At 69.4% G+C, this 44,727-nt stretch carries 49 protein-coding genes; 24 read left to right on the top strand and 25 right to left on the bottom strand.

The window, feature by feature from the left end:
* Positions 1–253: 253 nt before the first annotated feature.
* The gene (gene tyrS / locus ACLFRB_RS05490) at positions 254–1,456 is read right to left on the bottom strand and encodes a tyrosine--tRNA ligase (protein WP_411067999.1); all 1,203 of its coding nucleotides are present in this window, start codon (positions 1,454–1,456) and stop codon (positions 254–256) included.
* A 168-nt stretch (positions 1,457–1,624) separates the two neighbouring features.
* On the opposite strand from tyrS, the gene mgtE reads away from it, so the two are divergent.
* Together mgtE and ACLFRB_RS05480 are read left to right on the top strand one after the other, a co-directional pair.
* Positions 1,625–2,986, top strand: a complete 1,362-nt coding sequence (gene mgtE, locus ACLFRB_RS05485) for a magnesium transporter (protein ID WP_411067998.1) — start codon at positions 1,625–1,627, stop codon at positions 2,984–2,986.
* Between the two features lie 578 nt (positions 2,987–3,564).
* On the top strand, positions 3,565–4,671 hold the full coding sequence (locus ACLFRB_RS05480) for a M23 family metallopeptidase (protein WP_411067997.1): 1,107 nt from the start codon (positions 3,565–3,567) through the stop codon (positions 4,669–4,671).
* 101 nt (positions 4,672–4,772) lie between these two features.
* Here the strand turns inward: ACLFRB_RS05480 and erpA are convergent, their stop codons facing one another.
* From erpA to ACLFRB_RS05420, 12 genes are all read right to left on the bottom strand, one after another.
* Positions 4,773–5,126, bottom strand: coding sequence for an iron-sulfur cluster insertion protein ErpA (gene erpA, locus ACLFRB_RS05475; RefSeq protein WP_411067996.1), 354 nt, complete (start codon positions 5,124–5,126; stop codon positions 4,773–4,775).
* Positions 5,127–5,256: 130 nt separating this feature from the next.
* Positions 5,257–5,742, bottom strand: coding sequence for a bactofilin family protein (locus tag ACLFRB_RS05470; RefSeq protein WP_411067995.1), 486 nt, complete (start codon positions 5,740–5,742; stop codon positions 5,257–5,259).
* Positions 5,723–6,526: a DUF6776 family protein gene (locus ACLFRB_RS05465; RefSeq protein WP_411067994.1), complete on the bottom strand. Its 804-nt coding sequence runs from the start codon at positions 6,524–6,526 to the stop codon at positions 5,723–5,725. Before ACLFRB_RS05465 ends, ACLFRB_RS05470 begins: the two co-directional genes overlap by 20 nt.
* Positions 6,527–6,533: 7 nt before the next feature.
* Positions 6,534–7,577 (bottom strand): N-acetyl-gamma-glutamyl-phosphate reductase, encoded by a 1,044-nt coding sequence (gene argC / locus ACLFRB_RS05460; protein WP_411067993.1) that lies wholly within the window; start codon positions 7,575–7,577, stop codon positions 6,534–6,536.
* Positions 7,578–7,706: 129 nt separating this feature from the next.
* A complete protein-coding gene (gene rpsI / locus ACLFRB_RS05455; RefSeq protein WP_411067992.1) occupies positions 7,707–8,099 on the bottom strand; it encodes a 30S ribosomal protein S9 in 393 nt (130 codons plus the stop codon).
* Positions 8,100–8,111: 12 nt separating this feature from the next.
* A complete protein-coding gene (gene rplM / locus ACLFRB_RS05450) occupies positions 8,112–8,540 on the bottom strand; it encodes a 50S ribosomal protein L13 (protein WP_411067991.1) in 429 nt (142 codons plus the stop codon).
* A gap of 79 nt (positions 8,541–8,619) precedes the next feature.
* Positions 8,620–9,333 (bottom strand): thioredoxin family protein, encoded by a 714-nt coding sequence (locus ACLFRB_RS05445; protein WP_411067990.1) that lies wholly within the window; start codon positions 9,331–9,333, stop codon positions 8,620–8,622.
* A complete protein-coding gene (gcvH, locus tag ACLFRB_RS05440; RefSeq protein ID WP_411067989.1) occupies positions 9,330–9,806 on the bottom strand; it encodes a glycine cleavage system protein GcvH in 477 nt (158 codons plus the stop codon). Before gcvH ends, ACLFRB_RS05445 begins: the two co-directional genes overlap by 4 nt.
* Positions 9,807–9,809: 3 nt before the next feature.
* Positions 9,810–10,211: a hypothetical protein gene (locus tag ACLFRB_RS05435; RefSeq protein ID WP_411067988.1), complete on the bottom strand. Its 402-nt coding sequence runs from the start codon at positions 10,209–10,211 to the stop codon at positions 9,810–9,812.
* 116 nt (positions 10,212–10,327) lie between these two features.
* Positions 10,328–11,011: a Crp/Fnr family transcriptional regulator gene (locus ACLFRB_RS05430; protein ID WP_411067987.1), complete on the bottom strand. Its 684-nt coding sequence runs from the start codon at positions 11,009–11,011 to the stop codon at positions 10,328–10,330.
* Between the two features lie 32 nt (positions 11,012–11,043).
* Positions 11,044–11,763, bottom strand: a complete 720-nt coding sequence (locus ACLFRB_RS05425; protein WP_411067986.1) for an alpha/beta hydrolase — start codon at positions 11,761–11,763, stop codon at positions 11,044–11,046.
* A complete protein-coding gene (locus ACLFRB_RS05420; RefSeq protein ID WP_411067985.1) occupies positions 11,756–12,082 on the bottom strand; it encodes a (2Fe-2S) ferredoxin domain-containing protein in 327 nt (108 codons plus the stop codon). Before ACLFRB_RS05420 ends, ACLFRB_RS05425 begins: the two co-directional genes overlap by 8 nt.
* Before the next feature lie 162 nt (positions 12,083–12,244).
* Between ACLFRB_RS05420 and coq7 the strand changes: the two genes are divergently transcribed.
* From coq7 to phoU, 8 genes are all read left to right on the top strand, one after another.
* Positions 12,245–12,895 carry a 2-polyprenyl-3-methyl-6-methoxy-1,4-benzoquinone monooxygenase gene (coq7, locus tag ACLFRB_RS05415; protein ID WP_411067984.1) on the top strand — a complete coding sequence of 217 codons (651 nt, stop codon included), beginning with the start codon at positions 12,245–12,247 and terminating at the stop codon, positions 12,893–12,895.
* 24 nt (positions 12,896–12,919) lie between these two features.
* Positions 12,920–13,633 (top strand): phosphate regulon transcriptional regulator PhoB, encoded by a 714-nt coding sequence (phoB, locus tag ACLFRB_RS05410; protein WP_411067983.1) that lies wholly within the window; start codon positions 12,920–12,922, stop codon positions 13,631–13,633.
* Positions 13,634–13,639: 6 nt separating this feature from the next.
* Complete coding sequence (locus tag ACLFRB_RS05405) at positions 13,640–14,998, top strand: ATP-binding protein (RefSeq protein WP_411067982.1); 1,359 nt, start codon at positions 13,640–13,642, stop codon at positions 14,996–14,998.
* Positions 14,999–15,093: 95 nt separating this feature from the next.
* Positions 15,094–16,107, top strand: coding sequence for a PstS family phosphate ABC transporter substrate-binding protein (locus ACLFRB_RS05400; RefSeq protein WP_411067981.1), 1,014 nt, complete (start codon positions 15,094–15,096; stop codon positions 16,105–16,107).
* A 232-nt stretch (positions 16,108–16,339) separates the two neighbouring features.
* Positions 16,340–17,575 carry a phosphate ABC transporter permease subunit PstC gene (gene pstC, locus ACLFRB_RS05395; protein WP_411067980.1) on the top strand — a complete coding sequence of 412 codons (1,236 nt, stop codon included), beginning with the start codon at positions 16,340–16,342 and terminating at the stop codon, positions 17,573–17,575.
* A gap of 15 nt (positions 17,576–17,590) precedes the next feature.
* Positions 17,591–18,757 carry a phosphate ABC transporter permease PstA gene (gene pstA, locus ACLFRB_RS05390; protein WP_411067979.1) on the top strand — a complete coding sequence of 389 codons (1,167 nt, stop codon included), beginning with the start codon at positions 17,591–17,593 and terminating at the stop codon, positions 18,755–18,757.
* A gap of 13 nt (positions 18,758–18,770) precedes the next feature.
* Entirely contained in the window at positions 18,771–19,685 is a 915-nt protein-coding gene (pstB, locus tag ACLFRB_RS05385) for a phosphate ABC transporter ATP-binding protein PstB (RefSeq protein WP_411067978.1), read from the top strand.
* Between the two features lie 13 nt (positions 19,686–19,698).
* Positions 19,699–20,406 carry a phosphate signaling complex protein PhoU gene (phoU, locus tag ACLFRB_RS05380; protein ID WP_411067977.1) on the top strand — a complete coding sequence of 236 codons (708 nt, stop codon included), beginning with the start codon at positions 19,699–19,701 and terminating at the stop codon, positions 20,404–20,406.
* Positions 20,407–20,446: 40 nt separating this feature from the next.
* On the opposite strand, the gene ACLFRB_RS05375 is transcribed toward phoU, so the two are convergent.
* A complete protein-coding gene (locus ACLFRB_RS05375) occupies positions 20,447–20,887 on the bottom strand; it encodes a VOC family protein (RefSeq protein WP_411067976.1) in 441 nt (146 codons plus the stop codon).
* A gap of 245 nt (positions 20,888–21,132) precedes the next feature.
* Here ACLFRB_RS05375 and typA point away from each other — a divergent pair, with 245 nt between their 5' ends.
* Positions 21,133–22,947: a translational GTPase TypA gene (typA, locus tag ACLFRB_RS05370; protein WP_411067975.1), complete on the top strand. Its 1,815-nt coding sequence runs from the start codon at positions 21,133–21,135 to the stop codon at positions 22,945–22,947.
* A gap of 81 nt (positions 22,948–23,028) precedes the next feature.
* Here the strand turns inward: typA and ACLFRB_RS05365 are convergent, their stop codons facing one another.
* The 9 genes from ACLFRB_RS05365 to ACLFRB_RS05325 all read right to left on the bottom strand — a co-directional run bounded on the left by ACLFRB_RS05365 (position 23,029) and on the right by ACLFRB_RS05325 (position 30,591).
* Complete coding sequence (locus ACLFRB_RS05365) at positions 23,029–23,232, bottom strand: cold-shock protein (RefSeq protein ID WP_373654373.1); 204 nt, start codon at positions 23,230–23,232, stop codon at positions 23,029–23,031.
* A gap of 371 nt (positions 23,233–23,603) precedes the next feature.
* Positions 23,604–23,807, bottom strand: coding sequence for a cold-shock protein (locus ACLFRB_RS05360; protein WP_054966827.1), 204 nt, complete (start codon positions 23,805–23,807; stop codon positions 23,604–23,606).
* 244 nt (positions 23,808–24,051) lie between these two features.
* Positions 24,052–24,255 carry a cold-shock protein gene (locus ACLFRB_RS05355; RefSeq protein WP_411067974.1) on the bottom strand — a complete coding sequence of 68 codons (204 nt, stop codon included), beginning with the start codon at positions 24,253–24,255 and terminating at the stop codon, positions 24,052–24,054.
* 208 nt (positions 24,256–24,463) lie between these two features.
* Complete coding sequence (locus ACLFRB_RS05350) at positions 24,464–26,080, bottom strand: peptide chain release factor 3 (protein ID WP_411067973.1); 1,617 nt, start codon at positions 26,078–26,080, stop codon at positions 24,464–24,466.
* Positions 26,081–26,215: 135 nt separating this feature from the next.
* On the bottom strand, positions 26,216–26,341 hold the full coding sequence (locus tag ACLFRB_RS05345; protein WP_411067972.1) for a hypothetical protein: 126 nt from the start codon (positions 26,339–26,341) through the stop codon (positions 26,216–26,218).
* 418 nt (positions 26,342–26,759) lie between these two features.
* Positions 26,760–27,752 (bottom strand): aldo/keto reductase, encoded by a 993-nt coding sequence (locus tag ACLFRB_RS05340; RefSeq protein WP_411067971.1) that lies wholly within the window; start codon positions 27,750–27,752, stop codon positions 26,760–26,762.
* 47 nt (positions 27,753–27,799) lie between these two features.
* Positions 27,800–28,366 carry an HPF/RaiA family ribosome-associated protein gene (locus tag ACLFRB_RS05335; RefSeq protein WP_411067970.1) on the bottom strand — a complete coding sequence of 189 codons (567 nt, stop codon included), beginning with the start codon at positions 28,364–28,366 and terminating at the stop codon, positions 27,800–27,802.
* Positions 28,367–28,407: 41 nt separating this feature from the next.
* Complete coding sequence (locus ACLFRB_RS05330; protein WP_411067969.1) at positions 28,408–29,607, bottom strand: EAL and HDOD domain-containing protein; 1,200 nt, start codon at positions 29,605–29,607, stop codon at positions 28,408–28,410.
* A 132-nt stretch (positions 29,608–29,739) separates the two neighbouring features.
* Positions 29,740–30,591, bottom strand: coding sequence for a ChuX/HutX family heme-like substrate-binding protein (locus ACLFRB_RS05325; protein ID WP_411067968.1), 852 nt, complete (start codon positions 30,589–30,591; stop codon positions 29,740–29,742).
* A gap of 383 nt (positions 30,592–30,974) precedes the next feature.
* Here ACLFRB_RS05325 and ACLFRB_RS05320 point away from each other — a divergent pair, with 383 nt between their 5' ends.
* The 9 genes from ACLFRB_RS05320 to ACLFRB_RS05280 all read left to right on the top strand — a co-directional run bounded on the left by ACLFRB_RS05320 (position 30,975) and on the right by ACLFRB_RS05280 (position 39,403).
* On the top strand, positions 30,975–32,657 hold the full coding sequence (locus tag ACLFRB_RS05320) for a DUF262 domain-containing protein (protein ID WP_411067967.1): 1,683 nt from the start codon (positions 30,975–30,977) through the stop codon (positions 32,655–32,657).
* Positions 32,658–32,819: 162 nt separating this feature from the next.
* A complete protein-coding gene (locus ACLFRB_RS05315; protein WP_411067966.1) occupies positions 32,820–34,673 on the top strand; it encodes an adenosylcobalamin-dependent ribonucleoside-diphosphate reductase in 1,854 nt (617 codons plus the stop codon).
* Positions 34,674–34,712: 39 nt separating this feature from the next.
* A complete protein-coding gene (locus tag ACLFRB_RS05310; protein WP_411067965.1) occupies positions 34,713–35,573 on the top strand; it encodes an alpha/beta hydrolase in 861 nt (286 codons plus the stop codon).
* Between the two features lie 80 nt (positions 35,574–35,653).
* Positions 35,654–36,463, top strand: a complete 810-nt coding sequence (locus ACLFRB_RS05305; protein ID WP_411067964.1) for a thymidylate synthase — start codon at positions 35,654–35,656, stop codon at positions 36,461–36,463.
* 76 nt (positions 36,464–36,539) lie between these two features.
* Positions 36,540–37,058: a dihydrofolate reductase gene (locus tag ACLFRB_RS05300; RefSeq protein WP_411067963.1), complete on the top strand. Its 519-nt coding sequence runs from the start codon at positions 36,540–36,542 to the stop codon at positions 37,056–37,058.
* 158 nt (positions 37,059–37,216) lie between these two features.
* Positions 37,217–37,660 (top strand): DUF2267 domain-containing protein, encoded by a 444-nt coding sequence (locus ACLFRB_RS05295; RefSeq protein ID WP_411067962.1) that lies wholly within the window; start codon positions 37,217–37,219, stop codon positions 37,658–37,660.
* A 96-nt stretch (positions 37,661–37,756) separates the two neighbouring features.
* Positions 37,757–38,092, top strand: coding sequence for a CDP-alcohol phosphatidyltransferase family protein (locus tag ACLFRB_RS05290; RefSeq protein ID WP_411067961.1), 336 nt, complete (start codon positions 37,757–37,759; stop codon positions 38,090–38,092).
* A gap of 15 nt (positions 38,093–38,107) precedes the next feature.
* Positions 38,108–38,653, top strand: coding sequence for an NUDIX hydrolase (locus ACLFRB_RS05285; RefSeq protein ID WP_411067960.1), 546 nt, complete (start codon positions 38,108–38,110; stop codon positions 38,651–38,653).
* Positions 38,654–38,797: 144 nt separating this feature from the next.
* Positions 38,798–39,403, top strand: a complete 606-nt coding sequence (locus ACLFRB_RS05280) for a hypothetical protein (RefSeq protein WP_411067959.1) — start codon at positions 38,798–38,800, stop codon at positions 39,401–39,403.
* Between the two features lie 22 nt (positions 39,404–39,425).
* Here ACLFRB_RS05280 and ACLFRB_RS05275 read toward each other — a convergent pair whose 3' ends face one another.
* Positions 39,426–40,139, bottom strand: a complete 714-nt coding sequence (locus ACLFRB_RS05275) for a uracil-DNA glycosylase family protein (protein WP_411067958.1) — start codon at positions 40,137–40,139, stop codon at positions 39,426–39,428.
* A 104-nt stretch (positions 40,140–40,243) separates the two neighbouring features.
* Between ACLFRB_RS05275 and ACLFRB_RS05270 the strand changes: the two genes are divergently transcribed.
* The 3 genes from ACLFRB_RS05270 to ACLFRB_RS05260 all read left to right on the top strand — a co-directional run bounded on the left by ACLFRB_RS05270 (position 40,244) and on the right by ACLFRB_RS05260 (position 42,575).
* A complete protein-coding gene (locus tag ACLFRB_RS05270; protein ID WP_411067957.1) occupies positions 40,244–40,849 on the top strand; it encodes a PilZ domain-containing protein in 606 nt (201 codons plus the stop codon).
* Positions 40,850–40,940: 91 nt separating this feature from the next.
* Positions 40,941–41,921: a YbgA family protein gene (locus tag ACLFRB_RS05265; RefSeq protein WP_411067956.1), complete on the top strand. Its 981-nt coding sequence runs from the start codon at positions 40,941–40,943 to the stop codon at positions 41,919–41,921.
* Between the two features lie 72 nt (positions 41,922–41,993).
* Positions 41,994–42,575, top strand: coding sequence for an RNA ligase partner protein (locus ACLFRB_RS05260; RefSeq protein WP_411067955.1), 582 nt, complete (start codon positions 41,994–41,996; stop codon positions 42,573–42,575).
* A gap of 13 nt (positions 42,576–42,588) precedes the next feature.
* Here ACLFRB_RS05260 and ACLFRB_RS05255 read toward each other — a convergent pair whose 3' ends face one another.
* A complete protein-coding gene (locus tag ACLFRB_RS05255) occupies positions 42,589–43,701 on the bottom strand; it encodes an RNA ligase (protein WP_411067954.1) in 1,113 nt (370 codons plus the stop codon).
* A 177-nt stretch (positions 43,702–43,878) separates the two neighbouring features.
* On the opposite strand from ACLFRB_RS05255, the gene ACLFRB_RS05250 reads away from it, so the two are divergent.
* On the top strand, positions 43,879–44,727 hold an 849-nt coding region (locus ACLFRB_RS05250; protein WP_411067953.1), incomplete at its 3' end, for a hypothetical protein.

The raw sequence follows: 44,727 nt of genomic DNA, 5'->3' as shown, positions 1-44,727 counted from the left end.
CCCCACAAACCACAGAGCCTACAACGCTTCCTCATCCCAGATTGTTAAAGAGCGAATCGGGCGGCGACCGGCCTTTGCGCTGCCGTGGCGTCCCGCCCAATGCGGATGCGTATTCTACGTATCGAGCGCCGCTGGTCAAGGGCCTTTCCGGCATTTTTTCGACCGAGCCTTGCCGCGCCGACTCTCCGGCCAGACCGTCCCCGGCCACCGGAAACGGATAAGCCTACGCATCCCCACCGGCCTTGTCCACCCTCTATCGGGGCTCCCGGATCCAGACCCGTGCGAATCGGCGTTTTCCCACCTGCAGTAAATATGGACCGCCGACGGGCAGGGTCCGTTCCCGGTTCGGCTCCTTTTCTTGGTCCACCCGTACCGCGTTCTGCTTGATCATGCGCAGACCCTCGGAGGTGGAGACGACCAGCTCGGCCCCTTTGAGGGCCGCGGGCAGGCGGAGCCCCTCGTCCCCTTCGGCGGTGAGCTCCACCTCGGGGACATCCTCGGGGACCTGCTTGTTCCGAAATTGGGCCTCGAAGGCCTTTTGGGCCTCCTCCACGTGGTCCTCCCCCGCGAAGCGGCCCACCAGCTCGCGCGCGAGCTCCACCTTCACGTCCCGCGGGTTGCGGCCCTCCGCCACTTCCTGCTGCAGCGCCTCCACCGCTCCCAGAGGGCGGTCCGAGAGCAGCTCGTAATACCGCCACATCAAGTCGTCGGAAATGGACATGACCTTGGCGAAGATCTCTTTCGCCGGATCGTTGATGCCGATGTAGTTGTTCAGGGACTTCGACATCTTCTGGACTCCGTCCGTCCCCTCCAGGATCGGCATGGTCAGGATGACTTGGGGGGCCTGGCCGTAATGGCGCTGCAGCTCCCGCCCCACCAGGAGGTTGAACTTCTGGTCCGTGCCGCCCAGCTCCACGTCCGCCTCCAGGTGGACGGAGTCGTACCCCTGGATCAGGGGATAGAGGAATTCGTGGATGGCGATCGCCCGCCCTTCCGTATAGCGGGTATGGAAGTCCTCCCGCTCCAGCATCCGGGCCACGGTGTACTGGGAGGCCAGCCGGATCATGTCCGCCGCGGAGAAGGGGTTCATCCACTCGGAGTTGAACACCACCTCGGTGCGGTCGGGGTCGAGCACCTTGTAGATCTGGGCGGCGTAGGTCTCGGCATTGGCCCGCACCTCCTCGGGGGTTAACGGGGGGCGGGTGGCACTCTTCCCGCTGGGGTCGCCGATCATCCCCGTGAAGTCCCCGATCAGGAAGAAGACCCGATGGCCGAAATCCTGGAAGGCCTTGAGCTTCTGCAGGAGCACGGTGTGCCCCAGATGGAGGTCGGGCGCGGTGGGGTCGAACCCGGCCTTGACTGTGAGTGGCCGGCCCTCGGTCGCGGCGCGCTCCAGCTTCTTCCGGAGCTCGTCCTCCACCAGGATCTCCTCCGCGCCACGGCGGATCTCCGCCATCTGCTGGTCGATACTCACCGGATCCCCGGACGTGGCCAAGGCGTTTTCCTCATCGCTAGGGGTTGCAAGAGGCCCGTAGGATAGCCGAACCCCGGGCCAAGGTTCCATGGTGGGGTAGTTTATGATGTCCTGAACCGCCCTTTCCCTGTCACCCGACGAAACGATTCCATGAGCCAGAATCTCCCCGCCCCCTCCAGCAGCACGGACCCGGTGGACCGCATCCGCGAGGCCTTGGACGAGGGGGACCTCACCACCGTCGAGGCCATCCTCAAGGACCTGCACCCCGCGGACCAGGTCAAAGTGCTAGCCCAGTTCGGGGAGGAGGAGCGGGACCGCTGTCTGGACCTCTACGAGGCCCCCGAGATCGGCCCCCTGATCAGCGAGAGCTACGGGCGGCTGCGGGAGCACCTCCTGGACCACTTCCCCCCCGACGTCCTGGCGGAGGTGGTGCAGGGCCTGGACTCGGACGAGGCCGCCGACCTCCTCCAGGACCTGAAGGACCACGCCGCCGACCGCGTCCTCGCCGGGCTTTCCTTCGAGGACCGGGCCGAGGTGGAGCCCCTGCTCTCCTATCCGGAGGACACCGCCGGGGGCCGCATGCAGCGGGAGGTCTTCGTGGTTCCCGCCAAGACCCGAACCCGCAAGGTGCTGGCGGAGCTGCGCAAGGTGGGGCGCGATCTGGAGGAGCTGCAGGACATCTACCTGGTGGACAACCGCGGCGTGCTGGCGGGAGTGATCTCCATCTTTCAGCTCCTGCGCCTGGAGCTCCACACCCCCGTGGTGGAGGGGGCCAACATGGACCCCCTCTACGTCGCCCCCGAAGAGGACCAGGAGCACGTCGCCTCCCTGTTCCGGAAGCACCGCCTGCACAGCCTGCCGGTGGTGGACGACACCGGCCGCATCCTCGGCCAGATCACCGCCGACGACATCCTCGGCGTGATGGAGGAGGAGGCCACCGAGGACCTCTACCGGCTGGCCAACATCAACGAGGCCTCCGACCTCACCGAGCCGGTCCTCCGGGCCTTCCGGCGCCGGGCCTCCTGGCTCACCACCAACGCGGTCGCCGGCATCCTCTCGGCGACCATTGTCTCTTTCTTCAGCGGCAGCATCTCCCAGCTACCCGCCCTGGCCGCCCTCATGCCCATCGTGGCCAACCTCGGGGGTATGGGCGGGGTCCAGACTGCCACCATCATCGTCCGTGCCATGGCCCTGGGCCACATGGAAGGGGCCTCGCCCGCCTGGGTGACCGCCCGCCAGGCCAGCGTGGGCCTGTTGATCGGGCTCTTTTTCTGTCTGGTCGGTGCGGCGGTGGCCTACTCCATCCTTGGCAGCCCCGGCCTAGCCCTGGTCTTCGGCGTCTCCCTCGCTCTCATCCTGCTGGTCAGCGGCATTCTGGGCTCGGCGATCCCCATCACCCTGAAGCGGCTGGGCTTCGATCCGGCCCTCGTCTCCGGCGGTCTGCTCACCACCCTCACGGATTCCATCGGCTTCCTCCTGTTCCTCGGGCTGGCCTCCTGGTTCCTGTTCTGACTCGGCCAGGGTCGCAAGCCTGCCCTCCCCGCAGTTTTCGCCCGCCCTAACCGTTCCCTGTAACTTTTCCTTCCCTATCCAGGAGCTACGCCCACCCCAAGCGCGGCACTACAGGATTCCCCTTTCCTCCGGCTTCGGAAATCAGGTATACAGGGGCGCCACCGCCTCATCTCACCGGAGCAGGAGACCAACCGGGAATGTCGCGCACCTTTCGTAATCGTAAGGATCTCTCGGACCCCCCTCCCTTATCCAAGGACCCTTCAGGGACAGGATCCCCACCCTTTGCCTCCCCGGAGCCGACCACCCTGCAGCGCCTGGCCCGCTCCCCGAAGGCCCGGTTCCTTGGGTTGGGTCTAGCGACGGTTTTGGCTTCCGGTCTACTCGGAATGATTCCCGATGGCATGCAGGGAAGCTCCGGCTCCGGCTCCGGACCGCAACAGATGACGCTGACTCCCGGCAACGGTACGGGGCAAGGCTCCTCCACCCTACCCAATCCGCTCGCCTTCACACGTCCCGCCGAATCCGGAACAGAAGCAGGGGAAACGGCGGCCGACCCCATTGCCGAAAAAGAGTCGGCCATGCAATGGGAAGTCTACGAGCTGAAAAAGGGGGAGACCCTCTCGCAGATGGGGGAGCGTGTCGGGCTGGGCGCTCGCACCACCTGGGCCCTCGCCCGGGCGAGCCAGGACGTCTTCCCGGTTCAGCGCATGCGGTCCGGCCGGACCATCCGCGTGCACTATAACGACCAGGAGGAACCGGAAGAGATCCGCTACGGGATCGATTCCGGGAGATACCTCGCTTGGCGGCGGCAAGAAGGGGGCGAATACGAGGCCGCGATTGAGAAGTACCCCCGCACCGAGCAGATCCGCACCGCCCACGCCGAGATCGACACGAGCCTACTGGAGGCCGGCGCCCGGGCCGGTCTGCCCGAGGGCATCACCATGGAACTGGCCCGCATCTTCGGCTGGGATATCGACTTTGCCCATGACCTGCGAAAGGGGGACTGGTTCCGGATACTCTACAAGGAGTACTACCGGGACGGCGAGAAGGTGGGAAACGGGCCCATCCTCGCCGCGGAGTTTGTGACCCGGGGGGAGTCCCACAAGGCCATTCGGTTCACCGACGCCGCCGGCAACAGCGACTACTACACGCCCGCCGGTCGGTCCGTTCGCAAAGCCTTTCTACGCAACCCAATGAAGGTCACCCGGATCACCAGCCGCTTCACCAATAACCGCGATCACCCAGTACTGGAAGAGCGTCGCGCCCACAAGGGAGTGGATTACGGAGCCCCCACCGGCACCCCCATCCGGGCCACCGGGGACGGCCGGGTGGTCTTCCGTGGTCGCAAGGGGGGCTATGGCAACGTGGTGATGCTGCGCCACGCCGGGCAGTACACCACGGTCTATGCTCACATGTCCCGCTTCGGAAAGTTCCGCAAGGGCCAGCGCGTCAAACAGGGGCAAACGGTGGGCTACGTGGGGCAGAGCGGACTGGCCACCGGGCCGCACCTGCACTACGAGTTCCGGGTAAACGGAAATCACCGCAACCCGCTCACGGTTGAGCTCCCCGAGGCGGAGCCTCTTCCCGACGAGCACCGCGCGGACTTCGACCGACGGCGCCACCACCTGACCGCCTGGTTGGAGGCCATCGGCGAGGAGGATACCCGGATGGCCGCTACGGAATAGCCAGGCCCGGACTCCGGCGCTCGAAAGCTGAAAAGGCCCGGCCTGAGTCCCCAGGCCGGGCCTTTCTTGTGCGCTTCCGCCCTGTGGCGCCGAATTCGGTGCTACACCCCAAAGGAGGAGCCACACCCGCAGGTAGTGGTAGCGTTGGGGTTGTTGATCATGAACTGGGCGCCTTCCAGGTCTTCCTTGTAATCGATACTGGCGCCCATCAGGTACTGGATGCTCATCATGTCGAGGAGGATGGTCACCCCGTCCTTCTCGACAACGGTGTCGGCCTCCTGGCGGTTCTCGTCGAAGGTGAACCCGTACTGAAAGCCCGAGCACCCCCCACCGGAGACGAACACCCGCAACATAAGATCCGGGTTGCCTTCCTGCGCCATCAGCTCCTTGAGCTTCTCCACGGCGCTATCGGTAAGTTCTATCGGATCGGGAATCTGCTCGTTTTGCTCTTCCATGCCAACCGTGGCTTCGGCCATGGCTTGCTACCTCCGCAAGAGGGATATTCCAAGATACGTCCGGATCGCGTCAAAATGGGCGTCTGGCCAAGCTATGGGATCCGTCCGGGGATGTCAAAATGCTCCGGGATTACCCGGACTCTGTCTTCGCAGGGGCGGACGTGGCCGTCTCCTCCCCACCACCTTCCAGGAGCCCGGGCTTTTCCGTGATCTGTTTAGCCGTTCCGGGGCCGCCGATTTTCCCCTCCTTAGTGGAGGAGACATGGGTACAAGTTCCCGTGATCCCTGCGCCCTCCTCCATCTGAATCACCTCGTAGTACAGGTCTCCATCCACACTCGATTGGGCGTGCAGCTCCAGTCGCTCACTGGCGTGCACATTGCCGATCACCCGGCCGTTGATCACTACGTTAGGGACCTTTACCTCCCCCCGGATCTCGGCCTGGTCGGAAATAACCAGGCGACTGCCGCTCCCGTCCGGGGCGCTCACGGTCCCCTCCAGGGTGCCGTCGATCCGCAGCCCCCCCTCGAAGGTAATGTCCCCCTTGATGGTGGTCCCCGCACCGATCATGGTCTCAAGGGTCCCCCCCGTGTTCACCTTACGTTTCTTGTGAATCATCGTCGTCTTCCTTCTCCTTGGCCTGGACCAGGCGATTCCAGTCATGGGCCTGGCTGAGAAGCTCCCCCAGGCTATTGCGGTCGTAGAGCTGCACCGTAGCCCGGACGGGCTGAGCATTCTCCGGAAGCTGGATGCGGCCCTGGAAATTCTGAAAATATCGGAATTCTGCGTCCATCCCGCGCTTGCGTTGTTCGGACCCCTCCGGGAAGAACCGGGTCTCCTCCTCGCCCTCCCCGTCTACATAGGTGACAACCACCCGGGCAAACCCCCGCACCGGCTCCTTCTTGGCAATCCCCTGGATCAGGCGGAACGAATAGGCGTAGGTCTGGCCCCTGCCGTCCACCCGGCGCACCCGGAAGTCCTGGACGCTTGTGTCGCGTTGGGCCTTGTCGGGATCAAGGATGTTCCGGTAAAAGGCCACTTGGTCTTGGAGCTCGTTGTTGCGGGTCTCCAGGCGGTTCAGCACCTGGCGCAGCTTCTCAAGCTGCCCCGACTGCCGCGCCTTGTCCGATTCAAGATGGGCAACCTGACTGCGCAGCTCCTGGATGGTGTCCTCCATGTTGGATTTCTGGTTCTCAAGGTCCTCCACCCGCGACTCCAGTCCTTCGGTACTATGCACCCGCCAAGTCATGCCGAGCTGGAAGGCCCCCCATAGGGAACCGGGGATGCCGAGCACCAGAAGGGTCACCAGGGCGAAGAAAACCACGCGCCGGATATAGAGCGTTCGCGGCCGGCCCCGGTTGGGGTGCAGTAGAAGGACGAGGGAGGCGTAGCGCTGGTCCACGACCGCCTCAGGGCAGCATGGGGGGCGTATTGAGGCCGGTGGCCTCGGGAAGCCCAGCCATCAGATTCATGTTCTGCACCGCCTGCCCCGCGGCCCCCTTGACGAGGTTGTCGATCACCGAAAGCACCACCAGCTGTTTCCTCCCCTTGGGCTGGTGCACCGCCAGCCGGCACAGGTTGCTCCCCCGGACCGTCCGGGTGGCCGGATGGCTACCGGCCGGCATCACGTCCACGAACGGGGAGCCCTGGAACCGTTCCTCGAACAGCCCCTGCACGTCCACCTCCGGGTCCCGGAGGCGGCTGTAGCAGTCGGCGTGGATGCCCCGGATCATAGGGGCGAGGTGGGGGACGAAGGTGACCTCCACGGGACCCGCGGCCGCCCGAGTCAGCCCCTGCTCGATCTCCGGAAGGTGCCGATGGCCCGCCACACCATAGGCGGACATGCTGTCGGCGGCCTCGGCCAGAAGCAGGTGGGTCTTGGCCTCCCGGCCCGCACCGCTGGCCCCGGACTTCGCATCGGCCACCAGCCCCTCGGCATCCACCGCCCCCGCCTCCAGCAGGGGCAGAAAGGCCAGCTGCACGGCGGTGGGGTAGCATCCCGGATTGGCCACCAGCCGGGCGCCGCGGATGGCCTCGGCGTTCACCTCCGGCAGGCCGTACACCGCCCGCTCCAGCCATTCCGGCGCGGCATGGGTCTCGCTGTACCAGTGCTCGTAGGTCGCCCGATCGGCGATGCGGAAATCGGCGGAGAGATCCACCACCCGCACCCCGCGCTCCAGCAAAGCGGGGACCTGGTGCATGGCGACGCCATGGGGGACGCCGCAGAAGACCACGTCGCAATGCTCCGCGAGGTACCCGGGGTCGGGGTCGGTGAAGTCAAGGTCCACCCAGCCCCGCAGGGAAGGGAACATTTCGGCCACCGGCTGGCCGGCGGCCTTGCGGGAGGTTACGGCAGCCACCTCGGCCTGGGGGTGGGTGGCCAGGATCCGGAGGAGCTCCACCCCCGTGTACCCGGAGCCGCCCAAGATACCCACGCGTAGGGCGGTTTCCATTTCGGTCTGTTACTCCTCGGCGCGCTGGATGCCCGGTTCGATCGGCATCCATGAAACCACAGGGGGGGCGCACGACAAAAGGCCACCGTTGCCGGTGGCCTTTTGCTCGCGCGGGGATTCCCGATCCGGTCACCGCTTGGAGAACTGCGGGCTCCGACGGGCCTTGCGGTGGGCGATCTTCTTCCGTTCCACCTCGCGGGCGTCCCGGGTAAGGAGGCCAGCACGCTTTAGGGTGGGACGAAGCTGGGGGTTGTACTCCAGCAGCGCCCGGGCCAGCCCGTGGCGGATGGCGCCCGCCTGGCCGCTGGGACCGCCGCCGTCCACGTTCACCTTGATGTCGAACTGGTCGCCGGTCTCGGTCAGCTCCAGGGGCTGACGGACGATCATCTGGGCCGTCTCCCGGGGCAGGTAATCCGCCAGGCTCTTGCCGTTGACGCGGATGTCCCCGCTGCCGGGGCGCAAGAATACCCGAGCGGTGGAGCTCTTACGGCGTCCGGTTCCGTAGAATTGCTGCTGTGCCATTCTCGACCTCGATCAGAGTTCCAGCAGCACGGGCTGCTGGGCCTGGTGCGGATGCTCGCTCCCGGCGTAGACCTTGAGCTTCTTGAACATCTGCCGCCCCAGCCGGTTCTTGGGCAGCATGCCGCGCACGGCATCCTCGATGATGCGCTCGGGGTGCTCCGCGTTCTGCTTCCAGAACGGGGTCTCCCGGATGCCGCCGGGGAAGCCGGTGTGGTGGTAGTAGATCTTGTCGGTGTGCTTGGTGCCGGTCACCTGCACGTTCTGCGCGTTGATCACCACCACGTAGTCGCCGGTGTCCACGTGGGGGGTATACTCCGGCTTGTGCTTGCCGCGCAGGCGCCGGGCCACCTCGGTGGCCAAACGACCCAGCCGGTACTGGCTGGCGTCCACCACGTACCAGTTGCGCTGCACCTCGTCCGGTTTCGCCGAATAGGTCTTCATCGAGCCCGCTCCGAAACTCGTTCTTGCTGGGGGAATCCCCGGAGAAAGCGAGTTAGTATAGCCTTCCCGGCCTCCCCGTTCAAGCCGCCTCGGTCCCGGAGGAACGTTCCGCGGCCGCCTCGGCGGTGGAGGGGCGCCACACCAGGGGCAGGAGCCGGGCGGCCGCCGCCCCGATGCCGGCCCACATGAGCGCGGCCCCGGAGCCGGCCACCGGGATCATGTCGAACCAGCGGCCGACCACGAACAGCCAAAGCCCCCCGTGCAGGAGGCCGAGCTGGGCGGACTGCAGCCAACCGGTGCGGATCGGGTGGCCGGTGAAGCGGGGGAGCATGTGCTCGGCCACCCCGAAGATCATGAAGGCGATGAAGCCGTAGGTGAACAGGTGGAACAGGCCGACGCCGCCGCCCAGGAGGTCCCCCCAGCCCACCAGACTGAGGCCCCCCAGGGCCAGGTAGACCACGGCGGCCCGCACCATGTGCCGGGGCCCCCGGCGCATGGTCATGGTGGCCGCCGCCTCCTCGCGCCCCTCGGCGCCCCCCTCCCGGGGCGGGGCGCAGCGGACCAGCTCCCGGGCCTCCTCGGCCCCGGGCACGCCCACCTTCTTCAGCTCGCCGTCCACCAGGGTCGCCGGCACCGTCTTGATGAGCTTCTCGGCGATCACCTTGCGCCCCTCGGGCTGGGCCACGTCCAGGACCTCCAGCTCGAAATCCTTTTCGTCGTTGACCTGGCGCCAGACCCGTTCGGCGCTTGGGCAGACGTTGCACCACTCCGAGACCAGCAGGGTGACCTTCATGGCTCGCCACCCTCCTCCTCGGCGCCGGGGACGGCGCAGCGCATGCAGTAGACGTCGTAGCGGTCCACCCACTCCTTCATGCCGTCCATGGCCGCCTCCCCGGTTACCAGGTTGGCGAGCGCGGTATCCGGATTGTCCGGACGCAGGCGCACCAGCCAGGCGTCGCCGTAGGGGTCGATGTTGACCTGGCCGGGGTCCTGCTCCATGCGCGGGTTCACCTCCACGATCTCGCCGTCGAAGGGGGAGGGGATGCCCCCCGCCCACTTGCTGCTCTCCAGCCGGCCCACCGGCTTGCCGCTCTTGATGTGCTTGCCCGGCTTCTTGAAGCGGGCGTACTGCACGCGGCCGCTCATGGTCTGGGCCGGGTCCGTGATGCCCAGGGTGAAGGTGCCGTCCTCCTCGGGGCGCACCCACACGTAGTCCAGGTCGTAGTAGAGGTCCTCGGGCAGGTCGCAGCCGTGGTAGTTCGCCATGGGTCAGCCCTCCTCCCCGGTGGGGCGCGCCGACACCGAGCGGATGATGTTGTAGGCGAAGGCCGCCATGGCCGCCCAGGCGATCACCCCGCCGGCGAACAGCACCGCCTTCCAGTACCCCAGCCAGCCCGCCACCAGCAGGAGCAGGCCGATGTTGGCCGCCCACAGCTGCAGGTTGGCCAGCCGTTCCGAATAGAGGGGCTTGTTGGCGAAGCGCGGCAGGGTGTGCAGAGCCACCCCGTAGATCATCATGGCCACGAAGCCCAGCAGCATGATGTGGCCGTGGGCCCGGGCCGGCAGGCCCGGCAGGGTGCCCGGGAAGAAGGCCTGATAGACCCCGAAGCCGCCGCCGAGGATGGCGTAGACCAGGGAACAGACGATGAACCAGCGGTTGCGCGGATGCATGCGGGGACTCCCTTACCGTTCCACTCGGGAATTACACCGGAGAGGGGATTGTGCCGCATTGACTGGAATCAAATATACAACTTTTCCAAACCGGGTCTAAACCGGCGACCGCGCGCTCATTCCAGGATCGCGTGGAGCCGTCGCGGGTCGAGGATGCGGATGCGGTCCCCCTCCACGTCGATGGCCCCCGTCTCCCGCAGCCGGCCCAGGACCCGCGAGAAGGTCTCGGGCTGGATGCCGAGGCGGCTGGCGATGGCGGCCTTCTTGGCGGGCAGGTGAACCTCCGTGCCGGGCTGATCCACCCCCTCGGCCTCGGTCTGGGCGAGGAGGTAGCCCACCACCCGGCCAGTGGCGTCTTCCAGGGTGAGGGCGGCCACGTCCTGGACCAGCTGGTGCAGCCGCTTGCTCATGGTGGCGAGCAGGTTGCGGGTCAGGCCGGGGCGGGTGTCCAGCAGGTGGTTGAAGCCTTCCGCGCCGATCTCTACCAGCTCCGCGGGCTCCAGGGCCCGGGCGTCCACCGGGTACCGCTTGCCGGACATGAACAGCACCGCCTCCGCGAAGGTCTCGTTGGGGCCGATGATCTCCACCACCTTCTCATGCCCAGTACTCGCCAGCCGCGAGAGCTGGATGTGGCCCTTGTTCACGACGAAGAAGCTGCGGAAGGGGTCGTCGGCGTGGAAGAGGATCTCCCCCCGGACGAGGGTGCGCGGGTGGGTATACTCCGCCATCTCGGCGAGCACGTCGTCGTCCAGGTCGCGGAACAGGCCCGCCTGGCGGAGCTGTGCGATGACGTCGGACATGGCCTCCTCCGGCGCGGGGCGGCGCGCCCCGGTCACAGGGAATGGGTCGCGTTGCAATCGGCGTCTACCCGGATCTCCCCCGAGAGGCTGACAGCCGCGCCGAACAGGCGCGCCGCCACCTGGTCGGCCATCTCCCGCACCTGCCGGGTGAAGAAATGGTCGGCCTCGGGGAAGCAGAGCCATTCGGGATCCCGCTCCATGCGGGCCCGGAAGGCACGCACGTCGTCCGGGTCCACCACCTCGTCCGCCCCACCCTGCACGATCAGCACCGGGCGGCGCTCCGCCTCGAGGAAGGCGAAGTCGTACCAGGCCACCGGCGGCGCCACCGCCACCAGCCGGCGCACGCGCGCGTCCCCGGCCGCGGCGCGCAGGCCCGCGTAGGAGCCGAAGGAGAACCCCGCCACCCACAGGGGCAGGTCGGGGAACCGGGTGGCCAGGGCGTCCACCGCCGCGGCGGCATCGGCCACCTCCCCCGGCCCGCCGGAGAACTGCCCGGGGCTGGTTCCCACACCGCGGAAGTTGAAGCGAAGGGTGGCGGCGCCGTGCTTGCGCAGGGCGCGGGCGAGGTAGACCACCACCTTGTTGTTCATGGTCCCGCCGTACCGCGGGTGGGGGTGGCAGAGGACCACCGCCGCCCGGGGCGGCTCGTCCGGGGGCAGGGTCAGGCACGCCTCGAGCGGCCCGGCCGGACCGGCCAGATCGAGGAACTCGCCCTTGCCCCCGGAGCAGTGGGCATGCTGGGTTTCAGTCATCGTCCAACCGCAGCCGCGTTACCGGCTCGCCGTTCATGACGTGCTCGAACAGGATCTCGTCGATGTCCTCCGCCGTCCGGTACCGGTACCAGATCCCCTCCGGGTAGACGACCAGGCAGGGGCCCTCGCTGCACCGCCCCAGGCAGCCCGCCTGGTTGACCCGGACCCCGCCGGGCCTCTTCAGGCCCCATTCGTCCACCCGCTCCTTGGCGTGCTGGCGCAGCTCCGCGGCCCGTCCGTCGCCGTTGCAGCTCCTGCGGCCTTCGGTGCGTGCATTGAGGCACATGAATATATGATGACTGTAATAGAATTGACGCATTGGGTATCCATCCTTGCGCTGCCGGGATCGCGGCGACCCTCCCTGGACCGGGGCCGGCCCTCCTTCGAAAGGGCCCGGAAATGATGCCTCTCCAGGGGACGGTTGGGAAGCCGGTCCGGCGGCCTCTTTGTTAGGGCCAACAGCCGCCGAGAGGGTTCCGCCATGCCGTCGCTATTCGTGGAGACCGCCATCCGTCAGTTCGACCGCGCCCTGCGCACCGTGGCCGGCGTCACGGACGAGCAGGCCGACAATCGGTCCTCCCCCGCCCGGGAGGTCCCGGCCCCCAACGCCCCCGGCCCCGGCAGCGGCCAGGCCCGCCACATCGGCCGGCTCATGCGAGTCAACTACGCCGGCGAGGTGGCCGCCCAGGGGCTCTACCTGGGGCAGAGCCTCACCGCCCGCACCCCGGAGGTGGCCGACAAGATGGACCGCGCCGCCCGCGAGGAGCAGGACCACCTCAACTGGTGCAGCGAGCGCATGGCCGCCGGCGGGGTGCCGGCGAGCCGGCTCAACCCCGTGTGGCTCGCCGGCTCCGTGACCCTGGGGGCGGTGGCCGGGCTGGCCGGCGACCGTTGGAGCCTGGGCTTCGTGGCCGAGACCGAGCGCCAGGTCATGCGCCATCTGCAGGGCCACCTGGCCCAGGTCCCGGACAACGACCCGCGGACCCGGGCGGTGCTGGAGCAGATGTACCTGGACGAGCGCCACCACGCGGAATGGGCCGAGGAGAGCGGCGGCCGGCGCCTGCCTCTGCCTATCCGCACCGGCATGCGCCTGAGCTCGAAGTTTTTGACCGTGGGCTCCTACTGGGTGTAGCCCACCGAAGACGGATCCGCCCTTATGACCAGCCCCTTTCCCGCCAGCGCCGGCCCCATCCGGATCCTGGTCGTCGAGGACGAGGAGCCCATTCAGGTCCTCGTGCAGCACAACCTGGAGGCGGCCGGCTTCCGGGTGGAGGTGGCGGGGGATGCCGAGACCGCCCTGGACCGCATGGCGGAGGAGCCGCCGCACCTGGCCATCCTCGACTGGATGCTGCCGGGCATGAGCGGCCTCGACCTGTGCCGGCACATGCGCGGGGAGGGCGCCTACCGCCATATTCCCGTGATCATGCTGACCGCCAAGGGGGAGGAGGAGCACCGCGTCCGGGGGCTGGAGATGGGGGCCGACGACTACCTTCCCAAGCCCTTCTCTCCCCGGGAGCTCGCGGCCCGGGTCACCAACCTCCTGCGCCGCAGCTACCCCGAGCTGCAGGAGGAGGTGCTCACCGCCGGTGCGCTGCGCCTGTATCCGGCCCAGCACCGGGTGCTCTACGGGGACCGGGAGATCCACCTGGGCCCCACGGAGTTCCGGCTGTTGCAATTCCTCATGGCCCATCCCGGGCAAGTCTTCGAGCGCGGCCAGCTCCTCGACCGCCTCTGGGGTCCCTACGCCGAGGTGGAGGAGCGCACCGTGGACGTCCACATCCGCCGCCTGCGGCAGGCCCTCGACCCGGTGGCCCCCCGCGACCTCGTGCAGACCGTGCGCGGGGCGGGGTACCGCTTCAACGCCTCCTAGCCCGCCATGCGCCTGTTCCCCCTCCTCGCCCGCGCGATCATCGCCCTCGGCGTCCTGGTGGCCAGCCTGGGGCTCCTGCGCTGGCACCCGCCCCTGCTCGCCCTGGGTCTGGCCACGGTCGTCGCCGGGGGCGCCGCCGGGTGGGCCTGGACCCGGGCCCGGCTCACCGCCTTGCGGGGCTGGCTGCACTCCCGCGAAGGGGCGGTGGCCCTGCCGGGCGAGAACGCCTGGGACACCCTGGAGAGCGAGCTGCGGTACTACTTCAAGCAGCGCGACCGCCGGCTGCGCGAGACCCGGCGCCGCCTCGGGCAGCTGGAGGGACTCGCCCAGGAGCTGCCCGTGGGCGTGGCCCTGCTCGACCCCCACGGGCGGCTGGTGGAGGCCAACCGCAAGGCCTACGAGCTGTTGGCCGTGGAGCCGGACCGCGGCCATGGCCAACGCCTCCAGGGCTGGCTCCGCGAGCCCGGCCTCCAGCACCTGTTCGCCGCGGAGGGACCCTCCCTCCGCCAGGGCACGGCCCCCTTCCACCCCGACCCCTCCCGGACCCTGGCCTTCACCGTGACCCGCAAGGAGGACGGCACCTTCCTGCTGGTGGTGGAGGAGATCACCGAGCGGCTGCGGCTCCACCGCATGCGGGAGGACTTCGTGGCCAACGTCTCCCACGAGCTGAAAAGCCCCCTCACCAGCCTGCGCGGCTTCGCCGAGACCCTCCTCGGCGACGGCGACCTGGACCCCGAGCAGCGGGACCGCTTCCTCGGCATCATGCACGAGCAGATCGACCGCATGCAGGCGCTGGTGGCCGACTTGCTCACCCTGTCCCGGCTGGAGGGCCAGCCGGCCCCGGTGCCGCCCACCCCGGTGGACCTGGACCAACTGCTCGCCTCCCTGGCGGACCAGTTCGCACCCCGGGCCGCCGAGCGGGGGATCCGGCTGGATCTGCCCGCGCCGGGGTCCGAGGCCGGCCTCCAGTGGTACGGGGAGGCCAACGCCCTGGGCCAGGCCCTGGGCAACCTGATCGACAACGCCCTGAAATACACGCCCGAGGGGGGGCGGGTGGAAGTGCGGACGGAGGCCCGCCCGGGGGAAGTGGCCGTCCACGTCCGGGATTCGGGCATCGGCATCGACCCCCAGCACCTGCCCCGCCTCACGGAGCGCTTCTACCGGGTGGACAAGGGGCGCTCCCGGGCCGTGGGCGGCACCGGCCTGGGGCTCTCCATCGTCAAGCACATCCTGCACCACCACGGGGGCCGTCTGGAGGTGGACAGCACCCCCGGCGAGGGGTCCGTGTTCTCCGCCATCCTTCCCGACCGCCCCCCGGGCGGGGAGGGCCCGGGCCCCTCAAGCGAACGGCCCGCTTCCGTGTAACGATCCTGTAACACGATGGCGGGACACTCTCCCTCGACGCGCAACCGGCTCCAGGAACCGGCCAGCGCACCCACACCCACTGGAGGCACTACCCCATGAAGAATCTGCGCACCCTTGGCGCGACCACGGCCGCCGTGCTCGCCCTCGCCGCGGGGACGGCCGAGGCCCGCGACCAGATCCGCATTGTCGGATCCAGCACCGTTTACCCCTTCGCCAGTCACGTCACCGAGGAATTCGGCGCCACCACCCAGCACCCCACCCCGGTGATCGAGTCCACCGGCTCCGGCGGCGGCTTCAAGCTGTTCTGCGCCGGGGTCGGGGAGGATACCCCGGACATCAGCAACGCCTCGCGGCGCATCAAGCCCGGCGAGCTGGAGCGGTGCGAAGAGAACGGCGTGGAGGATGTCACCGAGGTGGAGATCGGCTCCGACGGCATCGTGGTGGCCAACCGCACCGACGCCCCGCGCCTGGAGCTCACCCGGGAGCAGCTCACCCTGGCGTTGGCCGCAGAGGTCCCCGAGGACGGGGAGCTGGTGGACAACCCCCATGAGCGCTGGAGCGACATCGACCCCGATCTGCCAGACGCCGAGATCCTCGTCTACGGCCCGCCCTCCACCTCGGGCACCCGGGACGCCTTCGAGGAGCTGGTGATGGAAGCGGCCTCCGAGGAGATGGAGGGGTATGAGGGGGGATACACCAAGATCCGCCAGGACGGCCCCTATGTGCCCGCCGGGGAGAACGACAACCTGATCGTCCAGAAGCTGGACCAGAACGCCGACGCCGTGGGCATCTTCGGCTTCAGCTTCCTCGAGGAGAACGCCGATCGGGTCCAAGCCGCCCGGGTCGACGGCGTGGCCCCCGAGGCCGAGGCCATCGCCTCCGGCGAGTACCCCATCTCCCGGAGCCTGTTCTTCTACGTGAAAAACGCCCACGAGGACCAGGTTCCCGGCCTGGCCGAGTACGTGGATCTCTTCCTTTCCGAGAAGATGATCGGCGAGCTGGGCTACCTCAAGCGCCTCGGCCTCATCCCCCTCCCGGAGGAGCGCCGCGAGGAGATGCGCCAGCGCTTCGAGGACCGCGAGCCGGTGGAGGTGGACGACCTCGAGTGACAGCCGGAGGCGGGCAGCCCGGGTCGGCGGGAGGGCTCCCGCCGGCCTTTCCGTGCTGCGTTTATCGGGATAGCGGGCCCCGCAGCGGAAGCCCGCCCCCGTTCCCGGCCCCCGCTCGAAGCGGGGGCCGGGAACGGGGGCGGCGAAGAATTCCACCCGGTGGGGCAGCGTTCCGGCACATGGCCGGTATAATGGCGCCCCCTCACACGTCGGAACCAACGAGGAGCGGTCCTTGACCTCCGGACAAGCCGCCTTGCTCTTCTTCGGTGGCCTCTTCCCCCTGATGGCCCTGGCCTACATGCTGGGGCGGCGCCGGGTCCTGGCTCAGGAGGGTACCGCCCCGCTGCATTCCCGGCCGGGCTTCTACGGCTGGTATGCTGTGGTCTGGCTGGCCCTGCCGGCCATGGCCGTGGCCGTGGGCGCCACCCTGCTGCAGCTGCTCGGCCTCGCCTCGCCTCCCGCCCCCATGATCCTCACCGCCAGCCTGCTGGTGGCCGCCGGGGGCCTGGCGCTGGCCCTGCGGACCCTGCGCCCCTCGCTGCGGGCGCGGAACATCGTGGAGGGCGTGGCCCGCTGGCTGCTGCTGGCCGCCTCCCTGGTGTCGATCCTGACCACCCTCGGCATCGTCCTCAGCATCCTGTTCGAGGCCATTCGCTTCTTCCAGGCCGTGAGCGTCTGGGAGTTCCTCACCGGCACCACCTGGAGCCCCGATAGCTCCTTCCGGGGCGGCGCGGGCCGGGAGGGCGGCGGCGACGCCCAGTTCGGTTCGGTGCCGCTGTTCGCCGGTACCTTCATGATCACCGCCATCGCCATGGCGGTGGCCCTGCCCGTGGGCTTGCTCTCCGCCATCTACATGTCGGAATACGCGCCCAAGCGGGTCCGGGCCGCGGCCAAGCCCACCCTGGAGGTGCTGGCGGGCATCCCCACGGTGGTTTACGGATTCTTCGCCGCCATCACGGTGAGTCCTCTGGTGGTACAGCTCGCCGAATCGGTGGGCCTGGACGCCTCCCACAGCAACGCCCTGGCCCCCGGGGTGGTCATGGGGGTGATGATCATCCCCTTCGTCTCCTCCCTGTCCGACGACGTGATCAGCGCTATCCCCAACAGCCTGCGCGAGGGCTCCTTCGCCCTGGGGGCCACCACATCGGAGACCATCAAGCAGGTCCTTCTTCCGGCGGCCCTGCCCGGTGTGATCGCGGCCTTCATCCTGGCCGCTTCCCGGGCCCTGGGCGAGACCATGATCGTGGTGATGGCCGCGGGGCTGCGCCCCAACCTCACCGCCAACCCCCTCGAGGACATGACGACGGTGACGGTGCGCATCGTCGACGCCCTTACCGGCGACCAGGAGTTCGACAGCCCCCAGACCCTGTCCGCCTTCGGACTGGGCCTAATGCTGTTCCTCGTCACCCTGGTCCTGAACATGGTCTCCATTTACGTGGTGCGCCGCTTCCACGAGAAATACGACTGAGGCCCGAGACAAGCCATGGCCACTCCCGACCCCCACACCGCCAAGCTCCTCAAGCGCCGCTACCGGGCCGAGCGCCGCTTCAAAGCCCTGTGCATCGGCGCCCTGTCCGTGGCGGTCGCCTTCCTGGTGCTGTTCTTCGCCGACATCATCAGCAAGGGCTACCCCGCCTTCCAGCAGGCCAAGATCCAGACCGAGGTCACTTACTCGGAGCGGTCCGTGGAAACGCCGCTGGCGTCCGTGGGCGAGGACGTCCGCTACCTGGTCAGCCGCGGCTTCCTGCGCCAGATCCCCGATCAGGTGGAGCGCGACCCGGAGCTGATGGGAGAGACCGTCACCCGGTGGGTGACCGCCGACACCGACGTGGACCAATACCTCAAGGGCAAGCACAGCAAGCTCTCGGAGGAGGACGAGCGGATCGTGGACCGCCTGGCGGAGGAGGGCCGGGCGGAGCTGGCCTTCAACTGGAACCTGTTCACCGCCGGGGACTCCAACATGCCGGAGATGGCCGGCATCCGCTCGGCAGTGGTCGGCACCCTGTTCACCCTGCTGGTGACCATGCTGGTGAGCTTTCCGGTGGGCGTCATGACCGCCGTCTACCTGGAGGAGTTCGCCCCGGACAACCGCCTGACCCGTGCCATCGAGGTCAACATCAACAATTTGGCAGCGGTGCCTTCCATCCTCTACGGCCTGCTGGGCCTGGCGGTCTTCATCAACTTCTTCGGCGTGCCGCGCTCCTCGGCCCTGGCGGGCGGCCTGACGCTGGCGCTCATGACCCTGCCCATCATCATCATCAGCACCCGGGCCGCCCTGCGCTCGGTGCCCGACTCCATCCGGGAGGGCGCCTTCGGCGTGGGCGCCTCGCGGCTGCAGATGGTGGTCCACCACGTCCTGCCCCTGTCGCTGCCGGGCATCCTCACCGGCTCCATCATCGGCCTCGCGCAGGCCATGGGGGAGACGGCCCCGCTGCTGATCGTGGGCATGATGGCCTTCATCCCCGCGCCGCCGGACGGCGTCCTGGACGCCGCAACGGTGCTCCCCGCCCAGATCTTCAGCTGGGCCTCCCGCCCGGAACGGGCCTTTGCCGAGCTCACGGCCGCTGGCATCATTGTGCTGCTGGCCGTGCTGCTGACCTTGAACGCCGCCGCCGTGCTGCTGCGCAAGCGCTTCGAACGGCGCTGGTAGGGAGAGTCGAACCATGCAACATCCGAATTCCGCCCCAGCCCAGCCCGAGCCCGAGGCAGCCCTCAGCGGCGGCCCGGGCGACGGCTCCGGTCAGCCGGAGAGCGGCAAGCCCCGAACCGCCCCCGTTCACCAGGCGTTGCGCGGCACCGGCGCGGACGATGCTGCCGCCGGGCCGGTGAAGGTGGAGGTCAAGGACCTCAACCTGTGGTACGGGGAAACCCAGGCCCTGCACGGCATCAACCTGGACGTCCGCGAGCGCGAGGTTACCGCCCTGATTGGCCCCTCCGGCTGCGGCAAGTCTACCTTCCTGCGCTGCATCAACCGCATGAACGACCTCATTCCCAGCGTCCACGTGGACGGGGGGATCTACCTGGACGGCCGCGACATCTACGACCCGAGCGTGGACGTGGTCCAGCTGCGCTCCCGGGTAGGCATGGTCTTCCAGAAGCCCAATCCCTTCCCGAAGAGCATCTACGAGAACATCGCCTACGCCCCCCGCATCCACGGCATCGCCAAAAAGGGTGCGGAGATGGACGACCTGGTGGAGACCAGTCTCCGCAAGGCGGGATTATGGAAGGAAGTGGCGGACCGCCTGGACCAGCCGGGGACCTCGCTTTCCGGCGGCCAACAGCAGCGCCTGTGCATCGCGCGGGCCATCGCCGTCAGCCCCGAGGTGATCCTCATGGACGAGCCGGCCTCGGCCCTGGACCCCGTGGCCACCGCCACCATCGAGGAGCTCATCGACGAGCTGCGGCAGAACTACACCATCCTCATCGTCACTCACAACATGCAGCAGGCCGCCCGCGTGGCCCGCTACACGGCCTTCTTCCACATGGGCGAGCTCATCGAGTACGACGACACCGAGACCATGTTCACCAATCCGCGCGAGCGGAAGACCGAGGACTACATCACCGGCCGTTTCGGCTGAGGAGCCTCCAACCATGCAGAGCCGGGACCATCACATCAGCCACCGCTACGACCAGGAGCTGGAAGCCCTGCGGGACGACGTCCTGTACATGGGCAGCAAGGTGGAGGAGCAGATCGACAACGCCGTGCGGGCCCTGACGGAGGCGGACGAGGCCATCGCCGAGGCCACCATCCGCGAGGACCACGCGGTAAACGCCATGGAGGTGGCCGCCGACGAGAAGGCCGTCTCCCTGCTGGCCCGGCGTACCCCGGCGGCGCGGGACCTGCGCTTCGTCATGACGGCCATCAAGACCATCACCGACCTGGAGCGGATCGGCGATGAGGCGGAGAAGATCGCCCGCATGGCCCAGCAGCTGGAGGGCCGGCAGTCCCTGCGGCGTCACCAGGCCATCTCCACCATGTCGGAGGCGGTGCGCAACCAGACCCGCCAGGCCCTCGACGCCCTGGCCGCCATGGACGCCGACGCGGCCCTGCGCATCCACCAGGGCGACGCCAAGATCGACGAGATGTTCGAGGGGATCTTCCGCGAGCTGCTCACCTACATGATGGAGGACTCCCGCCACATTTCCTCCACCATCGACGTCCTGTTCGTGGCCAAGGCCCTGGAGCGCATCGGCGACCACAGCAAGAACATCACCGAGTACGTGATCTACATGGTCCACGGCAAGGACGTGCGCCACACGGACGTGAACCACCTGGACCTGGAGGACGGCGAGCACTAGCCGGGCCCGCCGCGCGGCCCCCTCGCCCGCTCCCGCCCCCTCAGCGGCGCCCCGCCTCCCACTCCAGCACCGGCGGATGGCAGATCATCTGCACCGTGTTGCCGTCCGGGTCGTAGCAGTAGAAGCTGCGGGCCCCGTCGCGGTGCGTGCGGGGCGCCGTCTTCATGGCCACCCCCTGCTCGCCCAGAAAGGCGTACCAGGCGTCCACGGCGGCGAAATCGGGCAGGAAGAAGCCCAGATGGTCCAGGTGCTGGGCGTGGGCGTCGTCGAAGCCCGCCGGCGGGTCGCCCACCCGGTGCAGGGCCAGGTTGTCGGGCCCGGAGCTCAGGTACACGTTGTCGTCGTCCGGGCGCCACTCCACCGCCATGCCCAGCAGGGTCGCGTAGAAGTGCTCGCACTCCGCGAAGTTCCGGACGAACAGGGCCAGATGGCGCATGCCCAGGGTCTCGCCGGGGCGTTGCGACGGCTTGTCTGCGGCCATTTCCTTGCGGCTCCTCCGTTCGGGATGTTTGGTGCGGACGGGCCCGAGCCACTGGGCGCACCCCGCAATGATACCCGGCCGCCGCGGCCGGGTCAGGCCGGGCCTTTCCGTTGCCGGGAAACCGGGAACCTTTCCGCGCCGTTTCCCTCAAAATGCATCCGGTATTTGGGCGCAACGGCCCCAAGCGCGTATCCTGTCGGGCTTCCGGGCCCGACCCGCAACCCCTTTGTGATGGATAGAAATTCGTGATCGAGAACCTGCGCAACATCGCCATCATCGCCCACGTGGACCACGGCAAGACCACCCTCGTGGACCGCCTCCTGCAGCAGTCCGGCACCCTGGATGAGCGCGCTCCCGAGGCCGAGCGCATCATGGACAGCACGGACCTGGAGAAGGAGCGCGGCATCACCATCCTCTCCAAGAACACCGCCATCGACTGGGAGGGCTACCGCATCAACATCGTGGACACCCCCGGACACGCCGACTTCGGCGGCGAGGTGGAGCGGGTGCTGTCCATGGTGGACTCGGTGCTCCTGCTGGTGGACGCGGTGGACGGTCCCATGCCCCAGACCCGCTTCGTCACCGAGAAGGCCCTGGCCCGCGGCCTGCAGCCCATCGTGGTCGTGAACAAGGTGGACCGCCCCGGCTCCCGCCCCGACTGGGTGGTGGACCAGACCTTCGACCTGTTCGACAACCTGGGCGCCAACGACGACCAGCTGGACTTCCCGGTGATCTACTGCTCGGCCCTGGAGGGCTACGCCTCCGAGGATTCGGAGGCCCGCGAGGGCGACATGACCCCACTGTTCCAGACCATCGTGGACAATGTGGCCGTCCCCGACGTGGACCCGGAGGCGCCGTTCCAGCTCCAGGTGAGCGCCCTGGACTACAACAAGTTCACCGGCGTCATCGGCGTGGGACGGGTGACACGGGGCACCGCCCGGCGCAACCAGCAGGTCTCCATCATCGACCGCCACGGCGAGACCCGCAGCGGCAAGATCAGCCAGGTGTTCGGCTTCCGCGGCCTGGAGAAGATCGAGGTGGAGGAGGCCTCCGCCGGCGACATCATCTCCTTCACCGGCATCGACCCCCTGAGCATCTCCGACACCCTGTGCGACCCCTCCGAGGTGGAGCCGCTGCCGGTGCTTACCGTGGACGAGCCCACGGTTTCCATGAACTTCCTGGTGAACAAATCGCCCTTCGCCGGCCGCGAGGGCAAGTACGTCACCAGCCGGCAGATCAAGGACCGACTGGAGCAGGAGCTGGTGCACAACGTAGCCCTGCGCGTGGAGGAGACCGAGGACGCCGAGAAGTTCCGGGTCTCCGGGCGCGGCGAGCTGCACCTGGCCACCCTCATCGAGACCATGCGCCGCGAGGGCTACGAGCTGGCGGTCTCCCGCCCCGAGGTGGTGGTGCGCGAGATCGAGGGCGCCAAGGAGGAGCCCTACGAGCACCTCACCGTGGACGTCCCGGAGGACCACCAGGGCACGGTGATGGAGAAGGTGGGCGAGCGCGGCGGCGAGCTCAAGGACATGGCCCCCGACGGCAAGGGCCGGGTGCGCATGGACTACGAGATCCCCGCCCGGGGACTGATCGGCTTCCGCAGCGAGTTCCTCACCGCCACCTCCGGCGAAGGGCTCATGTTCCACGTCTTCGACCACTACGGCCCGGTGAAGCCCGGCGACTACGGCCGGCGCGTGAACGGCGTGCTGATCGCCATGCAGACCGGCAAGACCGTCGAATACGCCCTGTTCAACCTCCAGGACCGCGGCGCCATGTTCGTGGGCCCCGGTGAGGACGTCTACGAGGGCCAGATCGTTGGCCGCCACGTGCGCGACAACGACCTGACGGTGAACCCCTTCAAGGGCAAGCAGCTCACCAACGTGCGCGCGGCGGGCTCCGACGAGAACGTCATCCTCACGCCGCCGGAACGCCTCTCCCTGGAGGAGGCCCTGGAGTTCATCGACGACGACGAGCTGGTGGAGGTGACCCCCGAGTCCATCCGCCTGCGCAAGAAGCTGCTCACGGAGACCGAGCGCAAGAAGGCCGGCCGCGCCGGCTGACGGCCTGCGGGACGTCCGGCAGGAAGAAAAAAGCCCCGCCAGCGCTGGCGGGGCTTTTTTTGCCGAATGCGGGGGAACCTACTATTCGGCGACCACGTTGGTGGCCTTGGGGCCCTTGGGGCCGGTCTCGCTCTCGAAGGAGACGTTCTGGCCCTCGGCCAGGGTCCGGAAACCGTCGCCCTGGATGGCGGAGTAGTGCACGAAGACGTCGTCACCACCGTCCTCGGGGGCGATGAAACCGAAGCCCTTGGCGTCGTTGAACCACTTCACGGTACCGCTACGCATGAGACACCTCGACAGATTAAGCTGAAAGATAGTGTTCTTCGGTGCCGGCCCCTGCCGGGACCGCGGGCCTCGGACCCCAAGGACCTCCAACCCGGACGCACGTCCAAACACAACACCTGTGTTCGAGTGTACGCCCCTTTTCATCCGGCGCCAACTCTTTTTGCTTTGTTAAAAGGCCGTTATACAGGCGGGGGTCAATTCCAGCGCTGCGACCGGGGCGCGGCGTAGGGGGCTGCAGTCTGCCCTGGCGGGACAGGGGTTGCCCGTCGTTCCGGACGCCCATCCCAGATCGTTGCGGGCTCTCCCCGCGTTCGGGCACAAAAAAGCCCCGCCGCGGGGGCGGGGCTTCAACGAAGTCTGAGCCGGGGGACTTACTGGCCGACGACGTTAGTGGCCTTGGGGCCTTTGGGGCCGGTCTCGCTCTCGAAGGAGACGTTCTGGCCCTCGGCCAGGGTCCGGAAACCGTCGCCCTGGATGGAGGAATAGTGCACGAACACGTCGTCACCACCATCCTCGGGGGCGATGAAACCGAAGCCCTTGGCGTCGTTAAACCACTTCACGGTGCCGCTACGCATAACAAACCTCGACAAAAAAAACGAAAAGATGGCCCCTCGGCGCGAATCAGGAATACGGCGCACAAGGTGCGAATACCAGAAATCCCCCGTCGCCTCGGAGCAAGACTGCACATCCCGAGTCTACGCTTCGTGCACTGTTGTGCAACCGGTTTCTTTCGATCGGGTAGCCATTCGGGGGGCCGGGGGGTGGAAACAACGGGACCCCGCGCGCGGCGGGGTCCCTAGGGGTCTCAACGGACGGGGGTCAGTCCGCCACCACGCGGGTGGCCTTGGGGCCCTTGGGCCCGGACTCGCTCTCGAAGGAGACGTGCTGCCCCTCGGCCAGGGACTTGAAGCCCTCGGCCTGGACGGCGGAGTAATGGACGAACACGTCGTCCCCGCCGTCCTCGGGGGCGATGAATCCGAAGCCCTTGGCGTCGTTGAACCACTTCACAGTACCGGTACGCATCTACAACCAACCTCTACACGTAGGAAAACTCCGACGGAGTCACCACCGCCGGCTTTCCTGCGCATGTGCGGCTCCGTCGCACCCGGGCCTTCCGGGGCGCAAAGGATTGGATGCCGGAGCCGCCCATTGGTTCCGGACGAGACGGGGAAATCCGCGGAGCAGGGCATCCGGACCCGTAGCCGGCGCCCTGGGGGGCCGCGTACGGGGATCAGTGCTCCCGGGTGGCCCGGAAGTCGATGTCGGGCCAGCGCTCCATGGCGAGATCGAGGTTGATCTTGGTGGGAGCCAGGTAGGCCAGGTCGCCGCCGCCGTCCCGGGCCAGGTGCTCCTCCACCCGCTTCTCGAACCGCTCCAGCTCGCGGGGGTCGTTGCTCTCCACCCAGCGGGCCGTGGAGACGTTCACGGGCTCGAAGCGGGCGTCCACTCCGTACTCGTCCTTGAGCCGGGCGGCCACCACGTCGAACTGCAGCTGGCCCACGGCGCCCAGGATGAGGTCGTTGTTCACCAGGGGGCGGAACAGCTGGGTGGCGCCCTCCTCGGTGAGCTGCTCCAGGCCCTTGTTCAGGGCCTTGTTCTTCATGGGGTCCTTGAGCACCACGCGGCGGAACAGCTCCGGGGCGAAGTTGGGGATGCCCGTGAACTTGAGCTTCTCCCCCTCGCTGAAGGTGTCGCCGATGCGGATCGTGCCGTGGTTGGGCAGGCCGACGATGTCGCCGGGGAAGGCCTCCTCCGCCCCCTCGCGGTCCTTGGCCAGGAACACCAGCGGGTTGGAGACGCGCTGGTCCTTGCCCGTGCGCACCTGATGGACCTTCATGCCCTTGCGGAAGACCCCGGAGCAGACCCGCATGAAGGCGATGCGGTCGCGGTGGTTGGGGTCCATGTTCGCCTGGATCTTGAACACGAACCCGGTGAGCTTCTCCTCGGCGGGGTCCACCGTGCGCGCCTCGCCCTCGGCGGGATCGGCGTCCTTGCCGGAGGCCACGGTGGCGGGCCGGGGCAGCGGCGGCGGAGCGTGCGCCACGAACTCGTCGAGCAGCTCCTCCACGCCGAAGTTGTTGATGGCGGAGCCGAAGAACACCGGGGTCAGCTCGCCGCGCCGGTAGGCCTCGGCGTCGAACTCGTGGCTCGCCGCCGCCACCAGCTCCACCTCGTCGCGCAGCTCTTGCCCCTGATCGCCGATGGCCTCGTCCAGGCGCGGGCTGTCCAGACCCTCGATGACCTCGCCCTCGGTGACGCGCTCGCCGCCGCTGGGGAACAGGTGCACGCGGTCCTGTAGCAGGTGGAACACCCCCTTGAAGCGCTGGCCCATGCCGATGGGCCAGGTCACCGGGGCGCAGCGGATACCGAGCACCTCCTCCACCTCGTCCATGAGCTCCACGGGGTCGCGGCCCTCGCGGTCGAGCTTATTCATGAAGGTCATGATGGGGGTGGCGCGCAGGCGGCACACCTCCATGAGCTTCTTGGTGCGCTCCTCCACGCCCTTGGCGGCGTCGATCACCATGAGCGCCGAGTCCACCGCGGTCAGGGTGCGGTAGGTGTCCTCGGAGAAGTCGCCGTGGCCGGGCGTATCGAGCAGGTTGACGATGCGTTCCCGGTAGGGGAACTGCATGACGGTGGAGGTCACGGAGATGCCGCGCTCCTGCTCCATGGCCATCCAGTCGGAGGTGGCGTGGCGGTCGGACTTGCGCCCCTTCACCGTGCCGGCGAGCTGGATGGCGCCCCCGTAGAGCAGCAGCTTCTCGGTGAGGGTGGTCTTGCCCGCGTCCGGGTGGGAGATGATGGCGAAGGAGCGGCGGCGTTCGACTTCTCGGGCGATTTCCGTCATGGGGCTCTGGATCGGGCTGCCGGGAAATTTGGGGACCGGAGAGTATAAAGGACAGCGGCCGGGCATGTCCCGGCCGCCTTCCCGGGAATCCGACCCCCGCCCGGCCCGGGGGTTCCGCCGGCCGCACTCGCCCCCTCAGTCGCGGGGAGCGCCTTGGAGGCTGCGCCGCAGGAGGCGGAAGGCCTGCTCCTCCGCCCGCAGGACGGCGAGCAGGGCGTCGCGGGAAGGCTCGGGGCGACGGGTTCGCTGGGCGATGGTCACGGGACGCTCCTTTTAAATGAAAATCGTTTTCATTTAGATTAACGTCCCGAATCCCCCCGGGCAACCCCCACGAAGAGGTGCCATCCCTATAGCCGGGCCGTGGCCACGGTCACCCCCGGCATGGCCCAGACTTCATTCCCTGCACGGCGGCGAGCTGCGCGGCACCAGCGAAGATGGCCTGGGCCGGCTCCGCGGACAGCCCGGCGTCGAGGGCAGTGGCCCCGGTTATCACGGCGAAGGGGAGCACCCCGGGGAGGAGGGGCGACACGTCGCGAACCCCCTCCCAAAAGGGCGTGCTTGGGTTGTTCATGGGCTTCCGATACGCGCTTCCAGGGGCCGACCCCCACCAACGAACACGACGCCGCACACGGCGGCGTCGCGGCGGGCCCGGTCCGGCGCCTTGCCGGCCGTTGGCGGGCTACTCCCGGGCGGGCGGGGCCATGAACTCCGGCCCCACCGGATCGCTGATGGTGGCGTCGAGGATGGCGTCGATCTCCTGCATGGCCGCGTCGTCCAGGGACCAGCCGAGCACACCCGCCAAACGCCGGTGCTGATCGGGCCGCCGCCCGCCCCACAGGGCGGTGGTCACCCCCGGGCGGTCGAGCAGCCAGCGCACCGCCAGCTCCAGCACGCCCACGCCGTAGTTGTCGCGGGCGAAGCGGTCCAGCCGTTCCACCGCCGCCAGATATTGCTCGTAGCGCGGCGCCTGGAACTTGGGGTCGACGTTGCGCAGGTCGTCGCCCGCGAAGGTGGTATCCGGACCCATCTTGCCGGAGAGCAACCCGCGGCACAGCGCGCCGTAGGTGACCAAACCGATGCCCTGCTCCCGGCAGTAGGGCAGCACGTCCGCCTCGATCTGCCGCTCGAAGAGATTATAGGGCGGCTGGTTGGTGTGCAGCGGCGCCTCGCGGCGAAAGGCGTCCAACTGCTCCGGGGAGAAGTTGCTCACGCCGATGGCGCGGATCTTCCCCGCCTCCAGAAGCCCCTTGAGGGCCTCCGCAGTCTCCTCCGGGGCCACCAGGGGGTCCGGCCAGTGGACCTGGTAGAGGTCGATGTAGTCCGTCCGCAGGCGGCGCAGGGAATCGTCCACCTCCTGGCGGATGCGCTCGGCGGTGGCGTTGCGCCGGACGTTCTCTTGATCGTCCCACTCCAGACCCGCCTTGGTGGCCACCACCAGCTCCTCCCGCCGGCCCCACTGCTCCAGGGCCTTGCCGACGATCTCCTCGGAGCGGCCGAAGCCGTAGACCGGGGCCGTATCCACCAGGGTGATGCCCTGCTCCAGGGCGGCGTGAATGGTGCGGATGGACTCCTCCTCGTCGGTGCCTCCCCACATCCAGCCCCCGATGGCCCAGGTACCCAGGCCGATGCGCGACACCTCCATGGCGGTGCCGGGTATGGTGGTGTACTCCACGGACTGCTCCTCCTCAAATGGTCAGGACGAAAGGTTGCAGAAGGCCGCTATTTCTCCGGATGCTCCTCGCCGATGACCCGCACCATGATGGCCTGGGGTCCCTCCTCACCCATCTCCTCCAAAAAGCGCACCTCGTCGCCGGAGCGGATCTCTTCCAGGTCCTGGTTCTTCACCGCGTGGCGGTGGAAGTAGATGCTCCGGCCGTCGATGGACTCCAGCATGCCGAAATCCTGCTCCGGATGGACGAGGGTCACCCGGGCGTAGCCCTCCTCGGCGTGGGTCTTCACCTCACGGCGCTTCTTGTTGGCGAAGGCCTCCAGCTTGCGCTCCATGGCCTCGAAGGCGTCGCGGATGGCCACGTAGGGGTCCTCGTGGGCGTGGTTGGCGCCCGGGTCGCGATTCACCACCAGCTCGCTGCCGGGCACGGTGACATCCAGGCTGACGTGGTAGATCTTGCCCTTGTGGTGGTTGCGGTGGGGAGCCTCCACCACCACCCGGCAGCTCATGATGCGGTCGTAGAAGCGCTCCAGCTTCTCCGCCCGCTCCCGGATCTTGGCCTCCATGGCGTCCGAGTGGTCCATCCCGCGAAAGGTCACTTCGGGAGGAATCTGCATCCCTCACCCTCCTCTGCATGCCGGGTGGCCGAACGGCCACCTCAGACGGTCGCTTTGAGCTCCTCGGCCCACGCCGTGGCCGCCACATAAGCCTGCGCCAGGCGCTCCGGGTCCCATCCCCTCCGCTCCAGGAGCGCCCAGTCGCCGCGCTCGTGGGCCTCCGCGGCCTCCAGCAGCCGACCACCGGGCCCGGCCCGGTGGACCAGCGCCTCCCGCACCGCACCGACCAGGGGCAGGGGCGCCAGGGCCCGGTCCATGGAGGTATCCATCAGGGCATCCAGAGTGGAGAGCAGCCCCACCAGGAACCCCTGCTCCTCCGCCATCCCCACCTCCGGGGCCAGCATGGCGCACATCCGGGCCCGCGCCAGGGTCACCACGCGCAGCTCACCGGGAGTGTCATCGAGCAGGGCCAGGGCGAGCCAGGTGCTCCAGGCGCGGAGGCCCTCCACCCCCAGCAGCGCGGCGGCGCCCTGGATGGTCCCCACCTTCTCCCCCGCCGGTGCGTAGGCGGAGTTGATCAGCCGCAGCAGCCGGTAGCTGAGCGCGGCGTCCTGGCTTACCAGCTCGGCGAGCTCCTCCAAGCCTACCTGGGGATCCTGCAGCCGCGCCACAAGCCGGAGCACCTGGGCCCGGTTGGTGGGGATCCGGTGGTGCCGGGTGGTCTCGGGCCGGGCGAAGAAGTACCCCTGGAAGAGCGCGAAGCCCAGCTCGCTGCAGCGCTCCCACTCCTCCCGGGTCTCCACCTTCTCCGCCACCAGCCAGGCCGGCGCCTCCCGCAGCGCCTGCACGTGCTCCGCCAGCTCTCCGGGGTCCAGGGCACGAATGTCCACCTTGATGTAGTCGGCGAGCGGGACCAAGTCCCGATGCCCGCCACCCAGGTGAAAATCGTCCAGGGCCACCTCCAGACCCTCCCGGCGCAGGTGGCGGATGGCCGTCTGCACCTCCTCGTCCGCCGGAACGCTCTCCAGCACCTCCACCACCAGCCTGCCCACGCCGACGGGGTGCTCGGCAAGGCGCAGGAGGGCGGTGCGAGTGAGATTGAAGAAGGCGCGATGCCCCCCGAGAAAGCGCTCCAGGTCCACGCTGGTGAACAGGTCCACCAGTACGGAGAAGGAGGCTGCGTCAGCCGTTTCCCGCGGAGCCCGGTCCGGGCTCCCCGGTTCCCGGTAGAGGATCTCGTAGGCGAAGACCCGGAGCCGGGCATCCAGGATCGGCTGGCGGGCGATCAGGGTGTGGGCCATCGGCGGGACTCCCGCTAGCGGGCGGGCCCGGGGGCGAGAATTGGCGGATCTCTTCGGACTATATCGGTCCGCCCGCCGCCTGGGGAAGGGCGGCGGGCGCGGGGGGGAGAGCGGGTAGGCCCTACGGGGGCCCTAGGAGGCCAGCCGGCAGGCGGCCAGGGCCTGCACCAGGGTGCGCCAGGCCCGCTCCTCGGGGCAGCCGGGCACGCGCCGTCCCGCCAGACGCAGGATCCGCTCGCCGGCGCCGTCCAGGAGATCCACCGCGTGGGCCCGGCCGTCGGGTACGGGGATGTCCACCACCCAGGCGCTCGCCACGGCGGCGGAGTCCAGGTCCAGGGCGAGCCCGGCCCCGCGCACCCGGAACGCCTCCGCCGTGGCCGCGGGATTGCCGATGTGGCCGGTGTAGGCCTGCAGGGCCCCCCGGTTGCCCACCTCCAGACGCACCGGAACGGCCGCGTCGGCCAGGGTCTCCAGAAGCTCCCGGATCAGGGACGGGTCCACCGCGTGCCGCGCGGTGCCGGGGAAGGCCGGCAGCGCGGGCCGCCCGGGAACGATGGGGCGGCGCATGGCGAACTGCTGGTGCGCCCGGAGGATCCGGGCGTAGGCGTCGCGGTCGCTGGCGCTGGTAAGCTCGGCGGTCAGTCCCACCTCGCCGTCCCGGTCCACGAAGCGCAGGCCCTCCTGGCGGGCTTCGGGCTCACCCTGGCCCACAGCGAAGGCGAAGGACCACTGGGCGGGGTAGAGCCACAGCCCCGATTCCCGGCCCCCCAGCCACAGGGCGTTGCCCGCCCAGCCGGATGCGGTGATCTCCTGGGTGACCGCCTGGCTGGCATGGGCGGAATGCACCCGCAGGCGCACGGGACCCAGCTCGGGCAGCTGCTCGGCCAAAGCCGCGGGGTCGCCGTTCAGACGAGTGGCCTCGGCCTCCTGGTAGCCACCGGTCTCCCTGGTTCGGGTCTCCGCGACCGCCGTTGTCCTATCCATTACGATCCTCCCCTCCCTTTCCGCTACACGGGACCAACAACCTTGCTCAACCCTAGCCTCGGAGTATTACCGCCGTATGGCAGCTCAGGGCTGTGTCGTTTCCGTGCGTCAGATCTGTCCCGAAAGCTGTCCCCATCCGGAGACGCTATTGGGAATCATTCTCAATGGGGAACGATGCTACTCCATCTCCGCCCTCGTGGCCAGCCCCAAAAATCATCGCATTGCCGTTGGCTCCGTTCCCCCTTCCCCAGTAGGCTTGGGCGCACGGTTCCGTGCCCCCACCCCGGACAGCCCCGATGGCCGTCCGCGCGAACCGTCCCTCACCGGGTCCTGCTGTCCGCCGGGACCCGTACCGGCAAGGAACAAAAAGGGGAGACAGCGCGTTGCGTCAGACCATCCATGCCACCGAGCAGGAGCTGAAGCGCATCTTCAGCGACGACTACTTCTTTCGCATCCCCGGCTACCAGCGGCCGTACTCCTGGACCCGGGACCACACGGCCACCCTGCTGCAGGACCTGATCGACGCCCTGCCCGGGGACGGGGTGGGGATGCAGGAGGCCTCTCCTTACTTCCTCGGCAGCATCGTCCTCATCAAGGACCCCAACTACCCCGAGGCGGACGTGGTGGACGGCCAACAGCGGCTGACCACCCTGACCATCCTGCTCGCCGCCCTGCGCGACCTGTCCGCGGCCGGCGCCGCCGACGCCCTGCACAAGTACATCTGCGAGCTGGGGGACAAGTTCAGCGGCACCGAGGATCGCTTCCGCCTGCAGCTCCGCCCGCGGGACCGGCCGTTCTTCCGCGAGCAGGTGCAGAGCCCCAACGGCACCACCCTCTACCGGGCCGAGGACTGGGAGCTCTCGGACAGCCAGCGCAACATCAAGGACAACGCCCGCTTCCTGGTGGACCAGCTCACCGAGCTCGGGGAGAGCCGGCGCGACCAGCTGGCCATGTTCCTGCTGCAGCGCTGCTACCTGGTGGTGGTGTCGGCCTCGGACCAGGCCTCGGCCTACCGCATCTTCTCGGTAATGAACGACCGCGGCATGGACCTGGAGCCCACCGACATCCTCAAGGCCGACATCATCGGGGCTATCCCCCAGGAGCAGGAGCAGCACTACACCGAGCTGTGGGAGGGCCTGGAGGAGGATCTGGGCCGCGACCGCTTCGCCGACCTGTTCGGCCACATCCGCATGATCCACCGCAAGGCCAAGGCCCGGCAGGCCCTCATGCAGGAGATCCGGGAGACCCTGCAGCCGGAGCGCAGCCCCAGGGACTTCATCGACCACACCCTGTTGCCCATGGCCCGGGCCTTCCGCACCATCGAGAACGCCGACTACGACAGCGCCCCCGAGGCCCTCGCCATCAACCGGCACCTGACCGTCCTCAACCGGCTGGACAACTCCGACTGGCTGCCGCCCGCCATCGCCTTCCTTTCCCGGTTCGAGTCCCGCCCGGCGCTGGTGCGGTCCTTCCTCCAGGACCTGGAGCGACTCGCCTACGCCCTGTTCATCCTCCGGGCCCCGGTCAACGAGCGTATGGAGCGCTACATCCGGGTGCTCGACGCCATGGACCGGGACCAGCCCCTCGACCAGGAGGAGTCGCCCCTCCAGCTCTCCTTCGCCGAGAAGCAGCGGGTGCAGGAGGCCCTCGACGGTCCTCTGTACACCCAGGTCCAGCTCCGGCTGCCCATCCTCCTGCGGCTGGAGGACGAGCTCGCCGAAAGCGAGTCGGCCCCCTCCCACCCGCGCATCATCTCCGTGGAGCAGGTGCTCCCGTCCTCCCCGCCGGCCGAGGGGGAATGGGCCCAGCGCTTCCCCGATGCGGCCTCCCGCAAGGAGCAGGCCAACCGCCTGGGCAACCTGGTGCTCATGCCCCGCACCAAGAACCCCGAGGCGCAGAAGTGGGACTTCGCGCGCAAGAAGGCCGAGTACCTCGCCCGGGAGGGCGAGACGCCCTTCGCCCTCACCGCGCAGGTGCTGGAAGAGCCCGAATGGACGCCCGAGGCGCTGGACCGCCGCCACCGCCAGCTGGTGGGGCTCCTTGCCCGGGCCTGGCGCCTCACCTGAGCCCTGCCGGGGGCGGCCCCTGCCTCCCGCCCGTGAGGGGGGCCAACCGCGGCCCCGGCCGGGCGATGCGCCTTCCCGGAACCGGCGGGAATGCTATGCTGCCGAAAGGACCCGGCCCCTATCCGGCGGGCCGGGGCATCCGGCGGCCCGAGGAGGCGTCCCATGGCCCGCGCAGACCGTCCCGCCCGGGGGGCAGACCCCTTCGTCGCCGGCATCTCCCGGCACATCTGGCACACCAAGTACCGGTCCGGCGCGGCCGAGGACGGCGAGCCGGATATCCACGCCACCTGGGCCCGGGTGGCAGGGGCCCTCGCCGCCGAGGAGGCCCCGGAGGCGCGCGCGGCCTGGGAGGACCGCTTCCGCGGCGCCCTGGAGGGCTTCCGCTTCCTCCCCGGGGGCCGGATCCTGGCGGGGGCCGGCACGGGGCACCGCGTCACCCTGTTCAACTGCTTCGTCATGGGCGTCATCGAGGATTCCATGGACGGCATCTTCGACGCCCTCAAGGAGGGCGCCCTGACCATGCAGCAGGGCGGCGGGGTGGGCTTCGACTTCTCCACCCTGCGCCCGCGCGGGACCCGCACCCGCCACGCCCACACCATCGCCTCCGGACCCGTGTCCTTCATGGACATCTGGGACGCCACCTGCTCCACCATCCTCTCTACCGGGGCCCGGCGGGGCGCCATGATGGCCACCCTGCGCTGCGACCACCCCGATATCGAGGAATTCGTCGACGCCAAGCGCGAGCCCGGCCGGCTGACCCGCTTCAACGTCTCGGTACAGACCACCGACGCCTTCATGGAGGCGGTACGGACCGACGCCGACTGGCCCCTGGTGTTCCCCACGGAGGCCCTGGAGCCCGACGCGGGCCCCGAGGAATTGGTGGAACGGGAGTGGCCCGGCCAGGACGGGCCGGTACCCTGCCGGGTGATCCGCCGGGTGGGCGCCCGCGCCCTGTGGGAGCGCATCATGCGCGCCACCTACGACACGGCGGAGCCGGGCGTGCTGTTCGTGGACCGGGTGAACCGCTGGAACAACCTGGCCTACCGGGAGCGCATCACCGCCAGCAACCCCTGCGGCGAGGAGCCCCTTCCCCCCTACGGGGCATGCAACCTGGGCTCCATCAACCTGGCCGCCTTCGTCCGCAGCCCCTTCACGGAGGGGGCCGAGCTGGACCTCGGGGCCGTCCGCGACCTGGTGCCGGTGGCGGTGCGCATGCTCGACAACGTGGTGGACGCCTCGCGCTTCCCACTGGCGGCCCAGGCGGAGACAGAGCGCGCCAACCGCCGCCTGGGCCTGGGCGTCACCGGCCTAGCCGACGCCCTGATCATGCTGGGGCTGCGCTACGACAGCGAGGCGGGCCGGCAGCGGGCCGCCGCGGCCATGGGCACCATCGCCCACGCCGCCTACCGCGCCTCCGTGGAGCTGGCCCGGGAGAGGGGCGCCTTCCCCGTGCTGGAGCGCGGCCCCTACCTGGAGGCGCCCTTCATTCGGGGGCTGCCGGAGGACATCCGGGAGGGCATCGCGGCGCACGGCATCCGCAATAGCCACCTCACCTCCATCGCCCCCACCGGCACCATCAGCCTGCTGGCCAACAACGTCTCCGGGGGCCTGGAGCCGGCCTACGCCTTCCGCTTCCGCCGCCACGTCCTGGAGCTGGACGGCTCCACCACCGAGTATCCCGTGGAGGACTACGCCCATTCCCTGTGGCGGCAGCGGCACGGCGAGGACACGCCCCTGCCGGAGACCTTTGTCACCGCCACCGAGCTGGACCCGCAGGCCCACCTGGCCATGCAGGCCGCCCTGCAGCCGCTGGTGGACAGCTCCATCTCCAAGACCATCAACATCCCCGCGGACTTCCCCTTCGCCGACTTCGCCGACCTGTATCAGCGGGCCTACGATCTCGGCCTGAAGGGCTGCACCACCTACCGCCCCACGCCCGAGCGCGGCGCGGTCCTGGAGCTGGAGGACAGCGTCCTCGCCCCGCACTGCTGCAGCCCGGAGCGGGAAACCGACTGAGCCGCCCGGAAGCGGAACGCGATGCCCAGGAAGCGCGCCATGGGAGCCACCCTGCTGACCCTGCTCGCCGTCCTCGCCCTGGCCTATCTGGCCGTGGCGCTGGCGGTGTACTTCGGCCAGGCCCGCCTGCTGTACTACCCCAACACCCCGGGACGCGAGGTCACCGCTACCCCGGCGGAGGCGGGCCTGGACTACGAGCCGGTCACGCTGGAGGCGGCGGACGGGGTGTCCCTGGACGGCTGGTTTGTGCCGGCCCGGCCCGAGCGCGGCGTGGTGGCCTTCTTCCACGGCAACGCCGGCAACATCGGCCACCGGCTGGACACCCTGCGCCTCCTCAACGATCTGGGCCTGTCCACCCTGATCATCGACTACCGGGGCTACGGGCGCAGCGGGGGGCGGCCCTCCGAGTCGGGCACCTACCGCGACGCCGAGGCCGCCTGGCGGCATCTGGTGGCCGACCGCGGCGTGCCGCCGGAGCGCATCGTCCTCTTCGGCCGCTCCCTGGGCGCGGCGGTGGCCGCCGAGCTGGCGGCGCGCCACCGCCCCGGCGCCCTGGTGCTGGAATCGCCCTTCACCTCCGTCCCCGACCTGGCGGCGGAGATCTATCCCTACTTGCCGGTCCACTGGCTGGCGCGCTTCCGATACCCCACCGCCGAGGCGGCGGCACGGGCTTCCAGCCCGGTGCTGGTCATCCACAGCGCCGACGACGAGATCATCCCCATCGCCCACGGCCGCGCAGTCCTGAACCGGGTCCCGGGGCCCAAGCGCTTCCTGGAGCTGGCCGGCGGCCACAACACCGCCTTCCTGGAGAACGAGCGCGTCTACCTGGAAGGGTGGGAAGCCTTCCTTGCCGAGCACCTCCTCCCCGCGGCGGCCCCGGACCCCGAGGCGGGTCCCTGAGCCACCCAACGGCCCCTGGGGGTTCCGGTACGGGGACACCCGGTTTATGGCATCCTGTCCGGCCAACGGGAGGAGGAGCCATGCAGAACTACCTGGACCTCATGCGCCATGTGCGCGAGCACGGCGTGGCCAAGGAAGACCGCACCGGGGTGGGCACCTACTCCGTGTTCGGGGCCCAGCTTCGCTTCGACCTGCAGGCGGGGTTCCCGGCGGTGACCACCAAGAAGCTGTTCTTCCGCGGCGTGAAGGAGGAGCTGCTGTGGTTCCTGCGCGGCTCCACCAACGCCGCCGAGCTCCAGGAGAAGGGGGTCCACATCTGGGACGAGTGGGCCGACGCCGACGGCGAGCTGGGCCCGGTCTACGGCCACCAGTGGCGCTCCTGGCCCACGCCCGACGGCGGCCACATCGACCAGATGGCGCAGGTCCTGGAGGCCCTGCGGCGCAATCCGGACAGCCGCCGCCACCTGGTCTCCGCCTGGAACGTGGCGGAGCTGGACCGCATGGCCCTGGCCCCCTGCCACGTCCTGTTCCAGTTCTACGTGGCCCCGGCGGAGGAGGGCCCGCCCCGACTGTCCTGCCAGCTCTACCAGCGCTCCGCCGACCTGTTCCTGGGGGTGCCCTTCAACATCGCCTCCTACGCCCTGCTCACCCACATGGTGGCGCAGGCAACCGGCTACCGCCCGGGGGAGTTCATCCACACCTTCGGCGACACCCACATCTACCGCAACCACCTGGACGCGGTGGACGAGCAGCTCGCCCGCGAGCCGCTGCCGGCGCCCACCCTGTGGCTGAACCCGGACGTCACCGACCTGTTCGCCTTCCGCTCGGAGGACATCCTCCTGGAGGGCTACCGCTGCCACGGCAAGATCTCCGCGCCGGTGGCCGTCTAGGCCCCCGGGTGGCCCTTACCGGCCACCGGCCGTAGAATCCCGGCGTTCCACCACCGGCCCAAGCGGAGGGAAGACCATGGACATCACGCTCCTGGTGGCGGCGGCGGACAACGGGGCGATCGGCCGGGACAACCGCCTGCCCTGGCACCTGCCCGCGGACATGCGCTACTTCGCCCGGGTCACCAAGGGGCGTGCCCTGCTCATGGGGCGCAAGACCTTCGACTCCCTGGGCCCGAGCGCGGAGCGGCCCAACCCCCTCCCCGGACGCCGCCTCCTCGTGGTCACCGGGGAGCCCGGGCGCCTTCCGGAGCACCCCGAGGTGATCCCGGTGGGCTCCCCGGAAGAGGGCATCGCCCGGGCCGGAGAGATGGGGGAGACGGAGCTGTTCGTGGTGGGGGGCGAACAGATCTTCCGGGCCCTGTGGGACCGGGCCGACCGGCTGCGCCTCACCCGGGTCCACGCGGAGCCGGAGGGGGACACCTTCCTGCCGGACCCCGACCCGGCGGAATGGCGGACGGTGGAGGCCCTCGAGCACCCCGCCGACGCGGACAACCCCCACGCCTGCACCTTCCTTACGCTGGAACGCCGTCCCTGAAGGCGCCGCTGGGACCCTCGGGGGCCGGTCGGCGCCCCCCTACCACGGCACTCTGAGAATCCCTCCGGGGCGGGAAACGTCCGGCTTCAGCGGCTCTCCAAAGTAGGAGAAGGGTTTCCATTCCGCCACCGGCCGCCGCGCGGCCAAGGAGCAGAGCCATGACCGGATACGCCGTTCCCTCCCTGGAGCGGACCCTGCAGGAGACCGAGGGCTGGCTGAAGGAGATCGCCGAGGAGCTTGGCATGGAAGACCGCCAAGTGGCCTATCACGCCCTGCGCGGGGTCCTGTACCCCGTTCGCGACCGGCTGGAGGTGAACGAGGCCTTCGACCTCGCCGCCCAGCTCCCCATGCTGGTTCGGGGCATCTACTTCGAGGGCTACAAGCCCAAAGGCAAACCCGACAAATTCCGCAGCCGGGAGGAATTCCTGGACCGGGTCAGCCGGGAGTTCCGAAGCATCGGCTACGACGACCCGGAGACCGCCGCGCGGGCGGTGTTCGCCGTCCTCGACCACCACATCACCCCGGGGGAAGCCGAGGAGGTGCGCGCCATGCTTCCGGAGGAGGTCCGCACCCTCTGGCCCCACGAGGCCGGCCCGCACTGAGCGTGGGGCCTCCTGCGGCGGAGCGGGCCGGGCAATTGCCTCGATGGGGCGGATCTTCTACCCTCTGAGCTGGGACCCAGACCCGGGAGACCGCCCATGCCCCGCTTCCCCCCGGTGGAACGGCTGCGGGGGAAGGGCAAGGCCGGCCTCGAGCGGCTGCTGGGTCCGCTGGCGCGTGCCCTGGCCCGGTCCCCGGTAACGCCCAATCAGGCAACCGCGGCCTCCCTGCTGCTCACCCCCGCCGCGGCGGGGTTCCTGGCGGCGGGGCACCTGCCCGCCGCGGGGGCGCTGTTCCTGCTGGGCAGCGCCCTGGACCTGCTGGACGGGACCCTGGTCCGGGCCTCGGGCCGCGCCACCCCTTTCTGCGCCTTCCTCGACGCCACCCTGGACCGGATCGGGGAGGGTGCGCTGCTGGCCGGCGACCCTTCCTGAACCCAGCGAGGCCCCATGCCCCGGAAGCCCCAGCACCCGGAATGCCTGTTTCGGCGCCTGTCCTACCAGGGACGGAAGTTCGGTTTCGAGGTGGCCACCCTGCGCCTGCCCAACGGCGTGGAGGGCGAGCTGGAGACCATCCGCCACCCCGGAGGGGCCATGGCGGTGCCCGTGGCCGCCGACGGGCGCTTCGTGCTGGTCCGCCAGTACCGCTTCCCGGTGGGGGAGTGGCTGCTCGAATTCCCCGCCGGCACCGTCGAGGCCGGGGAAGCGCCCGAGGGCACCATCCGGCGCGAGCTGGAGGAGGAGACCGGCTTCCGCGCCCACCACTGGGACTTCCTGGGCGATTTCCCACTGGCTCCCGGCTACTCCGACGAGCTCATCCACGCCTACCTGGCGCGGGAGCTGGAGCCCCTGGACGACCCGCCGGCCCAGGACGACGACGAGGACCTGGAGACGGTCCTGCTCACCGGCGCGGAGCTGATGGCCGCCGTGCGCGCCGGCGAGGCGGACGCCAAGACCCTGGGGGGCTACCTGCTGGTCCGGGACCGCCTCGGGTAACGGGAAACCGGCGCACCGTTTCGCGGCATGCTTGCCTAGGAGCCCGCTCCCGGCTAAGGTTCGCGGGGGTGACGCCCGGGGCCTCCCCGACGACACCAATGTCCACCAGGGGACACTACCCCCCAACGCCAGCTCGGAGCGGCCTTGAACACGCTCGGCATCACACGATTCGAGGACCTAATCGGCCACATGGACGGCCTGGCGCAAGCCGGCCGGGAGGCCGGCGTGGAGGAGGAGGCCGTCGCCTTCCTGGAGAAGATCCGGGAGCGGCTGGTGCGCATCCACAATCACCTGTCCGGCCTGGCTGCCGACACCGAGCCCGAGGTGGAGCCCGCGGCCCGGAGCGTACGGGACACGGACGACTTCCTCGACCAGTTCGGGGCGCTCACGGACGCCGCGCGGGGTGCCGGGCTGCACTCCGCGGTGGCCCACTACCTGCACACGTCCCGCCTCCGCATGCGCTTCTCCCTGCGCGGCCAGCAGGAGGGGCGACGGATCGCCAACCGCGAGGACCAGCCCAAGGAGGCCGGACTGGAGTGGCACGGGGGCAGCGAGACGGTGAAGGTGGTGGACAGCTCCGCCTACGGGGCGGGCGTGATCGCCCGCAACCCCGTGGGGGTGCATACGGTGGCCCATCTCACCATCCAGGGCGAAGACGGGCGGCGCCGGCACGAATGCCTGGTGGTCTACTGCGAGCCCCAGGACGCCCACTACCACATCGGGCTGGAGATCTTCGCCACCCACCGCTGACCCCGCCCCGGGGCGCAGGTCCCTAGGGGAGGGCGATTCCAAGCGCCCGCAGGTCCCGCTCGGCCTGCTCCGCCCAGCCCTGGTTGGCCTTGGGGCTGGCCGGGCTGGGGTGAAGGACCATCCCCACCGGTACGTCCCGCTCTTGCAGCGCTGCGACGGCCCGCCGTTCGGCGAAGCGGCCGATGCCCACCACCAGCTCCGGCTCCAGGAGGTCCACGGTGGCCACCAGGGCCCGGTCGCAGACCGCGAACAGCGCCTCGCGCTCCGCCTTGGGCAGCTTGTCCGGGGTCCGGTTGGCCCCGGATTCCTCGAAGAAGGCCAGCGGACAGTAGTTGGCCACGTAGAAGCGCGCGAAGAAGGCCTCGGCGGGACCGAACCGCTCCCGCGCCCAGCCCCACAGGCGGCGTCCGCTGCCCTCCCGCCGGGTGCAGTCGAAGCCCTGCACCGGCCGCTTGGGATGCTCCCGCGGCGGCCGTCCCACCGCGCCGAAGATCCCCATCCAGTCCTGGACCATGCCCACGTCCCCGAAGGGCACGCCCGTCTGCACCATGCCGAAGGGCCCGGGGTTCATGCCCACCAGAAGCACCCGTCCCCGGCCCCGACCGAAGCGCTCCAGGTAGAGGCCGTGGGGCTCGGTGGCGTAGTCCAACGGGTTGTAGACATAGGCCACCGACTCCGAAAACGTCAGCGAATCAACGGACCCGCGCAATTCTTCGGTGATGGCAAACAGATCCAAAATGATGCATCCTTTCTGTTCTTCTGCGGCCGGCTTGTCCGCCGGACCGCCCCATGGGTAAATTTCCCGCTTGCCGAAACGGTTACGGTCACGAAGGGGTTGGCGTGCAGGACCAGATCCAGGACTTCAGGGACCTCCTGTCCCGCATGGACGGGCTGGTAAACGCGGCGTGGAACGCGGAGATCGATCCCCGCATGTGCCGCCAGCTGGCGGCGGTCCGGCAGCGGGCGGTGCGGATCCAGGGGCACCTCACCGGGGAAGCCAACCCCGGGTTCCCCGCACCAACGCCAAAGCCCGCGGCCCTCGGGGACGGCGAGGAGCTGGTGGAGCGCTTCAACGCCCTGGTGGAGGCGGCCCGGGCCAGCGACCTGTCCACCACCCTCACCCACTACCTGCACAACGCCGGCCTGCGCCTCACCTTCCTGGCCCGCGGCAACCAGCAGCGCCTGGCCAGCCGCCAGGTGCCGGACCCCGGGCGCACCGCCTACCTCCAGCAGGACGACACCTCCACCCACGCCACCCTGGTGGACACCTCGCCCTTCGGCCTCGGCGTGGAGACGGACACGGCCCTTACCCCGGACAGCGTGGTGCGGGTGGTGGTGGTGGAGCCCGACGGCCGCTCCCGCACCTACGAGTGCCTGGTGGCCCACTGCCGCCCCCTGGACTCGGGCTACCACCTGGGCCTGGAGATCTTCACCAGCAAGCTGTAAGGCCGGGACACTAGGGGTCGGCCCGGGGAATCTACCCCAACGGGGCTTGTCCGAGAACCAGGAAGCCGGTCCATCTCCTGGAGGTCCCCCCTTGCCGCCGAACGCCTCCGCCCATCTCCCCGAGCACCGGATCCCCGTGGGCATCAGCAGCTGCCTCCTCGGCGAGGAGGTGCGCTACGACGCCGGGCACAAGCGCGACCCCTACATCACCGGCACCCTGGCGGAATATTTCGAATTCAGGCCGGTGTGCCCGGAGATGGCCATTGGCCTGGGGGTTCCCCGCGAGCCCATCCATCTGGTCCGGGAAAAGGGCCAGCCGGTCCGCGTGGTGGGCACCCGGCACCCGGAGCGGGACGTCACCGACGACCTCCACACCTACGGCCGCCGCATGGCCCGGGAGCTGGAGGACATCCACGGCTACATCCTCAAGCGGGCCTCGCCCTCCTGCGGCATGGAGCGGGTCAAGGTCTACACCCCGGAGGGCCAGCCGGCGGGCAAGGACGGCCACGGGGCCTACGCCGAGGCCCTCATGGAGGCGCGCCCGGAGCTGCCGGTGGAAGAGGAGGGCCGCCTGGGCGACCCCACCCTGCGCGAGAACTTCATCGAGCGGGTCTTCGTCCACCACCGCTGGCGGACGCTGGAGGCGGAAGGACTCACCCCCGGCAAGCTGGTGGACTTCCACAGCAGCCACAAGCTGCTGGTCATGGCCCACGGCAACGGGCCCTACCGGGAGCTGGGACGCATGGTGGCGGCCGCGGGCCAGGGCGACCTGGCCGCCACCGCCCGGGAGTATTTCGCCACCCTCATGGCCGCCCTGCGCCGGCCCGCCGACCGCAAGGGCCACGCCAACGTGCTCTACCACCTCATGGGCTACCTCAAGGAGCCCCTCGACCCGGGCGACAAGGCGGAGCTGTTGGAGGTGGTGGAGTCCTACCGCCAGGGCTACGTGCCTCTTGTGGTGCCGCTTACCCTGTTCAACCACCACTTCCGGCGCCACCCCCATCCCTATGTGGCGGGCCAGGTGTACCTGCAGCCGCACCCGGCGGAGCTCATGCTCCGCAACCGCCCCTAGTTCCGCGGCGGAGTTCTCCTTGCTCGTGCTCATGGCGTGCTAGCGTGGGCAAAGGGACCCAAGGAGGCGGCCATGAAACGCTTCGTCCTCGACACTAGCGTGTTCACCAACCCCGACATCTACGCCCAGTTCGCCGCCGAGCCGCACACCGCCCTGCACGAGTTCCTCGCCCTGGCCCGCCGCTCGGGGGCGGAGTTCTTCATGCCGGGCTCCGTCTACGAGGAGCTCGGCCACCTGCGCGACCTGGACGAGCTGGCCTCGGAGTTCGAAACGGTGGTCCGCATCCGCTCGCCGCGCAAGTACGAGGTGATGATCCCCGGGGCGCTGCTCCATGAGTTCACCGAGGAGGTGCGCAACCGCATCGACCGGGGCCTGCGCATCGCCGAGGAGCACGCCCGCATGGGGCGGGGTCCGGAGGCCACCGAGAAGGTGGATACGGTGATCACGCGGCTCCGGGACAAGTACCGCGACGCCTTGCGCCGGGGCATCCTGGACAGCAAGGAGGACGCCGACGTGCTGCTGCTGGCCCTGGAGCTGGACGGCATCCTGGTGTCCGCCGACGAAGGCCTGCGCGAATGGGCGGACCGCGCCGGCGTGGAGCTGGTCCAGCCCCGCTACTTCGCCCGCATCCTGGAGAAGCTGGCCGGGGAATAGACGGGGGAGAGGCTCAGGGGTCGTAGAAGATCCCGCCCCTGAACAGGTGGCCGAGGATGCCGGTGATGCGCGGGGCGATGCGCTCGAAGCGCAGGACCCAGTAGCCGCCCCGCCCTTCGCGCTCCAGGCCCAGGATCCGGGTCTGCACGCCCGCGTCGCTCAGGGCCGCCAGATGGCGGCGGAAGGCCTCGGCGTTGGCCCGCTCCCGGAACCGGCAGCGATAGACGCACGACACGTGGCGCTCCCGCCGGAACTGGCGCACGGCCTCCTCCAGCCCGTCGAGGAAGGCCCGCCCCAGCTCGCGGTCCAGCTCCGCCGTCCGCTCTCGGCCCTGGTCCATAAGGTACAGCACCAGCCGCTGCACCCGGTCGGAGAAATAGTCGGCGGGCAGGTCGGCCATGTTGCCGGCCGCCACGGCGATGTCGCGGATGTTGGCCCCGCCCGTGACGTACTTGACCCGCTTGTCGGGTCGATCCTCCTCCTTGAGCACCACGCCCTCGCCCCCCTCCGCCTCCACCGCGTCCGAGACGGCCCGAAGCCCCGCCCGGCCGGCCTCGTCGGGCCGGAATCGGCCCCGGAAAGGGACCGCGGGCAGGGCGTAGCGCTCCACCGCGGCGTGCTTGTCCGCCAGCGGCTCGAAGCCGGGACGGTTGATCCCCATGAGGTCGAAGACGAACAGCGCCACGTCCGCGCCGATCCAGGGCGGGCTCGCCTCCAGGTAGGGATTGTCGGGTCCGGCCACCTCGCCGCAGACCACCCGCTCCGGCTCGGCGTCGAGGATGGCGGTGGGCAGCAGATCGGGGAGGCGGTCGGTGGTGAAGGGGCAGACCAGGCCACCGCGGGTCAGGGCCACCGGCCGGCCGCCCAGGCGGGCGATGCGGACGTTGTAGCCGTCGATCTTCTCCTCGGCCTGGAAGGGACCGGCGAAATGCTCCTCCAGGCCCGCCTCCAGGGACAACAGCCGGCCCATGTGGGGGTACCCCCACACCGTCCGCCCGCGGGCCACCACCGTGCCGCGCGGCACCCCCTGGAAGTCGTCCTTGAAGCGGATGTAACGGAGGCCGCCGAACCGGGCCCGGACCGCCCGGCCCTGGCGCAGCGCCTCCCGCAGGGGCAGGGTGGGCATGCTCGGACCCCCGGCAGGAATTGGGCTCCCCTGCCGCCCACTATACGGCCGACGCCCCGCCTCCGGTACTCTCCCGCCGTGGGCGGACAGCGCCCCCTGCCGTCCGGACATCCGGGGCTTGACTTCCCGGGCAGGGCTGTTGTCTAAAGGTGGATGTCCGCTGTCAAGGAGTTGCCCATGCCCCGGCCTCCCGCCGCCCGCACCCGCCACGCCGTGGAGGCCCCCGCTCCGGAACCCCCGCGGCACCCCGACCGCTACTTCCTTGCCCGCCTGTGGCGCGCCGCCAAGTGGAGCGCCATCCTGCTGCTCGTCCTGCTGGCAGCGGCCTTCTTCGTGGAGCGCACCTTCTGGGCGGAACGCTCCCCCTTCGCCTGGATGGAGGAGGGGCGCACCTTCACGGTGGCCGAGCCGGTGGATTGGTCGGCGGTGGACGCGGAGATACGGACCGTCTTCGAGGAGGCCCGTAGGGACGCCGAAAAGCGGGCCCAGCGCGAGCTGGACGCCTGGCACGCCGAGCTCATGGGGCGGGTGGACGAGGACTTCCTGCCCTGGTACTTCGGCTTCTGGAACCAGCAGTGGCGGGACCTCAAGGCCCTGGGCTTCCTCGCCGCCGACTGGGTCGGGGGCCGGGAGGCCCAGGCGGCCATGATGGACGACTTCCGCGACGCCTTCGCCACCCGGGTAATGCCGCCCGGGGAGACCCAGATGCGCATGGAGGCCATCGCCCGCGACACCCTGCAGGCCTACCTCGCCGATGTGCGCACCGAGCTCCGCGCCATCCCCGCCGAGCACGACGTGCCCCGGGACGACTGGGAGCAGCACCTCGCCCACATCGGCCTCCAGCTCACCCAGGCGGAGGGCCAGAACGAGCAGGTGCCCACCACCCTCAAGGGGCTGGTGACCTTCGGCGCCGCCGGCACCACTGCGGTGGTCCTGCGGGGCAGCACGGCGGTCCGCCGGATCGGCGGCGCGGCCATGCGCTGGGTGCCCCGGGCGGGGGTGACCGCCGGGGAGACGGCCCTGGTG

Source organism: Thiohalorhabdus sp. (assembly GCF_046545655.1).
Classification (GTDB): domain Bacteria; phylum Pseudomonadota; class Gammaproteobacteria; order Thiohalorhabdales; family Thiohalorhabdaceae; genus Thiohalorhabdus.
The sequence above is the reverse complement of the archived record's forward strand: the minus strand, read 5'-3'. Positions and strand labels throughout refer to the sequence as shown.

Coding starts and splice junctions, on each gene's coding strand:
- tyrS (WP_411067999.1), bottom strand. CDS start 1,456: ATGGCGGAGATCCGCCGTGGCGCGGAGGAGATCCTGGTGGAGGACGAG.
- mgtE (WP_411067998.1), top strand. CDS start 1,625: ATGAGCCAGAATCTCCCCGCCCCCTCCAGCAGCACGGACCCGGTGGAC.
- ACLFRB_RS05480 (WP_411067997.1), top strand. CDS start 3,565: ATGCAATGGGAAGTCTACGAGCTGAAAAAGGGGGAGACCCTCTCGCAG.
- erpA (WP_411067996.1), bottom strand. CDS start 5,126: ATGGAAGAGCAAAACGAGCAGATTCCCGATCCGATAGAACTTACCGAT.
- ACLFRB_RS05470 (WP_411067995.1), bottom strand. CDS start 5,742: ATGATTCACAAGAAACGTAAGGTGAACACGGGGGGGACCCTTGAGACC.
- argC (WP_411067993.1), bottom strand. CDS start 7,577: ATGGAAACCGCCCTACGCGTGGGTATCTTGGGCGGCTCCGGGTACACG.
- rpsI (WP_411067992.1), bottom strand. CDS start 8,099: ATGGCACAGCAGCAATTCTACGGAACCGGACGCCGTAAGAGCTCCACC.
- rplM (WP_411067991.1), bottom strand. CDS start 8,540: ATGAAGACCTATTCGGCGAAACCGGACGAGGTGCAGCGCAACTGGTAC.
- ACLFRB_RS05445 (WP_411067990.1), bottom strand. CDS start 9,333: ATGAAGGTCACCCTGCTGGTCTCGGAGTGGTGCAACGTCTGCCCAAGC.
- gcvH (WP_411067989.1), bottom strand. CDS start 9,806: ATGGCGAACTACCACGGCTGCGACCTGCCCGAGGACCTCTACTACGAC.
- ACLFRB_RS05435 (WP_411067988.1), bottom strand. CDS start 10,211: ATGCATCCGCGCAACCGCTGGTTCATCGTCTGTTCCCTGGTCTACGCC.
- ACLFRB_RS05430 (WP_411067987.1), bottom strand. CDS start 11,011: ATGTCCGACGTCATCGCACAGCTCCGCCAGGCGGGCCTGTTCCGCGAC.
- ACLFRB_RS05425 (WP_411067986.1), bottom strand. CDS start 11,763: ATGACTGAAACCCAGCATGCCCACTGCTCCGGGGGCAAGGGCGAGTTC.
- ACLFRB_RS05420 (WP_411067985.1), bottom strand. CDS start 12,082: ATGCGTCAATTCTATTACAGTCATCATATATTCATGTGCCTCAATGCA.
- coq7 (WP_411067984.1), top strand. CDS start 12,245: ATGCCGTCGCTATTCGTGGAGACCGCCATCCGTCAGTTCGACCGCGCC.
- phoB (WP_411067983.1), top strand. CDS start 12,920: ATGACCAGCCCCTTTCCCGCCAGCGCCGGCCCCATCCGGATCCTGGTC.
- ACLFRB_RS05405 (WP_411067982.1), top strand. CDS start 13,640: ATGCGCCTGTTCCCCCTCCTCGCCCGCGCGATCATCGCCCTCGGCGTC.
- ACLFRB_RS05400 (WP_411067981.1), top strand. CDS start 15,094: ATGAAGAATCTGCGCACCCTTGGCGCGACCACGGCCGCCGTGCTCGCC.
- pstA (WP_411067979.1), top strand. CDS start 17,591: ATGGCCACTCCCGACCCCCACACCGCCAAGCTCCTCAAGCGCCGCTAC.
- pstB (WP_411067978.1), top strand. CDS start 18,771: ATGCAACATCCGAATTCCGCCCCAGCCCAGCCCGAGCCCGAGGCAGCC.
- phoU (WP_411067977.1), top strand. CDS start 19,699: ATGCAGAGCCGGGACCATCACATCAGCCACCGCTACGACCAGGAGCTG.
- ACLFRB_RS05375 (WP_411067976.1), bottom strand. CDS start 20,887: ATGGCCGCAGACAAGCCGTCGCAACGCCCCGGCGAGACCCTGGGCATG.
- ACLFRB_RS05365 (WP_373654373.1), bottom strand. CDS start 23,232: ATGCGTAGCGGTACCGTGAAGTGGTTCAACGACGCCAAGGGCTTCGGT.
- ACLFRB_RS05360 (WP_054966827.1), bottom strand. CDS start 23,807: ATGCGTAGCGGCACCGTGAAGTGGTTTAACGACGCCAAGGGCTTCGGT.
- ACLFRB_RS05355 (WP_411067974.1), bottom strand. CDS start 24,255: ATGCGTACCGGTACTGTGAAGTGGTTCAACGACGCCAAGGGCTTCGGA.
- ACLFRB_RS05350 (WP_411067973.1), bottom strand. CDS start 26,080: ATGACGGAAATCGCCCGAGAAGTCGAACGCCGCCGCTCCTTCGCCATC.
- ACLFRB_RS05335 (WP_411067970.1), bottom strand. CDS start 28,366: ATGCAGATTCCTCCCGAAGTGACCTTTCGCGGGATGGACCACTCGGAC.
- ACLFRB_RS05330 (WP_411067969.1), bottom strand. CDS start 29,607: ATGGCCCACACCCTGATCGCCCGCCAGCCGATCCTGGATGCCCGGCTC.
- ACLFRB_RS05325 (WP_411067968.1), bottom strand. CDS start 30,591: ATGGATAGGACAACGGCGGTCGCGGAGACCCGAACCAGGGAGACCGGT.
- ACLFRB_RS05315 (WP_411067966.1), top strand. CDS start 32,820: ATGGCCCGCGCAGACCGTCCCGCCCGGGGGGCAGACCCCTTCGTCGCC.
- ACLFRB_RS05310 (WP_411067965.1), top strand. CDS start 34,713: ATGGGAGCCACCCTGCTGACCCTGCTCGCCGTCCTCGCCCTGGCCTAT.
- ACLFRB_RS05305 (WP_411067964.1), top strand. CDS start 35,654: ATGCAGAACTACCTGGACCTCATGCGCCATGTGCGCGAGCACGGCGTG.
- ACLFRB_RS05300 (WP_411067963.1), top strand. CDS start 36,540: ATGGACATCACGCTCCTGGTGGCGGCGGCGGACAACGGGGCGATCGGC.
- ACLFRB_RS05295 (WP_411067962.1), top strand. CDS start 37,217: ATGACCGGATACGCCGTTCCCTCCCTGGAGCGGACCCTGCAGGAGACC.
- ACLFRB_RS05290 (WP_411067961.1), top strand. CDS start 37,757: ATGCCCCGCTTCCCCCCGGTGGAACGGCTGCGGGGGAAGGGCAAGGCC.
- ACLFRB_RS05285 (WP_411067960.1), top strand. CDS start 38,108: ATGCCCCGGAAGCCCCAGCACCCGGAATGCCTGTTTCGGCGCCTGTCC.
- ACLFRB_RS05260 (WP_411067955.1), top strand. CDS start 41,994: ATGAAACGCTTCGTCCTCGACACTAGCGTGTTCACCAACCCCGACATC.
- ACLFRB_RS05255 (WP_411067954.1), bottom strand. CDS start 43,701: ATGCCCACCCTGCCCCTGCGGGAGGCGCTGCGCCAGGGCCGGGCGGTC.